The sequence below is a fragment of the Streptomyces sp. NPDC018000 genome, assembly GCF_044328025.1.
Lineage (GTDB): Bacteria > Actinomycetota > Actinomycetes > Streptomycetales > Streptomycetaceae > Streptomyces.
Genome location: NZ_JBIRGM010000024.1, coordinates 1 through 57,671, shown reverse-complemented (window position 1 = coordinate 57,671; position 57,671 = coordinate 1). Strand labels below are relative to the sequence as shown.

The following is a 57,671-nucleotide window of genomic DNA, read 5'->3' as shown; positions in this document are numbered from 1 at the left end:
GGACCAGGAGGAACGGATGCTCCCCGAGGAGTGCGCCTCGGTGTGCGCGGTCGGGGCACGCGAGCTGACACTGCGCCGCAGCCGCAGCGCCGACCTTCCGGGCATACGGCCCGACCTGGTGGACGCCGACTGGTGCGAGCGGGTGGCACGGGCGCTGGCGCCCGTACGCGACATCACCCCGGACGGCTCCGACGGCCTGCCGGACCGGGCGAACCTGCTACGGCTGCTGGAGCTGGAGCCGCCCGCCGCCGCGGACCTGGTGCACCGCTGGGAGCAGCGGCCCGCCTCCACCGGCGCGCTGCTCGGCGTCGGCTACACCGGGCCGGTCGTCTTCGACCTGGTCAAGGACGGCCCGCACGCGCTGGTGGCGGGCACCACCGGCGCCGGCAAGTCGGAGCTGCTGCAGAGCCTGGTGGCGTCGCTCGCGGCGGTGAACCGGCCGGACGAGATGACCTTCGTACTGGTCGACTACAAGGGTGGCAGCGCGTTCCGGGAGTGCGTGCGGCTGCCGCACGTCCTTGGCATGGTCACCGACCTGGACAGCCACCTGGTGGAGCGGGCGCTGTCCTCACTCGGCGCCGAACTGGTGCGCCGCGAGCGGCTGCTGGCGGACGCGGCGGCCAAGGACCACACGGAGTACCGGGCCATGCGCCGCCGGAACCCGCTGCTGCCCGCGCTGCCCCGGCTGCTGCTGGTCATCGACGAGTTCGCCACGCTCGCGCGCGACGTGCAGGAGTTCGTACCGGGCCTGGTCTCCATTGCGCAGCGCGGCCGGTCGCTGGGCCTGCACCTGGTGCTGGCCACACAGCGGCCCGCCGGTGTGGTCACCGCCGACATCCGCGCCAACACCAACCTGCGGATTGCGCTGCGCGTCACGGACACCATGGACAGCCAGGACGTGCTGGAGGTCAACGACGCGGTGACCATCTCCGCCGCCACGCCCGGCCGGGCCCTGGCGCGGGTGGGTCACCGCTCAGTGCTGCCGTTCCAGACGGCGTACGTGGGCGCCGCACGGGAGGACGCCGTCGCGGCCGCACCGACTGCGGACGCGTCCGCCCCCGCAGCCGCCGCGGAGGCGCCGATCTGGACCAGCGACGTGAACTGGTCCCTGCTGGGCCGGGCCGCGGCCGAGCCCGCCCCCGGGCAGGCGTCCGAGGACGACGCCGCCGAGGCCGATGCCGACGGCCCGACGGACCTGTCGGTCCTGGTGGACGTGCTGTGCGAGGCCGCCGCGGAGCTGGCGATCGCACCGCAGCCCAGTCCGTGGCTGCCGCCGCTGCCCACCGCCCTCACCCTGGGCGACCTGCCCCGGCGCCCCGACCCGGGCAACGGCAGGCTCGCGCCGGTGCCGTGGGCGCTGGCCGACGTGCCGGCGGCGCAGCGGCAGGAGCCGCTGGAGCTGGACCTGTCCGCCTTCGGGCACCTGTACGTCATCGGCACACCGCGCTCGGGCCGTTCGCAGGTGCTGCGCACCATCGCCGGGGCCCTGGCCCGCCGGCACTCCAGCGCCGACGTCCACCTGTACGGCATCGACGCGGCCGGCGGCGCGCTGGCCGCCCTGACGGCACTGCCGCACTGCGGTGCGGTGGTGCCGCGCGCCGACCTGGAGCGGCTGGGTCGGCTGCACGCGCGGCTGCTCGCGGAGATGGCCCGCCGCCAGGAGCTGCTGGCCGCGCACGGGGTGGCGTCGCTGCCCGAGCTGCGCGGGCTGCTGCCGGCCGCCGAGCGGCCCGCACACGTGGTGTTGCTGATCGACGGCTGGGACTCGCTCGTGGCGCTGCTCGGCGACCACGACAGCGGTCGGCCGGTGCAGGAGCTGACCGCCCTGATCCGCGAGGGCGCCCCCATGGGCATCCACGTGGTGGCCACCTCCGAACGCGCCCTGCTGTCGGGCAAGGTGGCCTCGCTCAACGACGAGCGGCTGCTGATGCGGCTGACCGACCGCAACGAGTACATGCTGGCCGGTATCTCCTCCAAGCAGATCCCGGCGGTCGTGCCGCAGGGCCGCGGCTGGCGGGGCGGCAGCGGTACGGAGGTGCAGGTGGCGCTGGTCGGCGAGGAGGCCGCGGACGCGTCCACGGCCACCGGCCGGGACCAGGCGGAGGCGCTGCGCCGGATCGGCGAGGAGGCGGCCCGCAGGGACCGGGACGTGCCGGCTGCCCGCCGTCCGGCGCGGGTGCTCACGCTGCCGCGGCAGGTGGCGTTCACCGACGCGTGGGAGAAGGTGCCGGCCGAGCGGCGGCGCCCGCTGTGGGGTCTGCTGGGCATCGGCGGTGACGATCTGGAGCCGCTGGGCGTGGACTTCGCGGCCGGCTCACCCTCGTTCCTGGTGAGCGGCCCGCCCGGGGCGGGCCGCTCCACGGCGCTGGCCAGCCTGGCGGTGTCGCTGCTGGCGGGCGGCACACGCGTGGTGGTGCTCACGCCGCGCGAGTCGCCGCTTCGCGGGCTGCGCCGGCATCCGCACGCGGTGGTGCTGGAGTCGCCGGACCCGTCGGCGGACGAGGTGCGCGACGCGCTGGCCGCCGGTACCGGCCCGGCGGTGGTCCTGGTGGACGACGCCGACCTGCTGGCGCAGATGCCGGCCGCCGACCCGGTGCTCCGGGAGATCGCGGCCACCGGCCGGGACCGGGGCCACGGGCTGGCGGTCGCCGCCACTGCCGAGACGCTGACGTCGGCGGGCATCGGCTGGCTGGGCCAGGTGCGGCGGGTACGGCGCGGTGTGCTGCTGTCGCCGCAGTCCCCCGCCGAGGGCGACCTGCTGGGCGTGCGGCTGCCGTACGACCAGCTGCGCGGCCGGCCGGTGCCGGGGCGCGGGCTGACGGTGGACCCGGTGACGGGGATGCTGGTGTCGGTCCTGATCCCGGAGACGGTGCTGCGCTCGGACGACGGGGCCTGAGCCCCGGGCCCCGGGCCCGGGGCGCGGACCGGAACGGGCCCCGCCGTGCAGGACGGCGGGGCCCGGCCCGTTCGCGCGCGTACGGCCCGAGGGCCGGGTGGGGCGGCGGGTCAGGACGCCTTGTTGGTGCTGGCCGCGATCTCCGCGTCCATCTTCTCCACGGACTCCTTGATCTTGGTGAACTGCATGGCGAAGCTGTTGATGCTCTCCACCGCCTGCTGGAGGGAGGCGGTCAGCTTCTCGTAGGCGGCCTTCATGGCCGGGCTGCTCTGCTGCATGAACAGGCCGTTGTCGAGCAGGCCCTCGACCGAGGTCTTGGTGGACAGCAGGTGCGGGTTGATGTCGTTGACGGCCTGGTTCATGACATTGGAAACGCGGACGATCTCGGTGTAGTTGAGGTTGATGTTGCCGGCGGGCATGGATCGCTCCTTTGGTGCGGGTGTGTGGAACAGGGGCAGGTGGTCTGAGGGCTTGCGGAACGCCCGGACGGGGCGCGGGCGGGGTCAGTCGTCGGAGGACTTCCAGCCGGTGTCGCCGGCCGCGTTCTTGCTGTCCCACTTCTCGGTACGACCGTCGGTCACCACGGTCTTGGTGCCGCTGCCGTTCGCCTTGACCTCGATCGTGGTGACGACCTCGTGGCCGTTGAGGTCCACGGCCGTGGTGCTGGTGCCCTTGACGGTTTCCTGCTTGCCGCCGTCGTCCGGGCCGGTCCGGGTGTAGGTCGTGGTGGTGTCGCGGTGCCCGGTGGTGATGTTGTAGACGGAGTGGCTGGTGCCGGTGGTGGTGCTCTCGCCGCCGTCGCCGGGCGCCTTCGTGACGCTTTTGAAGGAGTCGTCGGTGATCTTGTTGCCGTCCTCCTCGATGGTGACGGCCTTGCCGGTGGTGGTGGTGACGTTGCCGTAGACGTCGGTGGCCGAGGAGTCGTAGGTGCCGTCGGGGTGGTAGTTCGTGACGTCCTTGCTCGTCAGGCCGGTGCTCGTGCGCACCTCCGTGGTGATCTTGGTCGGCTTGCCGTCCTCACCGTACTTGTACGTGGTGGTGGTCAAGTTGCCGTGTCCGTCCGAGGTCGTCCACGTGGTGGGCCGGTTGCCCTGCGGCGGCTTGGGCGCGTGCGGGTCGTCGGGATCGACGTTGCCCGCGCGGACCTGCTCCTGCCACTTGTCCCAGATCTCCTTCTGGGTCTTGTAGAGGTCCGCGGCGAGGGACGCCTCCTGCTTGCTGGCCTCACCGGCGAGCTTGAAGTCCCAGTCGGCCCAGCCGCGGGCCACGCCCTCGTAGAGGTTGGCGAGCTTCTCCAGCTTCTCCTCGGAGCGCTTGAAGGAGCTCTTCCAGACCGAGTAGTAGGCGCGGATGGCGGTGGGCACGCCGCTGCCGACATCCGCGACCGAGTAGTCCTGCTTGCTCTCGCGGGCGTGCTGCACCTGGCCCTTGAGCGAACGGGCCTTCTGGGCCACCTGGTTGAGCAGCTCGTAGTCGACTGCGATGTCGGGCACAGCACTCCTCCGGGGCGGTACGGGCGGATCCGGGCGGTCCGGGCGGACACGCCGGGGCGGCGTCCCCTTGTGCAACGCACGCCGGACGCGGACGGTTCACGAAACAGACCCGTCCACGGCTAGCTGTGACATCGTTCACAGAGTGAACCGGCGGTGGTCCGGGCCGCGTTGACCAGGTGTCAGCGATGGGCACGAGGAGACGGCCAGGAGGCGCAGGTGGCGGCACGCCCCGGGGACTGGAGTGCCCTCGGCATGGGTTCCGACCCCACGCCGGGCGACCCGGCCACGCTCAAGTCCATCGCGGACGCCATGCGGGACCTGGCGGACTCCGCAGGCACCATCAACAACGGCCTGCGCGAGCTGCAGATCACCGCCGGGGACGGGCAGCGGTTCATCGGCAAGACGGCCGACGCGCTGCGCGACGTGGTCGACGAGCACCTGCACCGCTTCGTCGGGCGCGTCGAGGAGTCCTTCCGCATCGCCGAGGGCGCGCTGCGCACGTACGCCACCATCGTGACGAACGCGCAGGCGGAGGCGGACCAGGCGTTGAGCGCCGCCCAGGGCATGTCCGAGGACGACCCCGCGCGCGAGACGATGAAGGAACGCGCCCACAGCGCCGCCTCGGACGTCTCCACCGCCGCCACGAACCTGCGCAACTCCCTGCACCACGCGGGCACACTGATGGTGCAGCCGGTCAGCGACTGCGACCTGTTCTGGGAAGTCTTCCAGTGGCTCACGATCATCATCTCGGTGATCGCGGTGTTCACCGGTGGCATCCTCGGCATCATCGCCTGGGGCATGAACGCCGCCCTGCTCATCAAGACCATCGTGGACTTCAGCCAGGGCAAGGCCGGCGGCCTCGAACTGGGCCTGGCCTTCCTCGGGGTGCTCTTCCCCAGCACCAAGGGCATCAACGTCGGCCAGCTCGTCAAGGGCCTGGGCAACACCCTCAAGGGCGGAGCCTCCGGCATCGCCGACTCCGCCCGGGCGCTGACCTTCCAGGCGGGCAACATCGCCCGGCTGACCGGCCTGCCGCGCTTCGTGGTCGTGCCGGTGGTCGTGGGAGCGAAGATCGGCGCATCGCTGCGCTTCGACCTGTCCGCGATCGGCCGGGGCATCATCACCGCCGGGCAGAACGGCTGGAAGAACGTGGTGGTGACCGTCCGCGGCGACTGGGCGCGCGCCACCGTCAACGCCTCCGGCAGCTGGGGCAGGATCGGCGCCTACACCGTGGTCAACGTGCAGCGGCTGGGCCGGTTCACGGTGGCCGCGCTGGCACCGCTGAACTTCGCCGAGATGAGCGTGCTCGGCATCGGCGGTGCCGCGCGCCTGGCGTTCGGCGAGCGCGTCCTCGGCATTGCCCAGCCGGAACTGCACGCGCTGCTCGTCAACGCCGGCCGGGCGGAGGCCGTGGTGCGCGGCGGCAGCACGCTGACGCACGTCTCGCCGGGCGCGCTGGTGCCCGTACCTCCGCTGGCGCCGCCCGGGGTGCGGTTCGGCGCGGGCGGCTTCTCCGGGGTCCCGTCGCCGGGCGGGCTGTTCCGGCCGGGCGCGGGCGCCGGGTTCACCGGTACGGCCGACCTCGTGCACCTGTCGATGACGAAGCTGCCGACGGTCAACCTCGGCTCTCTCGGCTTCGGTGGCCTGGACGGGATGCGTGGACTGCCGGGCCTCGGCGCGCACGCCGGGCCGGGGACGCTGACCGCGCCTGCCATGCACGGGCTCGGGGGCGGCTCGCTGGTCGGCGGGGTGCCGACGCCCGGCGCCGGGGTGCATGTACCGGGCGGATTCACGATGGCGCCGCCGCCGGGTACGGAGCTGCACCTGCCGGCCGCGCCGCACGGGATGACCACCGCGCCGAGTGGGCTCAGCATCCCCGGCGGGCTGCCCGGCGGTCCGCACCTGGTGGCGCAGACCGACCTGGCCGGCGGCCAGGTCCGGCTGGACAGCAACCTGCTGGTGAACGGCCACACCTCCATCGACCTGCTGCGCGACGCCCACACCCCGGCGCCGCTCGCGCACACCGTCCCGCGGACCGATCCGGGCGTGCACCCCGGAGCGGCCGGCGTCTCCGGCGTGCCGGTGGCGGGCGTGAGCGACGGTGTGTCGATGGCGCGGGGCGCGGTCGGGTACGCCGAGGACCTGGACGGCCTCACCTTCGGTGAACTGCACGCGCTGTCGCTGGGCGATGTGTCCGTCACCGGCATCCGGGCGGACGGCATCTCGCTGCGCATCGGCGACGCACCGGTACGGACGATGGACGCGCACTCGATCGCCGCTACGGCCCCGGTCGGGCCCGCCCCGGTGAGCCACGTCCCCGGGACGGGCGCGGTGCAGCCTCCTGGCGTGGGCGCGGGCACCGGTGCGGCCGCGCACGCGGGCGGCGGCGCGGTCCGGGTGCCGGGTACGGGCGAGGCGCACCTCGTGCCGAACCCGGCGGGCGCGGTCGAGGTTCCGGGCTCCGGCCTGACCCACGCGGCCCCGGCCCCGGCCACCGGTGCCCTCCACGTGCCCGGAACGAGCGCGGCGCACGGGCCCCCGGCCACCGCCGCCGGCCACGCCCCGGCCACGGGTGTCCGCGCCCCCGACACCGGCGCCGGGCACGCCGTACCGCCCGTGAACGCCGGGGCGAAGGTGCCCGGCGACGGGGTGCCCGTACCGGGGCGCGGTGTCCCGGGGCGCGGCGCCGCCCCGCCCCCGGCGGCGGCCTCGGCCGCGGCGCCGCCGCCCGCACCGGCCCTGAACCCGCAGGAGCTGGCCCTGAGCCTGCTGCGGGGCGACGGTCCGGCGGGTCCGCCGCCCGTCACACACGGCGTCCGCGCGGAGAACGTCACCGCGGTCTCCGCGCGCCCCGCGCTGGACACCGCCGGTGCCGCGCCGCGCGGCGCGGCCGACGCCGCCCTCGACCTGGTGGCCCGCCCCGGCCGCACCGGCGGCCCGGATCTCGCCACCCCGCCCCCGGCTTCAGCCACGCACACCCCGGCGCCCACCCCGGCCGCCGCGGCCCCGCACTCCCCCGTACCTGCCGGGGACGGCGCCGTGCCCGTCCCCGCGTCGGCCGTGCCCGCCCCGCCGCCGACTCTTGGCGGCAAGGGCAGGGGCCCGGCCCCGGCGTCGCAGCTCGGCGGCGACGGACTGTCCGGCCCGACGATCCTGCCCACCAGCAACAAGTGGGGCGGCCGGGACGCGGCCATCGTCATGAACCGGCGGTTCCACGCCGCCCACCAGGTCGTGATCGGCAACACCTCCGGCTTTGCGGCCTCCGCCCGGGTCAACGGCTGGGCGTCCTACGAGCAGGCGCTGAGCCGGCTGGGCCAGGCCGAGAAGCGGCTCGACGAGGTCGCGCCGCCGCCGGGCGTCGGCCCCTCCTCCGGCCCCACCCCCGCCCACCGGGCGGCCCTGGACGACTACGCCCGTGCCGAACAGGCCGTCGACCGGGCCGAGGACACGCTGCGTCGACTCGGCATGGACCCGGTGGCCACCCACCGCGAGATCCGGAGCGTCATCGGACGCATCTTCACCGACCGCGGCGGCTTCCTCCTCGGCGGCGCCCCCACCCCCCGCCGCCTCCTCGGCGACCCCCCGCCCCCGGCGGGCACCGGCGCGGGCGGGGGGTCGCCGCCGGGCGTGGCCGACGACGCCATGGACGTGGACGTGCACGAGGGTGTCGGCGCCCACCCGTCCACGCACACTGCGGAAGCGGTGCCTGCCGCACCGGTCGGCGGCGTGCGCGAGTGGACACCGCCCGGCGCGGGCCAGGGCGCCGACGGCCGGCTGGTGCTCGTCAACTTCCCCGACGGCCACCCCGGCCAGACCACCCCGCTCACGGGCACGCTGGACGAAGAGGCCTACCTGAACTTCGTCCGCGAGAGCGTGGCCGAGTCCCGGCCCCTGGGGTTCGTCGTCAACGCGATCGTGCGCTGGGACGGTCTGGCCAACGGCGGCCTGCAGCGCTTCCTGGACACGGTCGGAACGGGCCTGCACGAGTTCGACGGGCGCGTCGCGGTCGTGATCGGCGTCAACGGGCCCGAAGCCGAACTGGCCGCCATCGGGAACGCCATGCACGCCGCGCTGAAGGACGCCCGGTTCCCCCACCCGGTGGCGCTGGTGCGCGTGCCGTACAAGCCGGCCAACGGCTCCTTCCCGTACGGCACGGTCCGCAACGCCGTGCTCGAGAGCACGGTCGGCGGGTATCTGGCCCGCACCATGATGGAGTGCGGTCTCCATCCCTACTTCTCCATCATGGACTTCGACTTCCACCCGCACGTGGTCCCCGACGGCCGGCACGTCTTCAACTACTTCGAGGAAACGCTGTGCATGCCCGACCACGCCGCCGTTCGCGCGGCCGGTCAGGAGCCGGAGCCGCCGCTGCGTCCACTGATGATGGCCGGCGGCTACCGCGCGCCCGACCTCACCGCAGAGGGGGCGACGTCCGATCTACTCAAGGAAGCCAACGCCAGGATCGCCAAGGACTTCGCGGACGCCGCGGCGAGCGGCAAGGGCAAGGGCAAGGGCGGCCCGAAGGTCATCACCGAGGGCGATCTGCCCGGGCTGTTCCAGCGCATCGAGCGCGACATGAGCGCACGGACCCGGCTCGCGATGATCCACCCGCAGCTGCCGTACGCCCCCGAGCCGAACCTCTTCGTGGACGCCGCCGCCACGATGCTGAGGCGGCAGGACGGGGAGGCCCTCAGCTTCGGCGACGGTGCGGGCGAGTTTGCCGCGCTCGGCAACCGGCTCAACCAGTTGAACGCCTGGGAGCTGAACCGCCGACTGCCGCTGCCGGCCTTCACCGTTGCGGCCGACGACGCCCGTAACCTGCTGCGCCGGGCGGCCGACTCCCTGTGGCCGGGCGGGGTCGGGATCCCGAAGGCCGACCAGCTGGCCGCGCGGGACGTGATCCGGCAGTTGGCCGACTCCCTGGACGGCCTCGGCGAGTTCAAACCCGTCGACGCGAACCGGCTTCGCTCCCTCGCAGAGTCGTTCGACAGCTCGGTGCCGCCGCACGGCAAGGCACCGGCCACCACCGCGACCCCGAAGCTGCTGAACCGTGCCATCGACGCGCTGGACACCCGCCTCGCCGAACGGGCCATCGCCGCCGGCAACAACACCCTGCCGGAGCGCGGCGCGGCCTTCGTCAACGACGTGCAGGGCGCCGCCGTGCCGACCGACGTGGCCCGGCTGATCGCGGGCGCCAAGGGGAGGACCGGCAAGCTGCCCCAGGACCACGGCAGCCTCAAGAACCCGATGGGCCGGCTGGTCGGCCCATCGCGGGCCGACCAGGGCGGCCTGCACCCGGCCAATCACCGGGACGAGTGGACGGGCTCGCCCGGTGACCCGCCGGGCGACAACGCCACGGGCGTCCCGACCGGAGACGACCCGCTGTTCCCGAACAAGCACGCCCCGCGGTCGGCTCCTCCCGTCGGCCCCGCGCCCGGTGTGCACGACCACCCGGGCGCCCCGCCGCCGACCCGCATCGCAGGCAAGGTGTCGGGCAACCTCGACTCGCGCCTGGGCTCCCACAAGAACCCGCCCACCACCGCGGTGTCGGCGCGCGTGCCCGGCGCCGACGGGCTGCACGCCGGAATCTCCCCCGACGAACTCCGGCTCGCGATGCGCGACCTGGCCCTGTCCAACGACCCCATGGCGCTGCTGCGCCGGCTGCGCTACCTGCGCGAGGAACACCTCGGGCCGGGGGCGCAACTGCCGCAGCCGCGCGGCTCGCTCTTCGCCGCCCTGAAGGACGCCGCGCTCGACCCGCAAGGCCTGCTGCGCAGCACCCTGGACGGGCTCGACAAGCCGTACCCCAGGGCCAAGCCCATGCCCACGGACGTGGACGACCCGGAGAAGTATGCGAAGTATGCGAAGAAGCTGTTCAACTGGCGCAACACCGCGAAGAACGCCGCCGACAAGAACCTCGAGCCGGTCATCGACGACCTGGGGGCCAAGGGCATCGGCGTCGAGGACTTCTTCACCCGTCTGGCCCAGGGCCACATCCACCCGCCCTCCGACACGCTCCAGGGGTTCATCCGCAGCAGGAAGCCGTTCGCCATGGACCCGGGCGGCCTGCTCGTGCTGAAGCAGTACGCGGCGGCACTTCGCCGGGACATCCACGTCACCGGCGGCGACGGCTTCCGCCATGAGGTGAAGCGTCCGGCGGACGCCGGACGCAAGCGGCCCCGGGACGGCGAGAGCGAGCCGCTCATCCTCACCTGGGAACACGGCAGCGGCTGGCGTGTCGGGCCGCCGCAGGCCGCATCCGCGCCGCCGGCCCCGGCGTCCGGCGGGCCCGGCGCGGCCGGGCACCCGGGGCAGGGCGACAGCGGCAGAGCCGGCTACGACGGCCCCCCGCCGCCCAAGCGCCCCCGTCGCCGCGGCGGAGCCGGCGAGCCGGGCCCGTCCACCGTGCCCGCGCCGTCCGTTCCCGGGCCTGCCCGGACCACGCACCAGCAGAACGTGGACACCGCCTGGCAGCAGTACCTGAACGCAAGCGGCGAACTCATCCGGGCCACCCGCGACCTTGACCCGCTGCGCGCGCGGGCCGGCGAGTCCTCGTCCGGCTCCCGGGCGCTCGAAGCGGTGACCAGCCGGGCGCAGGAGGCCGAGAGCGCGCTGAACCGGGCAGAGCGCCTGCTGGAGCAGCTCGGCGTCGACATGTCGTCCCACCGGATGGGCCGACTGCAGCTGGGCGACTCCCCCTCACCGCCCGGCCGGCCCCACCACCCGTCCGACGGAGGAACCCCGTGACCCCGCCCGCCCCGCACCGCCTCGCCGCCCACCGCGCCGTACCGGGCGGCGCCGCCGTGGCATACGAGACCGTCACGGCCGCCCTCGCGGCGGCGGATCCGGGTGACACAGTGCTCGTGGCGCCCGGTGTGCACCGCGAACGGCTCCGCCTGGACCGGGACGTCACGCTCCGCGCGGCCACCGGCCCGCAGGACCCGGCGGACCCGGACGGCGGTGCGCCCGGCGTCGTCCTGGCCGCCCCCGACACGCAGACGGGCACGGACGCCGAGTCGGACGCCCCGGTGCTGAAGGTCGCCCCCGGCGTCCGCGCGGTCCTGGCCGGGATCACGGTCCGCGGCACCGCCGGCGACCGGCCGGCGGTCGTGCTGTCCGGCGGCGCCTGCGCGTGGACCGGCGGCGGCGTCACCGACGGCCGGCTCGACGTGCTCGGCGACGCCACCGCCACCCTGCGCGGGCTCACCCTGCGCGGCGCGCACCTGGCCGGAGTGCTGCTGCGCACCACCGGCACGGTGCGCCTCGACGCCTGCCTGCTCGTCGGCATCACCGGCACGGGCCTGGTCGCGGGCGGCGACACGTTCCTGGAGGTCACCGACACCACGGTGCGCGCGGTGACCGGCTCGGCGCTGCGGATCCGCGAACGGGCCCGGCTGACGCTGCGCGGAAGCCTGGTCGAGGCACCGGGCCGCAGCGGGCTGCTGGTGGAGGACGAGGCCGCCGTCGATGCGGCGGACACCCGGCTGCGGGACTGCGGGGCGGAGGCCGTCCGTGTCCTCGGCAGCTCCCCGCTGCCCCCGGACGAGGACCAGGACCAGCACAAGAACCGGGACCGGGACCGGGACAAGAACCGGGACCGGGAAGCGGAACCCGGCCGGGACGGCGGCGGCGTACGCCTGTCCGGCTGCGAGCTGACCGGCGCTGGAGCCGACGCGGTGGGCATCACCGGCGCGGGCCAGATGGAGCTGCGGGACTGTGCCCTGCGCGACTGCGGCGGCTCCGGCGTGGCCGCCGACGGCACCGCCCGGGTCCGGCTCACCGGCGTCCGGATCGTCCGTACGGGCGGCACAGCGCTGGCGGTCCGGGACGCGGCGGCGCTGGAGGCGGCGGACACCGACGTACGGGACGCGGGGGCGAACGGCGTGCTGGCGGCCGACGAGGCCGCGGTCCGCCTCACCGGCTGCTCCGTGACCGGTACCCGGTACAGCGCTGTGCACGCGGGCGACGGCGCCACGGCCGTCCTGGACGGGCTGCGGGCCGCGCGGTCGCCCGAGCACGGGGTGCACGCGGTGGCCTCGGCTTCGTTGGAGCTCACCGACGCCCGGATCACCGGCTGCGGCATGTCGGGCCTCGACCTGGCCGACGAGGCGCGGGCCGGCGTGGCCGGCCTGGAGGTGGCGCGCTGCCGCCAGGGCGTGACGGTCTCCGGGCGGCAGGGCGAGGCGGAACTGACGGACTGCCGGGTGTCCGACGTGGAGCGGGCCGCCGTGGTCCTCGGACCCGGTACGGTCCGGCTGGCCGGGGCCCGGCTGCTGCGGGCGGGCACGGCCGCGCTGGTGGTGGGCGAGGACGCCCGGCCCGTCGTGGCGGACGTGGAGATCCGGGACCCGGCCGGCTCCGGGATCGTGGTGGCTGCCGGCTCCCGGCCGCGGCTGCGGGACGTACATGTGACGGCGGCCGGGAAGAACGGCCTGGTGGTGGAGCCTGGCGGGGGCGGCGTCTTCGAGGACGTGGACCTCGTGGCGCCCGGCTACCCGGCCGTGCACGTGGGCGCGGGCGCAGCGCCCGTACTGCGGCGCGTCCGGGTCCGGGACGCCGAGGAGGACCTGAGCGCCGATCCGCAGGCCGCGCCGGTGACCGAGGACTGCGTGTCGCTGCGGGTGGCGAACGCCGTGTGGCCGCAGCCGGGCGGCGCCCCGGACCGTGCGGCCGAGTCCGGCGGCGGCACGTCCCACGACGGCGTGGAGGACCGGGGCACCGAGGGCGCGGACGACGGGGACGGCGCGGACGAGGCGGAGAGCCTGGAGAGCCTGCTCGCCGAACTGGACCGGCTGATCGGGCTGGAGGGCGTCAAGCACGACGTCGCCTCGCTGGTCAAGCTGATGCGCATGGTGCAGCGCCGCGAGGTCGCCGGGCTGGCGGCGCCGCCGCTCAGCCGCCACCTGGTCTTCGCCGGCAACCCCGGCACCGGCAAGACCACCGTGGCCCGGCTCTACGGGAGGATCCTGACCGCTGTCGGCCTGCTGGAGTGCGGCCACCTGGTGGAGGCGGACCGGTCCGCGCTGGTCGGCGAGTACGTCGGCCACACCGGCCCGAAGACCCAGCGCGTCTTCCAGGAGGCCATGGGCGGGGTGCTGTTCATCGACGAGGCGTACTCGCTGGCACCGGCGGGAGGGGGCGGCGGGAACGACTTCGCCCAGGAAGCCATCGCCACCCTGGTGAAGCTGATGGAGGACCACCGGGACGCGGTGGTCGTCATCGTAGCGGGCTACCCGAACGAGATGGAGCACTTCATCGACTCGAACCCGGGCCTCGCCTCGCGGTTCAACCGGACTCTGCTGTTCGAGGACTACAACACGCCCGAGCTGGTGCGGATCGTTGAACAGCACGCGTCCGCACACCAGTACAACCTCACCGACGACGCGCGCGGGATGCTGCACGGCTACTTCGGGCACATGCCCCGCGACGGCCGGTTCGGTAACGGCCGTTCCGCCCGTCAGGTGTTCCAGGCGATGACGGAGCGGCAGGCGTACCGGGTCGCGGAGATCGAACTCCCCACGGAGGACGATCTGGTGACGCTCTGCGCGCTGGACGTGCCGGAACTGGACGTCCCGGCAGAGCCGGCCCCGGCGGGCCGGGCCGGCTCCCCGGCAGCGCTCACCACCGCCGCCGGGGGCACGGCCGGCTGACGCCGGGCCGGGGCCCGCGTCAGGCCAGGCGCCACTTCTGGTTGCTGGTGCCGGAGCAGGTCCACAGCTGGAGCTTGGCGCCGTCGCCCGTGGACCGGTCCTTGACCTCCACGCACTTGTCCGCCTGCGGGTTGACGAGGTCCCCGGCGCCGCTCATCACGAAACGCTGCGCCGGGTTGCCGCTGCAGTGGGCGAGCTGGATGGCGGCGCCGTCGTTGCGGGAACCCCAGGCCACGTCCATGCACAGGCCCATGGCCCGGACCGTGCCGTCGCCGCGGAACTCCCAGCGCTGCGGAGCCCGGCCGTCGCAGTCGTGGATCTGGAGCTGGAGGCCGTCGAGCGGGTTGCCGCCGGGGATGTCGATGCAGCGGTTGGAACCGGTGCCCACGATCATCGATCCGGCCGGGGCCGGGTCCGACGCGACCTTCTTGGTCGGCTGCTGTGACTGTTGCGGCTGCGTTTGCCGCGGCTTGGGGTGGGCGGACGTCCCGGACGCCTGCGTGCCGTTACCGCCGGGCGCCTTGCTCGCGGCGGGCAGCGCGGCGGGCACGGGGGCGCCCTGGGCCCGCGGCGCGTCGGGGGCGGCGGCTCCGGAGGGCGCGCCGGACCCGCCCGGCGCGGGCTGCGCGGGCTGCGCCGGCGTGGCGCCCGTAGGGCTGGGGCGGGGCGCGGCGTCGGCGGCGGCCACGTGGGCCGCGGGCTCGTTCGCCACGAAGGTGACCCGGCCCACGACGGGCACGGCGAGGGCCACGACGGCGGTTACCACCGCCGCGCCGGCCACGGTGGTCCAGACGCGCTTCTCGGGCAGCAGCCGGCGCCGGGGCGCGGCGGGCCGGCGCGCGAAGGCGTCCGTGAAGCGGGGCCCGCCGGGGTCAGCGCCCGGAGTGCCGGGCGAGGGGGGCGGGTGGGCGCTGCCCTGGGACGGCACGTGTGGTCTCCCGTCGGCTCGTAGGCCCGTGCGGGCCGGGGCGGACACGTCCTCCGGTGCGGGACAGGGCCACTGGGCCCCGTATCGCCGCACCGGCACGTGACGCGGTGTCACCAGCGGGTGTTCTTCTCCCATTTCACCACCGTGACACAGGCAGTTTAGTGGCTCTGCTCCATAGGTCGACCCGTAAGCGTCACAACTCACCCAACCCGTGAGGCCCTTGCCATGTCACGGGCCGGCTGGCACTTCTGCTCCTCAAACGGGCATGGCGCCTGCCATGATCCGTGTCATGCGCACTCAGATCACATCGGCAGGGATGACCGACATCCACCAGGTTCTCGCTGATCACCACCGATACTGGGGAGACCGCGACCTTCGCTCCCTGCACCTCCTGGCCCTGGTGCAAGAGTTTGGTGAAACCTGTCTCGTCGCCCGAGCCGAGGATGGAATCCACGGGTACATCATCGGGTTCGTCACCCCGACCGGCACCGGGTACGTACACCTGATCGCTACTCGGGACGACACCCGCGGCACCGGTCTCGGGCGCCGTCTGTATGCGGCGTTCGCTGACGCCGCCCATCGCCACGGCGCGCTGCGATTGAAGGCGATCACGTCACTCGGAAACACCGGCTCGATCGCATTCCATCGCCGCCTCGGCTTCGACGCGAAGACCGTCGATGACTACAACGGCCCCGGCCAAGCCATGGTCGTCTTTCATCGCATTCTGCCGTTCGACGCAGTGCAGCCCTGAGCGACCAGCCACCCCCTCACCGGCATCGCTCCCCAGGTCGTAAGCGAATTAAGGAGCGAGCTTATCCACGCCGCGCCGGCCTTCTCGACGGTCGCTGTGAACGGTGCCTCGTCCATCGGCGGCGACTTCGTCCAGGGGCCGGTGCCGGTGCAATAGCCGAGCGGGCCGAGAGCGGGGTCGTCGATGTAGACGTGCCAGTCGCTGTGGTACTCGGCCCGAGCGGTCAGCGCGGCCGCGGAGGTCTCGGGTGTCATGGCGGCAGGGAGAGCACTGGCACGCGCCTTGGGCGGGCTTCCCTGGTTTCAGTCGCCGCTTGTCCGGGAGGGCTTGGCGTCGAGGTAGGCGGTGTCCACAACGATTCGCGGGGGCGGTTCGTCGGGGCCGGGCCGCTTGGTAGCCCGGTCCAGTGCTGCGGAGATCTCGTCGTACATACGGATGGACTCGGATGACAGGCCGTTGGACAGTGGTGTCACCTCGGCCTTGATAGAGCGATCCGTCTGGTTGTAGGGAGTCTGCTCCGAGGTCTTCTCCCACAGCTCTTTGATCGTATCGATCTGGAACGTCTTCAGTCCTGCGGCCTTCTGCAGCCGTTCGGAGTGCTGGGGCGGGGAGTCGACCGCGCAGCCGGCCGTGGCCGCCAGGAGCAGGCTCGTCCCCAGCAGAGCCAGGACAGGTTGAGTCGTGATCTTCACGCCGCGCAGTCTGACGGGGTTCGCCGGCCACCGCTGGAACACTCGCTGGCTTCATTCGTTCGCGTGACATCGGCCGGTTGCCGGGTGACGGCTACCAGGCCTGCGGCAATAGCTGAGGGCCTTCACCGACTGGTGAAGGCCCCTCAAATGTCTGACCCCGGTCGCGTGACGTAAGCCAGGGCTGAACCGGGGAATCTGTCGGCCATGACACATCAGGGGGTGCAGATACAACCGACCGCAGCGCAGCTCAAGCTGCTGGAGCTGCTGATCTCCCGGCCTCGCCTGGCCCTCTTTCTCGCCGCCGCGCCCACGCCGGCGGCGATGGAGCTGTACCTGTGGAACGTGCGCCTGTCGGCCGCCTTCAGCGAGGTGATCGCTCTTGCCGAGGTCGTTCTGCGTAATGCCATGGCGGAGCAGCTCGCCGCCGAGTACGGGGCCACCTGGTACGCGCGTGCCGACTTGTTCGACGACCGCACCATGAACGGTCCCGGTCGCCAGGTCGGCGGGCAGGGTGATGTTGCGCCACGTGGCCCAACCGCGCCGCCCACCACGAACCGCAGATCGACGGCGTTCCCCTCCCGGGCCAGACCGACCGCCGCGGCCGGACCCGCCGGCTCGCCCTCCCCGAAGCCCACACCGAGATCCTGCGCCTGGTCGAGTACATCGACAAAGACGTCGCCACCTGGCTCGGACAGACCAGCCGCATCCCCGAGCTGCTGCGCACCCGACCGTAACCGGACGGCGATGCGCAGACCTCCGGTCCCGGCTGTCCGACGATGGGCCGCACGCGGAGCGTCCCTTCACCGGCCGTCTCATGCAGGCAGGAAAAGGGGGTGTGTCACGTCCGCTTCTTCAGGATGAAGCGATCTCAGGGTGTTTGGACCGGTCATACCCTGAACGGTGGTGGCCGCATTGCTGACGGCGGCCACCGTCGCTCCTGCTCAGGATGCTGAGAACGAGTACTCAGGAGAAGGTCAGGACGGCCTTGAGCGGCTCTCACTGCACGTCCCGGAGTAGACAGTCCCCGTCGAGACATTCACCTCACAGGTCTGCCAACTGAACGTGCCCCCTTCGATGAAGTTCTTGTTCACGTTGCCCCAGCCGCTGTCCTTGCCCGAGCTGTTGTAGATCACACCACTGCGGACAGATCCACCTGAGCCGGCCGGCGGGTAGTACGTCCAGGTGATACCGACCGGGATTCCGTTCGCGTCGAGGTCGCGGATCCAAACCCAATCGCCGTACGGCTGGAAGCAGCCCTGGCCGGTATCGAAGAGAACCTGGTCACCGGAGTACGAGCACTCCTTGGCGTATCCGTTGTTGTAGCTGCTGTCCGAGACATCCGTAGTCGCCTGCCACCCGTCCGCGGCGGCGTCGGTCCCGGTGGACAATGCGAGGCCCATGGCCAGCGCGATACTGGCGACTAATGATCGGGAGCCCTTCGACATTCGCAATCCCCCTCGGGGAACAAATCGTGTCGGGTACTTCATGGAAGCCCTCCTTCTGGCGGGCTCTCAAAGTGTTGGCGCGACGAGCGATATTTCATAGCGGTCTTGCCTGTCCGGGACAGTCCCACCTGTTCGGCGTACACCACCAAGACGCTGGCCAACCAAGCCGACTTCCGTAGAGCCGCTGCCAACCGAAGCTACGCAGAGCGGCCAAGCACTGGTAGAGCGCGTGGACGAGGCGCGTGGAGCATTCTGAAAGCGCTGATGGAGCATCAGGTGCGCCCCAACCTCGATCGTTCATGAGTCCTCGTCGGTGTGCTGACGGGGAATCTGTGTTTGCGAGGTGCGGTCTTTTCGGGGCTGGGGCACGTTGACGGCCCGGTTGTCGCGTCGGGTGGGCGCCGGGTTCCACTTTCCCGGTGTGGTGGTGCGGGGCGTTGGGGCGGTCGGTGTGGCTGGTCAGCCGGGGCTCGGCAAGGCATTGAGCCGGTCGATTGCCCGGGTGACTTCGTCGGTCCAGGGCCATCGTGTGGTGAAACGCAGCCAGCGGCGGCGGCCGGTGGTGACCAGCTGGGCGGCGGCGGAAAACAGCCGCAGGCGGAGCTTCTTGGGTTCCCAGCGGCGTGTTTCTGCGGTCAGGGCGAGCATCGGCATCCAGGCGAGGAGGTCGAGTGCGAGGGAGACGATCTCCAGCCAGATCCGGTTCTGGGCGGTGTCGTGCAGGGGCAGGTTGCGCAGGCCGGTGTCGCGGGCGTTTCGGATGCGGTCCTCGCAGCGGGCCCGTCTGCGGTAACGCAGTTCCAGGTCGGCGAGCTGGCCGCCCTTGGTGTTCGTCGCGAAGCAGGTCAGCCGTAGTCCGTCGAGGTCGGTGAGGCGCAACTGGGCACCGGGGTGCGGTCGTTCTTTGCGGACGATCAGCCGCATGCCCTTGGGCCACGTGCTCAGGTCGGGCATGTCGGTGATCTCCGCGACCCAGGCACCGGGCCGCTCGGTGCCGCCGGCGTCGTAGGCCGGTGTCCACGCCTTCTTCGGGATCTTCAGGACGGCCTGGTGGATCTGGTCGGTGATGGTCATTCCGACGGAATACGACAGCCATCGGCCCCGGCGGGAGAGCCAGTCGAGGAAGGCGTGGGTGCCGCCGGCGGAGTCGGTGCGGATCAGTGTCTGCCGGCCCCGCCGCAGGTATTTGGGGCACCGTGGGCCCGCTCCCGGTGTCGAAGCAGACCGGGCCCGGTTCGGTGCCGTCGGCCAGGAGGAGGCCGGGCCGGCCCTCGTGCTCGGCACCGAACTCCTCGGACTCCCACATGGCGATCCCCTCTCTTCCACCGTCCCGGCGTGGCACACCCGAACCGGTGAATCCCCCGGCTTGATCAGGGATGTGTCGGCCTTCTGATGTGCAGCTCGTTCCTGTGCTCACTGATCGTTACGCAGGAGGTTTCTGTTGGGCGCCACCGCAGCTGGGCTTGTACGCCGAGATCTGTTCTCGCAGATCAGCGATGTCGGTGCCCAGTCGCTCGGCCGTCTCGGGAAGCCGGATGCCGGGGACTGCTGCGCAAGGCGGAGTGCGTCCTCGTGCAGTGCGCACTCCAGCCGAGTGGCTGCGCAGGTGCCGTAGAAGGAGCTTGGCCATGGACCGGTACCGGGTGAAGATCAGTGCTGATTCGTCAGGTGCCGTCAAAGCGGGCAGCAGGTCGTCGAGTGCGCCGATCTTGCCGGATCGGGATGCCGCCCGCGCGGGGTCGTACTCCTCTTCCAGGCGGTCCTTGTGGTACTGGGCAGGCGAGTTGCAGATCTGCTGCAGTTTGTTGAACAACTCCAGCAACACGCCTTTACGGTACGCTCCTTGGGCGTCTCGGATCGCCTGGAACGTGTCGTCGGCGGTCTGCTGGTAGAGCTCGATCTGTTCATGGGTGAGGCTGACGACGCGCGGCCGGATGTCCTTGGGCGGCAGCTCGCTCAGGATGCCCGGGTCGCTCTTGCGGCGGCGTAGCATGAACGCGCTCATGAGGCCGGACAGCCGTGCGGTTCGCTCGGTATCGGCGATGTTGTCCTCGATGGGGCGGGCGGACTGGTCACGGAAGACGCGCTGTGTGCCGAACAGTCCTGGATTGAGCCAGTCCATGAGGGCCCACGCCTCGGTGAGGTTGTTCTCGACCAGGGTGCCGGTCAGTGCCACCCGGATGGTGGCCTTGATGCGGCGCAGGGCACGGGCGGTGGCGGTGCGGTGGTTCTTGACCATCTGGGCTTCGTCGGCGACGACCAGGTCGAAAGGGCATCAGGGCCAGCAGGTCGACGTCGCGGCGGAGCGTCTCATAGCTGGTGATGACGATCGTGCGCGAGATGACGTCTTCGAGGCTGCGGTCGGCGCCCAGGCCCATGTCGTCGGCGAGCATCGCGCCGAGGCGACTTCGACGAGCGTGACCTGGAGACAGCACGCCGTACCTACCCGGGCCGTCGCCCGGTGCTGAACGCCGACGGCGGCCTGGAAGTGCATCCGGCCGGGTCTGGAACCCCAACACCGCTCGTGAGTTGATCGCGTCCCACGCCACCTGGCCTCACGTCTTCCGGAAACCCATGCAGATCACGGGTCGTCTCCGGCTGTGGTTCCTCGGCCGGGGTCTGTTCACGGCGGTACTTGGTCCAGGTGTTCCGGCTCTCGGCAGGCTCATGTACGTGAGGTCAATGAGAGCCGATCCCAGGATCGGCTCTCATTGACCTCACGTACATGAGATCTGGTTCTCAGAGTTGCTCAGGTTGCGCGGCGCAGGGGGATGACGACGTCCTCGCCTGTGCTTTTCGTGCTGAGGCGGTAGTAGCTGATGTGTGCGAGCCGGTCGGATTCTTCGAGCCAGCCGGCCTCGACGGCCTGGCGGCGGGTTCGGGAGAAGACGGTCGGGGACATGCCGACGAGCTTGGCGAGGTTGGCGCCGGTCTCGATGACGGCGCCGGCGCGGTCGGTGGGGTGCATCGCGTAGAGCATGACGACCAGGCGCTGGTTGGCGGTCATGCCGGCGGTGCGGTGGAGGACGTCCAGGAGCTTGTGCTTGTCGTCGTTATTCACTGGGCCTCCCAGGGCGAGGGGATGGTGTTGTCGAAGCCGGGGATGTCGGGCGGGTTGCATGCCTTGATCGCTTCCCGCTGCTCGATGCCGGGCCCGTGAAAGGCGATGTACGGGCTGATCCTGTAGAGCCTGTAGTTACCGATGCGCCCGCGCTCGATCAGGATGCGCCGCTTGAGGAGCTTCCGGTTGATCTTGCCGACAGCGTCAGCGGTCATTCCGACCTTCTTGGCGATGTCCGCGCCCGTCGCCCTCAGCGGCGCCATGCCCTGAGGGGAGACTCCGATCCACCACAGCACCATGTACTTCTGGCTCGGGGTGAATTCCTTGCTCTCGGTGATCGCTTCGATCCTGGCCTTGTCGACCTGGATGTGCTCACCGGAGAAGGCGTAGGGCGCATAGGGAATGGCCTCGCCTGTGTCGGCGTCGACCAGTCTGCGTACCGCTCCCAAAGGGCCCTCCCCTGGCTGGGCATTGCCGTGATGTACATGAGCAACGGCCCTGGGGGCCGACCAGATGAACTTAACGTACATGAGCGCCAAGTGCATGAACCCCGCCCCCAGGGTATGCCGATCGACCTGGCGTTGATCTGTACCTGCGGCTGGCGCGCCCTGTCACGGCGTCTGCTGATGTACGTGACGTCAATCTGCTCAGTTTCTACAGCAGTGGTCACGGTTCTCAGGACAGGAGCACCACAGTTCTCAGAGCTGCCTGCCCCGATCTCAGGAACCGGGTACACGATGCTGAGAACTGGCTGCCAGGTCGTCAGAACCCGATGAGAAAAGCGTTTCCGCAGGTCGTGGCACGATTGTGGTCTGCGCGCTCTCTAACAGGTAGGACAGGCCATCGACCGAACAGCTCCACGGGCACCTCGGGCTGGGAAAAGCAGTCGTGCAAGGTGAGGGTCAGCACTTCCGAACCGGGCCTCCAGGCGCGCCCGCTCCCTCCTATCGGGAAGGAACCCACTAACGCCCGCCCGTCCTCAGCCCACGAAAGCGCGCCACGACGCGGCCGCAGTCGACGGAGTACCCGTCACGTATGCCTCGTTCAGCCCCCGCCAGCCTCAGCCGCTCTGTTTCTTACTGCCCTCACCTGGCTGCAGTCGCCTCACCGCCTGCGGACCCCGTCGGTCACCGGAGGCCCGCCAGGGCCGAGGATGCACCGACCAGTGGGCGCGGAGAGCGCGACCGGCGACGGTCTCGAAGGCCCGCCCTGAACTCCGCTCTCCCAGCTCACGGGCGTGTCCTGGGAGAGCAGCACCGACGGATGGCAGCCCACCCAGAGCAGCGAGGGGGGACCGGTGCCCTCACACGTCGGCGCGGGCCTGGGCGGCGGCGCTCAAGCAAGAGGCCGCGCGACGGCACGAAGAATTCCAAGACACAGCAGCACGGCTGCGGCACCTTCAGCTGCCATGACCGCCGGCGTCACTGCCCCAGACGGAGCATCCGCCCCACCGCAAGCCCGGCCAACGGTCAGATACGGGGGCGGCCACCGAATGCTCCAGGAGCTCGCGGACGTGGCGTGCGGGGGGTGTCGGTTACGGTAGAGGCATGTCTACGCCCCGAGTTTCCTAGCTGAGGACCCGCTTCCACGCCAGAAGTGTGTCCTTTCGCTTTTTTCGGAGCGTAATACCGTGATTGCTGTTCGCGATGTCGATTTGCGTGCAGGTGCCCGCCTGCTGCTCTCGGACATTTCCTTCACCGTCTCCCCCGGTGACCGCATCGGCCTGGTTGGCCGCAACGGTGCGGGGAAGACCACCTTGATGACCGCCCTGGCCGAGCGTGCCAAGCCCGCCGCAGGGACGATCACCCGTACCGGCACGGTCGGGTTCCTTGCGCAGGACTCCCGCGCCGCCGACCCGACGGTCACGGCCACGGACCGGATCCTGTCCGCCCGCGGTCTGGATGCGGCGCTGCATCGGCTGCGTGCGGCCGAGGCCGCGATGGCCGAGGCCGCCGGGCCTGGCGGGCTGGAGCGGGCGATGCGTGCCTATGCCGGTGCGGAGGCGGCTTTCCAGGCCGGCGGCGGGTATGCGGCCGAGGCCGAGGCCGCCCGCGTGGCGGCCGGACTGGGGCTGCCCGAGCGGGTGCTGACCGAGCCGGTCGGCAACCTCTCGGGCGGGCAGCGGCGCAGGGTGGAGCTGGCGCGGATCTTGTTCGCCGGGCACGACGGTGCACTGTTGCTGGACGAGCCGACCAACCACTTGGACGCCGACTCCATTGCCTGGCTGCGCACCTTCCTCCGGGACCGCCGGGGTGGTCTGGTGGTGATCAGCCATGACACCGCTCTGCTCGCCGGTGTGGTCAACCGGGTCTTCCACCTGGACGCCACCCGGGCGACGATCGACATCCACAACACCGGCTGGGCCACCTACCTGACCCAGCGCGAGGCGGACCAGCGACGTCGGGAGCGGGAGCGGGTGAACGCCGAGCGCAAGGCCGCCGCCCTGCACGCGCAGGCGAACAAGATGAAGGCCCGCTCGGCCACCGCGGTCATGGCCCGCAGCATGGCCCGGCGCGCGGACCGCATGCTGGCGGATCTGGAGCCAGCCCGCCGCACGGAGAAGGTGGCCAGGATCCGGCTGCCCGAGCCGGTGCCGTGCGGCCGAATGCCGCTGGGCGCGGTCAGCCTGGCCAAGTCCTACGACGGCCACCAGGTCCTCACCAGCGTCGACCTGGCCGTCGACCGGGGCAGCCGCCTGGTCGTCCTCGGCCTCAACGGTGCAGGCAAGACCACCCTGCTGCGCATCCTCTCCGGCGAGGAGCAGCCGGATGCCGGGCGTGTGGTGCGCGGGCACGGGCTGCGGCTGGGCTACTTCGCTCAGGAGCACGACACCCTCGACCCCGGCCGCACGGTCCGGCAGAACCTGTCGGACGCCGCCCCACACCTGACGGACGGTGAAGCACGGCGGGTCCTGGGCGCGTTCCTCTTCAGCGGGGACGACGCGGACAAGAGCGCCGGAGTCCTGTCCGGCGGGGAGAAGACCCGCCTGGCACTGGCCGGGCTGGTCCACTCCGGCGCGAACGTGCTGCTGCTGGACGAGCCGACCAACAACCTCGACCCCGCCTCCCGCGACGAGGTCCTGGCAGCCGTCGGCTCCTACCTCGGCGCGATCGTGATGGTCACCCACGACGAGGGCGCCATCGACGCCCTGAGCCCCGACCGCGTCCTGCTCCTGCCGGACGTGGACGAGGACCTGTGGAGCGAGGACTACCGCAACCTGGTCGCCCTCGCCTGACCCGCCCCGCCCCCTGACCCGGCGGGCCCGGCCCGGGCCCGCCGGCCGGGTGGTGGCCGACGCCACGCACCGCGGGACCTGCCGCATACGAACTGCGGGATTCAGGCCCGCGGGTGTCCGGGGGCAGGTAAGCGCGGTGGGGTAATCGGTGCCATCGCCCGCCAAGTGGCCAGGAGTTGGCGTAGCGAAGGGTTCTTGTCGGCCTGGCTCGTGGGGAGATTCAGCCAATTTCTTGATCGGGCGTACGCGCGCTCCGCGCGTGACCAGACTACTGAGTGCAGTTGTCTGACTACATGTTTGTGGAGGGCTGCGTTGGCGCGCAGGGATGACATCGTGACGATCCTGATCGACACGAAGAACGAGATGAAGAAGTCGATCGACGGCCTGGACAGCCGCGTGAGCGAGCTGGACCGTGAACTGCGGGCGGCGTTCACTGGCGAGATCGCCAGGCTGGCCGAGACCGGGTTCGCCGAGCTGAAGGCGTCCCAGCACGAGACGCGGACCAGCGCCTACAACGCGGGCAAGCGGGCGAGCGACGCGGTCACCGCCGTGACCGATCTGCGCCGGCACGTGGACCAGCTGCACATCGGACTCGAAAGCCTGCACCACGATGTCCAGGAGGCGCTGTCGCTGCTGCGCGCTGCGGCACCGATGGTGATCGGCGCGGCGGGGGATCCGGTCCTTGAAGCGGCCGGGACCGCCAACGGCCCCGAACCGGCGGGGCCGCCGTCCCTGCCCAGGCAGAGGCAGACACCGACGGAAGAACCGGAACTGGCGCTGTCTGACGCTCCGGCTGCGGCGAACGGCCCGGCTGCGGCCGAAGAGGACGGGAACGACCGAGTGACTCCGGAGGAACCGGAGCAGGCCGGGCCGGAGTCCGAGGACGACGAGAAGAAGGAACAGGAGGAGGTAGCGGATGGTCCCGAGTTGGCGCTGAGGGCTGGAGAACGTGCGAACGAGGCCGGGGAGAAGGAACCGTCCCCCCTCAGCCAGGACGGGCGGATCTGGGCGATCATGAGGGCCGGGAGGGTCGCGTCAGCAACCTTGGTCTGCCACCGGGACACCTGGGAGTTCGTGGCTGCCCAAGTCGGCAACCACCCTCACTTCCGGACCCCTGCCCTGGACGAACGCGCCGAGGGCCTGGTCGCGGCGGTCCTCTCCGGCCGATCGCTGGTTGCCATGCTTCTGTCGCTCTACCGCATCGCCGAGTCCCCCCGGTCAACGGACGTGGACGAACTGGTCTCGTACGCCGACTGGGCCATGGCCTTCCAGGTCTACTACGAGACCGCGCGAGTCCTCCGACAGGCACATGCTGCCGAAGGCGAGCCGGTCGTGGTGACGATCGACAGTCGCCTGCCGGCCTCCAACTGAAAGCTGACCGGCGGCCGTGGAAGTCATGACGCCTCGGAGAGTCGGGGTGCGGCCGCCGGTTCGGCCTTGGGGCCTTCCACGTCGCTCGTTCAGTCAGCAGGGCGGAGATGAGACGGAAGTCCCGGGCGAGTCTGTTCCGGGTGGGGCGGGTGGTTTCCTCCGGATGGAGTGCTCCGTAGGAGCGCGGGTAGTAGCGGGTGAACTTGTGGAGCGCGATGCGGTCGGTGATCCATCGGTAGAGGGGGTCGCCGGTTTCCTCGAGTTCGTATCCCGCGAGCGCTTCGCGGCGGGTGATTTCGGCGACGAAGCGCCGTAACCCGCCATCTCCGGCGAAGAGCCGGCGCTCCCAACGGTCGGAGGCGAGAAACCAGCAAAAACTACTATCTCGCACTAAATGCGACCGACAGAAAGGCGGTGCTGGCGGCCTGCTGGCAAGGGGTCGGTATGAAGAGATATCCGAGCTGCTGGCAGGCCACCAAGAGGGCGCACAGCCGATTTCACCTGCCCTGGATGGGCATTGAATGCTCCATACGAGTGAGAAGGATGCGGTTGGCACTCTCCGGGTGAGCTTTTGCCCTGCGGGGCCGTGACGAATGACGCAAGGCCGCGACGCTGCAGTCGGAGGATGCCCAGGCACTCTTCCCGGTCATCGACGAGTACGACGCCGTCCATCTCACCACCCAGGGCCGGAAGGCGAGCTGATAGTGGCTGCGATACCCCTCGCCCTCGACGGCTACGCCGACGCGATTTTGGCCCCGGCACCGGCTGGGGAACCGCCTTCTTCGACCTGATCCACTCCCCCATCAACGTGGACACTGTCGCACCCGACGCCCCCGGCACCGTCTGCGCCCGCACCACCATCGACCCGCGCATCGCCGACGTGCTGCTGCGCGAGATCCAGCCTGGCGACCTGCTGCGCGTCACCGGCATCGTTGTCCAGCCCGAAGGCCCCGACGACCCGGCCTACTTCACCGTCAACACCCTGGAGGTCCTGGAGGCATCCCCGGCCCCGGATATTGGACAACCGATAGAACCCGAGCCTTCGTGTTGGAGTGCCGGGGCAACTACGTTGCGGTCTTCGGCGCCAACCGCGACGTTGTGCCGGTGTTCACACGTTCGGCCGTTGGGGGGCCGGCGAGGCCGCCAGCCCCCAACGTGATCAGCTACCTGATCGACGCCTGGGAGAACAGCGGCACGCGATGACGGCCGCCCTCCCCGCACAGCGCACTGCACTGAAGCGACTCCCCACCGCCACCCCTCCGTGACCTGGGCAGCCTGACGCTGAAGGCCCGACTGCCCCGAGATCATCGACGGGGAGTCGGGCCTTCTTGCGCTTGTGGACGGCGCGCGTCCGGGAGGGCTGACTGGCTCCTCGGGCCGCGTGCTACTCCGCAGCGGATCGGACCGAGCTGCGGCGCTGCTTGGCCATCTTGTTGAGCTTGTCCACCAAGGTCAGGAACTGTGAATCATCCATGCGGGCGTTGAGGAACTCGGCAGCTTGGATGGCGTTGTCGTACGGAAACCTGACACCCGTGACTACCGGCTGCGGCGCTTCAGCACCGGGGCGCTCCCCGCGAGGAACGGGAACGCCGTCCAAAGCGTCCTCTCTCCGGGCCGTAGGTGCTGAGAGGTCCGTCGAGCTGCCGTGAAGCGTCTTACCGCTGGCGCCTCCAGCCGCAGAGCGGGAGGAGTTGTTGTCCGCGGACAACGCGGGCGAGTCGGTCGTTGCGGGCGGCGCCTCTGCGGCTGTGCCCATCAAGGGCCCGTCATCGGTGGAAGCAATGTTGTCCGCGGACAACAAGTCCCGGAAGCCAGTAGCGGCGACGGGGGATTCTGGTGCGGCACCTGCAGAGGACTCAGAGCTGGAGGCTTTGTTGTCCGCGGACAACAAGTCTGAGGAACCAGCCCGCGCCAAGGCCTCGCGGCCAACGGCCAGTAGACGCTGTTCCTCCGCCTTCTGCTGTTCCACGGCCTCCTTGGCGCTCGTGAGGTGGGCGAGCAGCTGGGCCGACTCCTGGCTCGGGTCCTCTTTGAGACGCCGGGCCAAAGAGCGACCGTCCCGCTCTGAAACCTCGCCAGCGCTGAGCATCACCTGGATCTCCACCGGCAGGGTCAGCAGGGCCAGCTGGTTGGTGATCCAGGACCGGTCCTTGCCGAGTCGCTTGGCGGCCCGACTCCGCGCACCCCGCTCGCCGCCATCCTCCGCGCAGACGTTGACGAGCTGTTCCACACCCCGGGCTCGCTCGATGACGTCGAAGTCCTCGCGGTCGAGGTTTTCCGCCAGGAGGTGATCGACGAAGTCCTCGCGGGTCGCGGCCAGATCGTCTCGGACCACGAAATCGAGCCTGTCCAGGCCGACATGGACGGCGCTGCGGAATCGGCGCTCGCCGTTGACGAGCACGTAGAGCGCGTCTGCCCCGATCGTGCTCTCCTGCTCAGGCCACAACCTCAGGTAGGCCTCACGAGTGACAGCCACGCACGCGGCGAGCTGTGCCTCGCGCAGCTCCTCACCGAAGCGCGCCATCTCTTCGCCGGAACCAAAGTTACGGCGCGGATTGAGGGGAGTGGGCGCTACCTGATCGAGGGAGAGCCGGACCAGCTCGTACGCCGGAATCGATCCCTCTGTCAGTGCCTTCGCCCGGCCGCGGTCGCTGCGTTTCCGGGCCCGTCCGAATGAGGAACTCTCCCCGACCTTGTCGGCGATACTCATCGCTTGATCCTCCTCGCGATCGAGCGCAGTACCTGAGCCTGCTCACAGTCCGGTTCGTAGGCGAGCAGTGGTTCCTTGCGACGGACCGCCTCGCGCTGCTCCTTGAGTTCCGGAACGATGCCGATGACCGGTTCGTCCATGCTCTGCCAGGACTGGAGCGACGAGGTGGCGATGTAGCCGTTGCGTGCGTCGTAGAGGTTGACGACAAAGCCCAGGGTGGTGATCTCCACCTTCAGGTCTTCGCACAGATCGTCCATCTGCTCGGCGAGCATGTCGTATGCGTCGCCGGAGGTGTCCTCGGCCTGGACCGGGATGATGATCCCAGACTGGTGGGACTCTTCGCCTTCGCGGGTGCGCCCGTAGTACAGGGCGGTGTCCATGGTGTACCCCAGGCTCGGGGGGCAGTCGACGACGATGAAGTCGAAGTCCTGCTCCACGTCGACCAAGACGCGTTCGAGGGCGGTCTCCTTGATGCGTACGGCCCGTGTAGTGGCCAGCTTGGCGTCCAACAGGAACGCGTCCTTGCAGGAGGGCAGCAGCCACAGCCGGTCCTCGAAGTCGCCCCCCTTTATGGGTACGAACAAGGCCCGCAGGTCGTCCTCGGTGTCTCCGAGCATGTGTTTGGCGAGACTGGTCGACTCGATCTCCAGCATCTCGTAACCGAGTTGCCGCGTCAGATGGCCTTGCGGGTCGAAGTCGATCAGGAGGGTCTTCCTGCCCATCTCGGCCAAGGCTTGGGCGACGCCGGCAGACACCGACGTCTTGCCCACACCGCCCTTCTGGTTACCGAAGACGAGTCGGCGAGCTCCGGTTGTGCGCGGGGCTGCCGGGCGCGGTGACGGGTTCGAGTCCAGCCAGTGCCGAACTGACTGGGCCATACCCTGGTTGTAGGAGATTTTGCGCGACTTGCTGGCGGCCTTCAGTTTCTCGTACAGCCCGGCCGGCAGGTAGGTCGAGAACGAGGTACCGCCGCTGGTGTCGACCGCAGGGTAGCTCTCCAGCTCGATCCAGGAGATCACCCCAGCCGTGACGGCGTTCTGGATGTCTTTACTCAACTCTGCCGCGCGTACCTTGAGTTCGCGGCGCAGGTCGGTCGGCAGCTTGGCAACTACCTTTTCCCGATCATCTGGGCTGTATGGAGCAGTCATGGCGCTACCTTAGTAGCGTTTGGTCTGGGGGCAAGTCAGACCAGCCGTGTCGCGGCCAAATCGCTCGCCACCCTGCACAAGCACACATCTGGTTGGAATCCCGGATGCCCGCGACGCGAACACCTTCTGAAACAGCGGCGACCAGCGCAGCGATCAGATCGCGGACGGCTGCTACGAGGCCGCATTGGGGCTCGCTGACGAACTCCCAACTGCAATCAGCGAAGGTCCGGATGTACGCCGAGATCGCCGACGTTCTCGACGGCATACCAAGCGCCCGGACCCGAAGAGCCCGGTGCCGCGCGTGGTCGTCGACGCGAAGAACAAGAAGCAGCCGGCCGCGGGGAGCGTGAAGAGGGAGTGCCCCCGCTTAACGCCGCCTGATGTGTCTGTGTCGTGGCGTAGCGTGCGGTTCATGATGTACACGTTCATATCGCCGGTCCCGGCGGACCGGCTCCGGAGCCTGCCGACGCGCGACATCGCGTTCCCGCTCCTCGAGCACCTGGCCAAAGTCGATGACTACCTGCAGTACAGGCCGACGATGGGCGGTGCACGGGAGGTCTTCCGCGACGAGCCCGACGCCGACGTTCTGGTCGACCGGCTCTCCGATGCGTGGTCCTGGCTGGAGGAGCACGCCCTGCTGTCCAGCGTCCCGAGCCAGGATGGGAACTTCCGACAGGTCTCTCGAGAGGGCCGGGAGTTGCTGGAGGACCCGCAGGGCATCCTGCGGGTCGACGCCCGTCACCGCCTGGCCGGTCCTCTTCATCCTGCGCTGGACGGCAGGGTGCGGATCAACTTCGACCTCGGCGACTACGAGACGGCGTGCTTCGCCGCGATGAAGGCGGTCGAGGTCGCCGTCCGGGACGCCGCCGACTTCGACCACTCCCTGTTCGGCACCGACCTCATGAGGACCGCCTTCGCGACGACCAAGAACGGGAGCCCGCAGGGCCGTTGACGGACACCGGGGCCTTGGTCGCAGAGCAGGATGCCCTCTCATCGGAGAGCGTTCAGATACTCATACTCCCCACCCTCACCACATGGTCCAAAACCGGAACAAGTGGGGAAGAGAAGCAGCTCTGGCCGATTTCAAAGAGTCTCATCATTGTTCGTCGCGCAGCATTTGCATGGCCCTCGGTAGGGGCGCAGGGAGCGAAAGACGGCGTTCGTCAGGCGGGCGCGACGTCGCTGCTGGTGCCCGCTGTACGGGAGCGGCCGTGAAGTTCCGGTGAACTCTCCCGCCCGGGGCATGGATGGACCGCGGTCTGTCTGCCCTCAGGCTCGCCGCCGGTTTGGTGGTGACCCAACGGTAGATGGAGCTGCTGTTCGGGATGGGTCGGCACACGGACGCCGACCGGATCGAGCGCGAGCTCGGAGGCCTGCCCGGCGAGCGAGCCCGCCACGGGCTCGGCTGGTGGGCTGCGCAGGACACCTGGCGGGAGAAGAAGACCCCAAAGCCGTTTCGGGAACTGCAGGCTGGTGGCGCGACTCCGCTTTGCTGAACTTTGGGCATCGGGTGGTCGACGGGTTGCTGGAGCGCTGCCGGGCCGCCGGGGCGGCAATCCGGGCGCGTGTGGGCCCGTTGATGGACACCGTGCTTGCCGCCGCCGACGTCACCATGATCGTCTACACCGTCTGCGGCACCTTAGCCCGCCGCCACATCCTGGTCGAAGCCCGCCGCCACCTCATGGAGGCCCTGCGAGGCCGTGCCCTCGCGCCCGGCCTGGACAACTACATACTGCACGACAGGCTCGGTTCACAGAACGCACCAGCGGTAGGCCGTCATGTCTGCAGACGGACCAGGACTCGCCAGGTGCGGCAGCTCCTCAGCCCTGGCGGGCTTGCGGTGCCCCGCAGGGGCGCACCAGGTCGGGCCCGCGCCAACGGCCGGATAGGGGATCCGAAGACCAAGAGCCTTGGCTGGGCACGTCAGTGGTGCAGGTGGCCGCTCGTCGCCGTCGTGAAAGTGACACTTCGTTTCGGCTGGCTTTCGGTGGCACAGGTATAGGCGCGGCTGGACCTGGCTTGCGACGCGGAGAAAATGTCCGGACAGCTTCACGCGAGGATGGACGTCAGGCGGGACCCTGCGGGTCTTTTATAAGAGGCCCGGCAGTGTAAACCCATCCTGACCTGCATGTTTGCTGGGTTGATGTTGTCCGGGAGAGCACATTTCGCATGACGAGATGTCAACCTGGCCATCACGTTCGTCCCGAAAAATCAAGCACTGCTTGATCGGGCGGGCTTCGCGAGGTGGGCGGCATCATCCCTGGTCAGAGAGGTAAGGGTGCGGGGGATAGCGAGACGTTGCCTCCGTGTCGGGTCCACCGAATGTGCGCTCCATGTAACACAGGAAGACAAGTGTCACTTGACTATTGGCTCCCGTGCGGCAGGGAAATCAAGCCTGGATTGATTTCTTTTGCGATCGGTACGCGAGAGACGGCGTCCGTCGCCCGAAGGCGCGCCGGTGCGCCAAAAGACAAGCCTCCATTGATTTTTCGGATAGTGTCTGCCACGCCTGAGTACTAAAGGAGGTCTTGTGCCATCAGAGCAGCCGGTTCGGCGTCGTCCGGGCGGGCCACGAGCCGTTCCATCTAACACGTCTGACGACGCCGCATACGACGAAATCCTCAGCGTCCTGGGGAGGCAGCTGGGCGAAGCGGCCCAGACCGCCGACCCCCGCAGCCGCCGCAAACTGAAGGGCGTAACGTTCGAGTTCGAGAACGACGCGCGCGCCGTACACAACATGGCGGGCAACGCCGGCTACAGCCTGGCGAGCAACTGGTTCACCCAGCTCCTTGCCCAGCTGGCCGTCGCCAACTCCATCACGAAGTCGCAGCTGTGCGTCTTCCTCTTCGTAGCCGGGGGGCAGGTACCGGGCACCGGAATCGCCCAGTACACACAGCAGGAGATCACCGACGGGCTGAACGAGCTTGCCGCGAAGAAGGGCGGCAAGAAGATCACCCGGTCCACGGTGAACCGCGCCATTGGGGCCCTGTGCGGCTACAAGTGGGTGGAGAAGGCCGGAAACGGCAAGATCCGTCTCAACGTCACCCTCTGGTTCCAGGGCAACAGCACTGCCCAGCATGAAGTGCTCGCAGAGATCGCCTCGGAGCACGATCACGACCCCACCGCCTTCCCCCACGACATCGGCCCCGAGCAGCCGCATCAGGAGGAGTTCGACTTTGGGCAAGACACCTACACCAGGGAAAAAAGAACCGGGTGATACTGCGGACGTACCCCGGCAGCCGACAATGAGGAAGGTGGCCTGATGGCTGAGGTCCTGTCCCCGATCGTCTCCGATCGCATCTGGGCCGTACCGGTCTCCGGGGCAGCAGTGAAATTTCTCCACTACTTGGTGTTCCGCTCCGAGTTCGGCGGACACCTGCCCGTACGCCAGAAGGACATGGCGAAGGAATACAAGATCACACCACAGGCCGTCAGCCTCCTGATGGCACCACTATGTGATCTCAACATTGTCCTGCGCCCTTCCAGCGACGGGCGAGGAGGCAACAGCTACCGGCTCCATCCACTCGCGGCCAAGTACGAGAGCCACGACGACATGGAAGCGGCGTTCCGGCACACCCTGCAGGCCATCAAGGCAGGTGAGCTCCCGAACCTCAAGCTGCCCTCGTACGCCACAGCACCACCCAGAGAGGGTCGCCCGAACCTCCAGGTCGCGTGAACCAAAAAAGGGCCCCGCCAGATTCTGGCGGGGCCCTTGTGCCTGAGTAAGGGGTACGCCACGCACTATACCCGCGAAGGCCGGCAGCAACCTGTTGGAGATGACCGACGAGAAGCGTGCGGGCGTACGGCGTCGACCACGACCCTGGCCAGCAATCCGGTCACCAGTACGTCGAGCTGGTCGGCGACCCGTTGGACGGGCTGCTTTTTGACGTCATCGGCTGGACGGCCGAAGAGGGCGATGCTGATCACGGAGATCGGAACCTACGGCCCGGGCGGGCGCACCGAGTACCCATCACCATCACGGTGGCCGACATACGCAACACGTAGAGCCGAGTCAGCGCCGAGGCTGTTACGTCTCGCCACGCGAAGAGCTGGGCCTTGGCATCGTTCCCGGGGCCCTGCGCTGCACCCTCCCTGCGGGAGAGCTGCACCTTTTACCGGGAGGTGTTGAGGCGACATGCAAGGCAGGACTAGGGCGTGTATCGGAAGTCGATCTTGAGATCCATGCAACGTTATGGCGAACGCTGCTGCTATGTCGTTCGCCCGCTGGTGTTGGCGCCCGCCGTGGTGAGGAGAGCGACAGTTGCGGGGTGGGGGCCATTGTTCGCCCAGTCCAAGGGGGACCAGCCTGTGCCGTGCTTTTCCTGCGCATTCGGATTGGCACCGTGCGCCAACAGCGCGCGCACGGTCTCGGTGTGTCCCCAGCATGCGGCTGCGCACAGAGGCGTGCCCTCTGCGCCGAATCCGCTGCTCTCGGTGTCAGGGGAGGCGCCGGCCGCCAGAAGCAGGCGGGCGATCTCGGCTTCTCCGTTCACGGATGCGGCGTACAGAGGGGTGGTGCCTTCGCTGTCGGCTTGCTCCGGGTCTGCCCCAGCCCGCAGTACCGCCTTCACGACAGCGGTGTCACCCACCGGAATTGCGTTGAAGAGGCGCCGGGAGAGCTTCTTTCGCTGCCGCTGGTTCATGAGGGCCGAGGTTAGCGATTGGGCGCGTGGTGGGGCCAGTCATATCCATTCGTTGATGGCCGCGACCAGCACTGTTGCTTCATAGCGGGCCGCGAGTTTGTCGTATCTCGTGGCGACGAATCGTTTCCTCTTGAGGCGGTTGACGCCGGATTCGACCGCGTGGCGCTCGTGATAATCGATCTTGTCGAACTTAACCGACCCCGCTGCACCTCTCGCCGGAGCAACGCGAGCGCCTGGAGGAGCTCGCCGACGCGTCCCGGTTGCGAGCGGTGCTGTTCGCGGTGCCGAAGCCGTCGCCCATCCGGCGCCGTTCCGAGGCAGTACCCCGGCGGCCGGCTGAGCCAGTGGCGCGCCGCGCGGCTGCGCCGGGGCCGCCAGAGGTGAGTGTGCGCGGCGGACTCCATCGCGCCTCGGGTGCGCGAACCGACGATGTCCCGGGTGGGGAGTGGAGTCCACTCGGTGGCTTTGTTCACGGGCGTCCGCTCAACCTTGATCCCGGGCTCATTCGAGAGCCACTTGTACTCCCGGTCACGGGGCTTCGGACAGACGCTGGACTGTCCGTCAGCGTGGGGCCTCGTCGTCTGGGACGTCCGGGGAAGGGAAGTGGAACGGCACTCCGAGGTAGTGGGCCAAGGCCCGCCCTGCCCTGTCTGCAGCGGTACCCGGCGGAGACCCGCCGACGATTTCGCCGGGCTGCGCACCCTTCTGAATTCACGACACACCGTGCCGTCACGGCGCCGTCTTGCCCACGTGACGGCCCAGATGACCGGCCTGGCCGCGATCGTCCTGCACGACCTCGGCCGCGACCGCGAAGCCCGCGCATGGTTCGCCACCGCAGGCCGTGCCGCCGAAGAGGCCGACGACGCCACCCAGCACCAACGGTTTTTCCGTCTACACCCTGCGCCGGATCGCCCATGAGGTCACGAATGATTCGCTCAATGACAGCGACAGGGGACGGGCCACAACCGGGGATTGCCTCTGTGGCCGGTGTGAGCGTCTACCCACCGGATTCCAGCGGAACGGGAACGTAGCCGTACGGCGGACGGGAACCGCGCCAACGCAGCTCCATTCCCCGCATTGCAGCCTGTGCACCCAACAGGCGCTCACGGATGGACTGCGCCTCAAACTCGGCAGCAGAGGCGAAGATTTGGAGAATCAGTTGGGTGATCAGATCCACGCCGCTACGGAAATCCAGCGTGAGACGGCCGCCCGGACCCTCAGCAAACACGATCACTTTCCGGTGTTCACGCGCCCACTGCACAAGCGCGTTCATACTCCGCCATGCTGCGCACGGCACGATCGAAACGCCAGGAACCCAGCTCGGGCCGCTCAAACGGGGTGGTCTTGCTCGCGCTCACCCCCAGGTCTACGGCTTCAGTCGTCATGCCTGTGCTTGAGCGCATAGGCTGCTTTGCCTCGCTGGCCTGCGGGAACGTTGCCATCGGGCATGTCTCCTAGAACTGCTGGACATGCGTGTCCGGAGACCCCGAGGGCAACGAATTCTGCGTCCACTGACCCCGGTCGCCCCGCTTCGCGCGCGCGATAGTAGCAGGTTGTGCCGGGAGCCGACGCGAAAGATCCGACCAATTAGCCCGATCGGGTGATGGCGAACCGTTTCACCGGACAGGGCGGGGCGACGGCGCGGATGATCTCGGCTGAGTTGCGTTCCGCCCCCGGGCGTCGTGTTCCGGCAGCCCGGACGTCTTCCACTGATCCTGGAGTATCCATGCGACACCCTGTCTCCCGCCCGCGCATACGAGCCCTGGCTGTCGGGCTCGCGCTCGCCGCGGCCACGCTCTTACCCTCCGGCTCCGCCGGTGCGGCCGACCAGTACGAGTGGGCCGCGCTCGGCGACTCGTTCACCGCCGGCGTCTTCGTCGGCGACCCGCAGCCCCCCCTGGGGGATCCGTCGCAGGACGGCTGCGCCCGGACCAGCAACTCCTACCCCAGCGTGGTCGAACGGGAACTCGCCGAGTCCCCGCCGGGCAAGTCCGTCCAACTGACCAACGTCGGCTGCAGCAGCGCCGTCATCGCGAACATCGCCAAGGTCAAGCAGACGCCGATCAGCCCGGTCCAGACCCCTGCCGACGGCTGGCCCGCGGTGGACACGCAGATCAAGCGGGCCGGGCTCGACGACGAGACCGACGTCGTCACCATCGCCATCGGCGGCAACAGCCTGCCCTTCGGCGACATCTTCCCCAAGTGCCTCGACCAGGGCACGATCGACAAGTCCTGCCGCGAGTACTTCACCGCCCCGCCCAAGGGGGAGGAGAGCATCCGGGAGAGGCTCGCCCGGGTCCAGGACGAGTACATCGAGATGCTGGCCGAGGTACACCAGGCCGCGCCCAACGCCAAGGTGATCAACATCGGCTACCCGGCCATCATGCCGGCCAAGGCCAGTGACTGCGACCGCGGGTCCATCACCGAATTCGGCGCGACCACCCACGCCGACATCGACTGGCTTCGTGACGGCGTCATCAAGCCGCTGAACAAAACGATCCAGCGGGTCGCGTCGTCCTTCGGCGACCGCTACGTCGACGTCTACTCCTCCAGCGAAGGCCACGACGTCTGTCAGCCCGCGGGCACCAAGTGGATCGAAGGAATCTGCGGCGACGCCGCGGACTACTGGCCCGCCACGTTCCCCGGCACGTCGGTGGACTGCGCTCCCATCGAGAAGCGCGCCACAATGATCCACCCCAACGCCGCGGGACACGCCAACACCGCGGTCCAGGTGGAGCGAGCGATCCGCATCGCCCTCCGCCAACACTGACCCACCGGCCCGAACCCTGACGCCGGAGCCCGGCCCCCGGCCGACGGCTCCGGCGGCGGGGCGTCTACGCGGTCACGCCGAGTTCGAAACAGCCATGGGTACGCGGTCAGGCGGGCCGGTACTCCGCGTGAGGAATCGCCTGCTCCCACGCCGCCTCGTACGCACTGACGTACCGCCCGGCCAATACCGGATCGTGCACGACCTCCATGCCCGGCCCGGTCCACCGCCCCTCGCCGCTGAAGTGGTGCAGGATCACGGTTTCCTCGTCCATGACCCATCCGTCCAGCGCGGGGAGCAGCAGATCACGCGCCCGCGAGCGGGGGAGCCACCGAACGTCCTCGCCGGCTGCGACGTTGGTGAAGGTGCCGTTGCACTCGTACCGGACATAGTCGCTGAGCGGCTCGGAGACCACCCGCAGGCGGCGCATGACGACACCCCGGCCGGTCGTCTCGGCCACGACCGCCACCACGACTCGCGGTCCGATAGATGCAGGACAGGGATGTGGGCAGCACTGGGTGCCCGGTGGCCGTGGGGTCACCGGTTGTCCGGGGCTGCCAGTCAGGCTGCGTCCTCCCTCGGGTTGAGGGTGACGGTGTAGCCGGGCTGATTGAGCTGGTTGACCGCGCTTGTTGCGGAGCCTGCGCTTGTCCATCTCCGCGAGGGTCTGCGGGTTGCGTTCCCCGTCGATGAGGGCTTCGAGCATGGACCGGCCGGAAACGCCCATGATGTCGGCGGCGACCGCGGCGAGTTTGATCCCGGTGTCCTCCAGCAGCTTCTCCAGCCGCCTGGAGACACCCCGCCGCCCCGGTGACCGCCGCCGGCATCCCCAACCCTGACGAAGGCGCGCCTGCGACCTGGGCGACCTGACACGCGCGACCAAGCACGGCAATGGCCCGTACTCCCCCGCGAACACGCGGGGGAGTACGGGTCTTTTCTATTTTTGGTGGCCCAGGGTCAGGCTGGCTGGTGCTCCGACTGGCTCAGCTCTTGCAGCAGTGCGTGGTATTCCTCGGGGTGCTGGTCGCGCAGCGCTGCCATCCAAAGGCGTGCGCCCTGGACGCAGCCGTCGGTGGTCATCTTCTGGTGCAAGTGTTGCCACCAAGCTGGCTGTCGCCGCCCACTCAAGAAACGGGATGGATACGCGATTTGCCTCCGTGAGCCACGGGTATCGCGGGAGGATGCGTTCATGACGTCGTTACATGAACCGGTGATGGAACTGGTGCGGGCTTCCCTTGACCCCTCTGCGGAGCGTGCGCGCACACGCCAGGAATCGCCCGTGTGCCAGGTAGTCATTCGGGCTGCGGAGTCCGATCTCGCGTCCGGCGGGATGGAAAAGGTCATCCAGCTCGCCATCGGGACGGGCATGGCGGCAGCCGGCCTGACGGCCTGGCTCGCCCAGGAACGCGGCCTGCAGACAGATGAGATGGTCGCCAAACTTGAGCAGGCCCGGCCTCAGGGAAGAAGCCTGCAGGGGCCTGTCCTTGAGATGCTGAAGTCGCTACTGACCGGGCCACCCGGGATGCAGCAGACAGCCGAATTCATGGTCACCCTGTTTCACCACGACGAGGAAGCCTTCTACGACCTCATCGTCGACCTGGGCAGCTACACGGCCGTCTGCATCGACATGCTGAACGCGCTGGAAATCAGCAGCGTGGAAAAGATACTTGAGGATCTGGAGGACATGCTGGTCACGTTCTTCGCCAAGTGACTGGCCAGGAAGGCGCTCGCTCCGCCCGGGGCAGGCACCGCCGTGGAGGACCGGCCGGGCGGGGCGATTGATCCGGGGAGGCATGCAGATCAGCCAACCACCCGATGTCACGGACCTCGATCGCTCCGGCGTGTGGCATGTACTGGATCCAGCAACGCCGCCCGAATGCCTCCCGGATCTCCTCCACGGAGCCGGGGTCGCGGACATCGGGCCAGGCCCGCGGATCCATTCGCGCGACCTCCACGAGTGCCATCGGTGTGGGCCCGGGTGCGCCCGGTGGTCGACGTCGCCCTGGCGGCCGTCGACACCGTCGCCGTGGTGTACGTGATGCGCGGCGCGTTCAAGCGCCACCACCTGCTCGCCGAAGCCCGACGCCACCTCGCCTACGCCCTGCGCGGCCGACCCCACCAGCCCGGCCTGGACGCACAGATCGTGCAGACGGTCGTCGACGACTACACCCGCCCGGCCGGCCGGCGGATGATGACCGCCGACCTCCGCGCGCTCTACCCGCACGACACCGAGGACCAGGCCGTGCTGCGCCCCCTGACCCGCAACCGGTCCGCGTCCCCGTACGAGCGGGCCCGCCTCGCCGCCAGAGCGCTGACCGCCCGGGTCCACGCGGTGCGCCGCTCGGACCGCCTGAGCTCCCGGACCCGGCCGCACACCGTCGCCGTGCCCGCCGCACCGAGGCCCCGCCCGCGACCGTCCCGAACAGGCCGGAAAAGCGAGCCGCGGCCAGGAGCAGACGACCGACGTCGCCGCATTGGAGCAGACCCGCCGCACGTTCGAGGCCGCCGCCAAGATGGCCGCCAAGCTCCAGGACGGCGTCCGGGATCGCGCCGTGGCCCACGGCCCCCGACCACAGCCCGCCCCGGCGACGGACCCGCCGCCGCACGCCCAGCAGCCCGGCGCCCAGCACGCGCCGGGCCGGACCACAGGAGGATTCGCGTGAGCACCCCGGAAGAAGAACCGAGCATCGAGGACGCCATCGCCCGCGCCCGCGCAGCTGCCCAGGAGTTGGCCGCCGCGCTCGATGAGCCTCCGCCGTGGGAGCCGGTCCGGAAGCGGCCCCGAAAGCCGAAGTCGAAAGCAGAGAAGAAGCGGGAGCTGCGCAAGCAGCGACGGCGGCTCCAGGACGCCAGTCGCCGTCGCTTTGCCGCCGGACAGTCCCGTCGGCCCCGCTTCCGGCAGAACCGCATCGGCAGCGCAGCCGCGCGCCCTGTCCCGGGTGCGGCACTCCACCGCCTGGCTGTGGTGACGATGCCAGGCATCGTCCACCCAGTGGACTGCACGATGTCCTGCATCCGGTGCACGATGCCCAGCATCGGGTGGACTCCACTCGGTGGAATCCACCCGATGGGCTCCACTCCGGTGCGCATCGGCTGACGGTGGGCTCCACTCTCGTGCGCACCCGGTGCGCCGCCCTCGGTGTCCCGCACCGCACTATGCGGGAACGCTCATGTCCAAGGTTGTCACCGTACCGGCCTCTTCTCAGTCAGCTCCGTCATTCAACCCCGTCGATATGTTTTGCATCGTCAAATCGAAGCATTGTCCACTCGGATCCGTCGTGGGCGAGTTCATTGATTGATGTCGCCGTCGGCGTCGAGTCCGTGAATAACACCGGCGGGAGGGCTTCCAGCAGTGCGGACATCACCGCGACGATGAAACCTGCGTGACACACCACGAGGACGGTCTCCCCACGGTGACGCGACACCAGGTCCGTCATGACGCGGCCGGCCCGGAGCCGGAACTGACTCCAGCTCTCCCCGTCGGGAGCGAACGGCCGTTCGGGATGGGCGAGCATGTCGAATGCCCCGTGGACGCGCTCGTATGTGGCGATGGGCAGGCCGTCGGCCACCCCGAAGTCCATCTCCCGCACCTCCGTCTCGATGGCCGGTGCGCCGAGGTTCAGGCCGTTCGCCAGAACATCGGCCGTCTCGCGGGCTCTGCGAACCGGGCTGGTGAGCAGGGCGTTCAGCGGCAGTTGTTCGGCTTCGAGCCGTGCCGTGAGCAGGGCTGCCTGTGTGCGGCCCAGTTCCGTGAGACCGGCACACGTGCGGGAACCCGCGATCAGTTTTTGCACGCTGGCATGCGATTGCGCATGCCGCACCAGCAATACACGAGTGGCGGAGCTGTTTTCCTGTTTATGTATCATTCGCATGGTGATCCCTGGATCAGTCTTCGCATGGTTTCAATTGAGATCCCAACCGCCGTCCACGGTCAGACTCTGACCCGTGATGAAACCGGCTTCGGGTGAAGTGAGAAACGCTACGGCCGCGGCAACGTCTTCCGGACGGCCATGCCGTTTGAGGCATTGCCGGGAGAATTCCCGTTCCCGCCAGGACGGGTAATCCGGGTGAGACCTCTGATCGGTACTCAGCTCGATCGACCCTGGTCGCACCGAGTTCACTGTAATTCCGTGCGGGCCGAGTTCGCGGGCAAGAGCACGGACGAATGCCTCCAGGCCGCCTTTCGCCGCGATGTACGGGGCGAGTTCCACGCGTCCGATCCGCGTGAGCACTGTGGACACGGCGACGATCCGACCCGTCCCACGCGCCACCAGGTGGGGTGTGGCTGCACGCGCACAGGCAATATGCGCCAGGAGGTTGACGTTCACGGCCGAGCACACGTCGTCCCACTCGGTCTCCTGCCATGGCGCGTACATGTACGCCCCGGCATTACACACGAGGACGTCCAGTCTCTCGCCGCAGGAGGCCATGGCTTCCTCGAGGCGGTCCATGGTTTTCTGCTGTGTGAGATCCCCCACCACCATGGTGAGGACGTCCGCACCGGCCGCCGACACCCGGTCAGCAGTGCCGGAGAGTCCGGAATCTCGGGTCAGATGGGTAAGTATCAAGTCGTGAGTGGCGGCAAGCCGTATCGCGATGGCGGCCCCGAGGCCCGATCCCGCGCCTGTGACGACGGCGACGCTCCGGGAAGGCATCACATTCCCTCTCTACTAAGAGATCTGAGTATCGGCCGATCGTGCCACCCAAGACGGGCCAAGCACCCCAATGATCCAGCCATTCCCGCAGGGTTCACTGTCGGGCACGAGAGTTCTGGAGCATCCTGTGGTGCCAGGTCAGGCGGACGAATCCAGAGGTTCTCAATGGACGTGGACAGCGAACACCGGACGAATGCCGAGTGCCTTGAGGGCATCAAGGAGGTCGTCGCGGGTGGCGTCAGCAGCAGCATGCGCGCCGCGGCCGTTCCCCAACCCCTCGTCGTGCAGCGCGCCAACGGCTGCCTGGTCTGGGATGTCGAAGACAGCGAGTTAGTCGATTTCAACATGGGTTACGGTCCCCATGTCTTCGGTTACGCCGACCGTGACCTCGCCGAGGCTGTGGCCGACCAGTTCACGAAGGGCCATATGACCGGTCTGCCGCACGAACTGGACGCCGTGGCCGGATCCCTCATCGCCGAACTGGTGCCCGGTGTAGAGCAGGTCAGGTTCGCCAATTCCGGTACCGAGGCGGTCACCTCCGCGCTGCGGCTCGCCCGTGCCACTACGGGCCGCCAGCTGGTCGTCACCTTCGAGGGGCACTACCACGGCTGGAGCGAGACCATCCTGCGCGCGGGCAAGACCACGCTTCAGGTACAGGGCACCCGGCCGACGGACGTCGTTCCCGGGGCGCCGGGAATGATCCCCGGGGCCCTCGAGCACACCGCGCAGGTGCCGTGGAACGACCCCGAGGCCATCAAGGAGCTCTTCGCACGGGACGGGGCCCGAATAGCGGCGGTCATCCTGGAGCCGGTTCTGGCCAATGCCGGTGTGATACCCCCGGCGCCGGGCTTCCTCCAGCTCCTGCGCGACCTGACCTCGCGCAGCGGCTCGATGCTGATCTTCGACGAGGTCATCACCGGTTTCCGGGTCGCCCGAGGGGGCGCGCAGGAACGCTACGGCGTCGAACCCGACCTCACGGTGCTGTCCAAGGTCATGGGCGGGGGGTTCCCCGTCGCCGCCGTCGGCGGACGGAAGACGGCGATGCGGCTGTTCGCCACGAACGAGGCGCACCACGCCGGCGTCTACGCCGGAAACCACGGGTCCCTCCGCGCGGTCGTCACCATGCTGACCAAGATCCGTGCGCAGCGCGGCCTCTACGACGAGCTCGAAGGCATCGGCGCCGCCACGGAGAACATGGTGCGCGAGGTCTTTGCCACCGAGAAGCGGCCGGTGCACATCAGCCGCGTCGGCACCCTGATGTGCGTGGCCCTGCTCAAGAAGCCGCTGGAAAGGAGCGACACGCTGCGCGACCTCGCCGAGGCCTTCAACTTCTCCCAGCACCGCCGGTTCCAGATCCTGGCCCAGAGGGAAGGCGTGTACTTCCACCCCAACGCGCTGGAGCCGTGGTTCCTGAGCACCGCGCACACCCAGTCCGTCCTCGACAAGACGGCAGGGGCACTGCAGCGCGCGCTGGTCAGCCTCGGATGACCCACGCGCGTGAGGCGCTGCTCTCCCTTCTGCACGACCAGTGCGCCCGCCTGGGGGATACGCTGTTGATCAGCGACGACTCCGGGGCGACCAGCGCGCGGCAGCTGCTCGAAGGCGTCGATGCCAAGGCCCGTGCCTGGCGTGCGGCGGGTGTCGGGCCGGGCGTCCTGGTGGGAACCATTGCCTGGCCTGCGGCCGAGTTCGTCAGCGATGTGTTCGCGATCATCTCCACGGGGGCAGTCGCCGTACCGCTCTCGCGCCAGCTGACCCCGTGGGAGCTGCGGCGGATCCAGGAACGCTGCGCGCTCGACTTCCTCTCGGCCGCCCACGAGTCGCCGCTGGCCCTTCCGGTCACGACCGCGTCCTGCGGCGCACGGACGCTGAGCCGTGCCCTGGCAACCGGTCGGGAAGCAGCGCGGGGCCAGGCATTCGACGAGGCGGCCACGGCACAGATCACCTCGGGAACCACCGGGTACCCCCGGGTCGCGTTGCGCTCCGCCTCCGCCCTGATGGCCGAGGGGGAGCACTACCGCACGGCCCTGGGCCTTGGACCGGAGAGCCGACTGCTCTGTCCCGTACCCCTGCAGCACGCGTACGGCTTCGGACTGTGCGCCCTCGCCGCCCCCCTGGCGGGCGCCCCCGTCCGCTTTCTGAAGCCTGGCAAACCCCGCATGCTGCTGCGTGAGCTCGCCGCCGGTGACGTGACGCTCTTCGTCGGTGTGCCCCCCATGCTGCGGCTGCTTGCCAAGGCCGCCCGCACCGCCCCGCACGAGGGCCTTACGGCCGGGTTCCTGTCCGCCGGTATGGCTCTTGACGCGCACACCACCGAACTGGTCGAGACCAGGCTCGGCGGCCACACCGGCCAGGTCTACGGGACCACCGAGACCGGGCCGATCTGTGTGAGCGCCCCCGCCCCGCGACGGCCGGGCATGCTGGGGCCGGGCGCGCCCCTGCCCGGGGTGGACGTCCGGCTTGCCCCGGTCCCGGGGGCCGACGGCGACAGCGGTTCCCTGGCGGGGACAGGGCTTGTGACCGTCACGTCCCCTTCGATGATGCTCGGTTACGCCGAGGCGGAGACCGTCGACGCGACCTCGCTGTCCGGCGGATTCACCACGGGCGACCTGGCCCGGTGGGAATCATCGGAGCTCGTCCTCGCCGGGCGCCTGTCCACGAGCATCAACGTCGCGGGCGCCAAGGTCAGCCCCGAGGAGATCGAAACCGTCCTGCTCGCCTTCCCGGCCGTCGCCTCCTGTTTGGTGACTGGTGTGGACGACCCGCTCCTCGGACAGCGGATCAGCGCGACGGTGACACCCGGCACGGTCGACCTCGACAAACTGAGCCGCTTCTGCCGGGAGCAGCTGTCGCCGTCCCGGGTTCCCCATGTATTCGCCGCCGTGGCGGAGTTGCCGACCACCGAGACTGGGAAGGTCATCAGGCCCCGGACCGGTCAGTAAGGAAGCGAGAGAGTGAAAACAGAGAACATCTTCCTAGCCGGGACCGGGGCGCACATCCCGCCCAGGGTGAGTGTGGCCGAGGCAGTCCGGCGCGGCTTGTACGACAAGGAGCGGATGGAGTCCTGCGGATGGCAGAACATCGCCGTCTCCGACGGCGTCTCCGCGCCGGACATGGCGGTGGCGGCCGTCCGGCAGGCGGTGGGCCGCTCGGGGCTCGGCCGGGAGGACGTCGACATCCTCGTCCACTCCTGTGCCTACCACCAGGGCCCTGACGGCTGGTCGGCGCCGCACTACATCCTGCGCTCCACCCTTGGCACCCCGATCCCGGCTCTGACAGTGGAGCAGGGGTGCAACGCGTTCCTCGCCGCCCTCGAGATGGCCGCCGGGTACCTGCTGTGCGCGCCGTCCCGGACCGGCGCCGTGGTGAGCAGCGCGGACAACTTCGGCGCCCCCTCGGTCGACCGCTGGCACGCCCACCGTGACGCGGTGCTCGCCGACGCGGCCGCGGCGGTCGTGCTGTCGAAGCGGTCCGGCTGGGCCGCGCTGCGCTCCGTCGAGTCGGTGTCGCTCCCTCAGTTCGAGATCCTCAACCGCGGGCACGCACCGATCTTCCCGCCCGCGCTGACCACCGGACGGAAGCTCGACATGAACGAGCATCTGGAGGCGATGGTCGAGGAGCTGGGCCCGAAGGCGTCCGAGATCGGTCAGGATTACGCCGCCAGCGGGTCGAAGCTGATCGAGCAGGTCACGGGCGAGGCGGGTATCGACGTGGCGGACCTGTCGAAGGTGCTCCACCTCGGGGCGGGCACCGCGGACTTCCTGGACAGCCACCTGCGGCCGATGGGTCTGGACGCGTCCCTTGGCGCCGTCGACTTCTTCCGCGACGTGGGCCACGCCGGCGCCGCCGACGTCGGGCTGCAGCTCAACCACCTCGTCGAGGACGGGCAGGTGAGCCCCGGGGACCACCTCCTGATGCTGAGCGCCGGACCCGGAATCATGATCACCGCGGCAGTCGTCACGGTGCTTGAGGCCCCCTCTTGGCGCGCGGTGGGCACTGAGGGGAGCCAGGCATGACGAGCTCGGGAGCCCCCACCTTGGGGCCGGACACCGCCGGGCCCGGGACCGCCGGGCTCGAGGAACCCATCGCCGTCGTCGGGCTGAGCTGCCGGTTTCCCGGTGACGCCGACTCCCCCGAAGCCTTCTGGGACCTCCTGGTCCAGGGCCGGGACGGCATCGGGGACGGGGCGGAGCGCTGGGCGCCGTACGCGGAGACCGGGCACAATCACGCGGCCGTCCTGCGGAACACCACCTCCCGCGGCGGCTTCCTCACGGACATCGCCGGTTTCGACGCGGAGTTCTTCGGCATCTCGCCGCGCGAGGCCGAGCTGATGGACCCGCAGCAGCGGCTGCTGCTTGAGCTGGCGTGGGAAGCCCTGGAACACGCGGGCGTCCCTCCGCTCAGTCTGGGCGGCAGCAACTGCGGTGTCTTCGTGGGCGTCGGCTCGGACGATTACGGGCGCCGACTGCTCGAGGACCTGGACCGGATCGAGCCTTGGACCGGTATCGGCGCGGCCCTGTGTGCCACCGCGAACCGCATCTCCCACAGTCTCGACCTGCGCGGCCCCAGCCTCGCCGTGGACACCGCGTGCTCCGCCTCTCTGGTCGGCGTCCACCTGGCCTGCCGGAGCCTGCTCTCCGGGGAGTCCGACGTGGCCCTGGCCGCAGGCGTGAACCTCATGGTCGCGCCCGGCCTCTCGGTGACTCTGGACCGTGCAGGCGCCACCTCACCGGACGGCCGCAGCAAGCCGTTCGACGCCTCGGCGGACGGCTACGGTCGGGGCGAGGGGGCGGGCGTGCTCGTCCTCAAGCGCCTGTCGGACGCCGAGCGGGCGGGAGACCGCGTCCTTGCGGTGATCCGCGGCAGCGGGGTGAGCCAGGACGGGCGTACCGAGGGCATCATGGCGCCCAACGGCGAAGCGCAGGCGGACCTGCTGCGCAGGACGTACGAGCGGTGCTGCATCGCCCCGGGCACCGTCGACTACGTGGAGGCACACGGCACCGGGACCGTGGCGGGCGATCCGCTGGAGATCGGTGCGCTCGCCGCGGTCTTCGGCGCGGACCGCCCGGCGGACAGCCCCTGCCTCATAGGCTCGGTGAAGGGCAACATCGGGCACCTGGAAGCCGGTTCGGGGATCGCAGGGATGATCAAGACGATCCTGGCGCTCGTGCACGAGGAGATCCCGCCCAGCGTGCACTTCTCCACCCCCAACCCGCGTATCCGCTGGGCGGAGTCACGACTCCGGGTGACCACGGAACGCACGCCATGGCCCCGTGGGGAGCGGCCCCGTCGGGCCGGTGTCTCCAGCTTCGGCTATGGCGGCACCATCGGGCACGTTGTCCTGGAGGAGGCACCGGCACGTCCCGAGCCTCCGGCCGCGCCCGGGGACGGCGCGGCCCTGCCCCGCCTGTTCCCGCTCTCCGGCCGGTCCGAGGCGACCGTCCGGGAGGACGCGGCCAGGCTCGCCGACTGGCTGAGCGGACCGGGCGCGGGTGTCTCGCTCGCAGCGCTCGCGCAGGACCTCGGGGCCCGGCGCAGCCACCTGGACCGCCGTGCCGCCGTCGTCGCCGCCGACCACGCGGAGCTGGAGAGCGGGCTGCGCCGCGTCGCCGCGGGGGACACGGCACCCGGCCTCACCGAGGGCACGGTGGCGGACGAGGGCCAGGACACAGCGGTGTGGGTCTTCTCCGGAACCGGCGCCCAGTGGGCGGGCATGGGCCGCGAACTGCTGGCCACGGACCCCGTCTTCGCCAAGGTGATCGACGAGATCGGGCCGGTCTTCGCCAAGGAGACCGGCACGACGGCCCGGCAGATGATCGAGGACGGCGACGTCACCCACATCGACATCGCCCAGGCGATGATCTACGCGGTCCAGATGGGCCTCGTCGCCGTCTGGCGGTCGCTCGGGGCGGAGCCCGCGGCCGTCATCGGCCACTCGATGGGGGAGATCGCGGCCGCAGCGGTGGCCGGAATTCTGTCGCTTGAGGACGGCGCCCGGCTGGTGTGCCGCCGCAGCGTTCTGCTGCGCCGGGTGGCCGGAGCCGGCGGCATGCTGATGATCGGCCTGCCCGCCGACGAGGCCGCCGCCCGGCTGACCGGCGCCGACGGCGTGGTGCCCGCGGTCCTCGCCTCACCCACGACGACAGTGGTGGCCGGGGCGGTGGCGGAGATCGACGCCCTCGCCAAGGAGCTGGCGGCGGACCCGGACGTGCTGGTGCGCCGGGTCGACAGTGACGTGGCCTTCCACAGCCCGCAGATGGAGCCCCTGTTGAAGGAGCTCGCCGAGGCCGCGGCCGACCTCACCATTCACGCGCCCCGTATCCCCGTCTACAGCACCGCGCTGGAGGACCCGCGTGACGCGGCCCTGCGCGACGGCGCCTACTGGGCCACCAATCTGCGCAGCCCGGTACGGCTGTCCGGCGCCGTGGCCGCCGCGGCCGAGGACGGGTTCAGAACCTTCCTGGAGGTGTCGGCCCACCCGGTGGTCGGGCACTCCCTCCAGGAGACGCTGGACACGGTCGGCGCCAAGGGGCACTGTGTCGTCGGCTCCCTGCGCCGGAACACCGGGGAGCGGGAGCAGCTCCTTGCGAACGCAGGGGTGCTGTACTGCCACGGAGCCGCCCTCGACTGGGCCTCGGCCCCGGGTGCGGAGCCCCTGTCGCTCCCGGCCCGAAGCTGGCGGCGCCAGCGGTACTGGCGTGACCTGCCGGTCCGCAGGGCCGACCGCGGACGGCACGACACGACGAGCCGTACCGTGCTGGGGCCGCGGACCACCCTGGCGGGGAACACGCCGCTGGACGTCTGGCGTACCCGCGTCGACATGGAGTCCCGGCCGTATCCGGGCAGCCACGCCATCCACGGCGTGGAGATCATCCCGGCGGCCGTCGTCCTTCAGACGTTCCTGGACGCGGTGGGGCGGGGCGAAGGGCCGTACGGCCTCTCCGACGTGTCGTTCGACCTGCCGCTGACCCTGGCCACGGCCCGGGACATCGACGTGATCGCGCAGGACGGCGTGGTCCGCCTGCTGTCCAGGACCGCCGACCCGGACGCGGGCGGCCCGGACACGGACGGGCCGCAGTGGCTGACCCACGCGGTGGCCTCCGTGTACGGCGCATCCGGCGCGCCCTCGCCGCCGTCCCTTCCGGCCGCCGAAGCCGGAGAGGGTACACAGCTCCCCCTGGACCGGATCCACGCCGACCTCGCCTCGGTCGGCGTGCCGGCCATGGCCTTCCCCTGGCGCGTGGAACGCCTGGAGCGCGTCCCGGAGGGGCTGCGCGCGGACATCGTCGCGCCCGACGAGCGGGCCCTTGGCGCGACGACCTGGGCGCCGCTGTTCGACGCTGCGCTGTCCATGGCGGCCGTCGCCTTCCCCGGACCCGCCGTGCTGCGGGTGGTGGCCGGGGCCGGCCACGTGTGGACCACAGGCGAGCCCCCGGCCCGCGCCCGCATCGAGGCGCGCGTCGAGGGCCCGGTCGCCGACGCCCACGGCACGGTGCATGTGCGGATCGCCGCTGAGGACGGGCGGACCGTGGCCGTGCTCGCCGGGGTGCGATACGCGGGTGCGGAGGTCGAGACGCGTCCCGGCACACCCGGAGATCTGCTGTTCCGGATGGACTGGAAGCCGCTGTCCCTTGAGGGTGCTGACGCCCCCCGCCCGCCCCGATCCCTGGTGCTGATCGGCGCGGACGGCGAACTGACGGCAGAACTCCGGGCCATGGCCAAGGACCTTGGGCTCTTCTGCCTTGCGACGGAGAATCCGGACGGTCTCGGAGCCTTGCGCGACCAGGTGACCGGGCCTGTGGACGTGCTCGTGCTGCCGCTGACAGAGCAGTCTGGGCAGGAGGCCGGGGACCGGGCCGTACGGGAAGCGTGGCTGCTCGCGCAGGCTGCGCAGCGGCTCGGCACATGGCCGCTCGGTATGGCGAGGCTCTGGTCGCTGACCTCCGGTGTCCGCGAGGCGGCCTGCCTTGAGGCCGTGGCCCAGGCGGCCCGGTGGGGTCTTGGCCGGGTCATCGGCGGAGAGCACCCCGAACTGTGGGGCGGCACGCTCGACCTCGCTCGGTGGCATACGAGGGACGACCTTGCCGCCGCGCTTGCCGTCATCGCCGCGAACCCGGGCGAGGACGTCGTCGCGGTCCGCGAGGGCGGGGCCTTGGCGAACCGGCTGGTCCGCTCCGGTACGGGCGCGGACCAGGACCCGCTGCGGTGCAGGCCGGACGGCACGTATCTCGTCACGGGCGGCCTGGGCAGTCTGGGCGGCGACATCGCCCGTTGGCTGGTGGAGCGGGGGGCGCGTCGCCTCGTGCTCGCCGGGCGGGGTGCGCTGCCGCCCCGGTCTCAGTGGGACGCCGTCACCGACGCGGTCCAGGCGCATCGTATCGAGACCGTCCGAGGGCTCGAAGCCCTCGGGGCGACCGTACGGGTGCTGTCTGTCGACCTGTCCGACGCCGAGGCGGCGGCAGCAGCCCTGACCCCGGACGCGCTGGGCATGCCCCCGATCCGTGGGGTCGTGCACGCCGCAGGCGTACTGGAGGACCAGCTCGTCGACCGGCTCGACGCCGACTCCCTGGCGGCGGTGATGCGGCCGAAGGCCGGTGGCGCACTGACGTTGCACCGGCTCTTCCCACCGGGAACTCTCGATTTCCTGGTCCACTTCTCGTCGTGCGGGCATTTCCTGGGCCTGACCGGCCAGGCCGCCTACGCGTCCGCCAATGCGTTCCTCGACGCCATGGCCGCGTACGACCACACCCTCGGTGCCGTCGGCAGCATGAGCCTGGCGTGGACGTCCTGGCGGGGCATGGGCATGGCGGCCAACGCAGCCGTGAACGCCGAGCTCCAGGCCCATGGTGTCGGGGACATCACGCCACCCGAGGCCTTCGGCGCCTGGGAACAAGCCGGTCGGGTCGGCGTCGCCTCTCTTGCGGTGCTGCGCACGGTGCCGCTCCCGGACGGCGCGCGCCGAACGGGTCTGCTGCGCGACCTCGCCGACGAAACGGCGGCGTCAGGGCAGCAGGGGATGACGACCGACTTCCGGAATCTCGGCGAGCTGTCCGAGGACGAGCTCCGGACGCTGCTGCACGAGCAGACGGTGTCGGTCGTCGTCAGTGAGATGAAGCTGGATCCGGCAGAGCTCGACCCGGACCGGTCGCTGTTGAAAATGGGTCTGGACTCCGTGATGGCGATCGTTCTGCGCCGCCGGCTGGAACGGCTCCTGGAGCGCAAGCTCCCGGCCAATCTGGTCTGGCATCAGCAGACGGTCTCGGCCATCGTGGACTACCTCGTGACCAGTACGCGCTCCTGAGCGACAGCAGGGGCGGGTTCCGGTCAGCCGGGTCGTCGATGTGCAGCTGTTCAGCAGGGTCAGGCTGGTCGGCCGGTGGAGGCCGGTGATGACTGGGCTGACGGGGTGTCTGATCCCGCTGAACAGCTACGTCGACGTGGACAGCCGGATTTTTTGATGTGCCAACTTGTATGAGCAGTCTGTAAGCTGACGAGGTGACCATAGAGCAAAGCGCGGCAGTGAACAGTCCCTCGAACGACGTCATTGAGATCGTGGAAGGCGAGCTCTGTTCTTATGCCGTCGAAGTCTGGGTCAAGGACGTAAGCATCCTGACGGACGAAGAAGCACTCCTGTCGATTCTCCGCCGTGCGGCCACCGCGGGTAAGGCCACGGTGCTCGACGAGTCATCCCACGTCTTTCCCAACGGCGCCGTCACCGGGATGTTGCTGCTGTCCGCCTCCCACCTCACCGTCCACACCTGGCCCGAGTTCAACCTCGCCAATATCGACCTGCTGGCCTACGGGCGGCTCAACGGCGAGCTGATGATCGCCGAGATCGAGAAGTCTCTCGGCCCCGAGCGCATCAATATCTCCCGCCTGCACCGGTCGGTTCGCTGACGCCTGTTCCGGCCTGAGCAGTACGGCCACGGCCCAGGCCCGGTCGCCGTCCGCCTGCACCCGGACCCATGCACGTTCATCGCCTGCCCGAGCAAGCAGACCGTCGACGCCGGACGCCATCCGTTCGAGCCGAATACGCCAGAACATCCGCGCCACAGGCTCCTCGCACGCCGAGAACGCCTTGAACGCGGCCTCCTTGGCGACGAAGAGCCGCCTCAGTGTGGGTTCGTCGGCGGGTACCCAGAGGTTCTCGCGTTCATCCTCCCGCAGCAGGATACGGTGCAGGCGCTCCTGCACCGTATCCGTCTCCAGGTCGACGCCGATGCCCCGGGCCTCTTCGGCGCGGCATACGGCGGCAATCGCCAGGTGCGACGTGTGGGCGATCGAACCGGCGAACCCGGCCGGAAACTTGGGCACCCCGTCGGGGCGCCGCCCCACCTCCACCTCCGTACTCCCGGCCCGCCGCAGAGCGCCCGCCGCAGCCACCCGCCCGGCCCTGTGCTGCTCGCGGGGGCCGTGGGGGGCGGCGACGTCGGCGGTGACGAGGTGGATCACGTGCGCTGGGCGACGAAATCGCGAAGCGACGCGATGGACTCCAGCGCGTCCAGGTTGAGGTCCTCCGCAGCGATGTCCACGCCGAACCGTTCGTGCACCCGGCTGATGAGCCGCAGACCCGCCAGCGAGTTCAGGGACACTTCGGCGCCGAACAGCCGCGTGTCGGCGGGCAGCCGGGCGAGGGTCTGCCCCTCCGCTCCGATCGCCTCGGCGATCAACTCCCGGAGCACCCGCTCCAGTTCCCCATGTGTTTCGGCGGACGTCATGACTCTACTTCGACCTCAATCTCGATCCATGCGGGAGCGACGGGCAGCGGACCGTCCACAGGCCGACGGGTGAACGTGACCTGCTGGCCCCCGCTGCTCCGGGGTGCCTGTCCGGGGGCTGGTCCAGGCGCCGGTTCGGCACGGAACCCGAACTGTCTCAGCAGCAGCCGCAGTTCCAGATTGGCCTCGCCGATCCGCACCGGCGTCCGCACGAGGTCGGCGCCCGCCGTGCGGGCCTGGTCGAGGAGCCAGCGCAGGAATGCCTCGGATACCCCGCGGCCTGCCACCCGGCAGGACAGCGTGAACAGCTGGACGTCCCACCCGTCCGGCAGGTCCGGGGCGGACAGTGCGGTGACGGCTGTCCCGACCAAGCCGTAGTCGCCGAACCGGTCGGACAGCTCCACCACGGGCACGAACCAGCGCGGGTCGTCGATCAGTGACCTGACCCGCTCAAGGTCCAGCGCGATGCCGCTGGAGTTGAGCCGATGCGTACGCGCGGCCAACTCGGCGATCCGCCTGGCATCGCCCTGCCGCGCGGGGAACACCCGCACGCGCATGCCGCACCACCGCAGGAAGTCCTCCCGCGAGCCGGCGAAGGACCCTTCGGCCTCTTTGCGCTGCTCCTCCGCGCGGTAGCGGTCGACCCGGTCCAGGCTCTCCGCGGTCATCCGTGACGGGTCGAGGGCGGGCAGGTCGAGCAGCGCACCGGCCTCTTCCGGGGCGAGCGTGATGACGTGCGGCAAGGCGGAACTCACCTCGGCGCGTTCATACGGACTGTCATCGACCAAGACCATCGAGGCAAGGCCGATGCCCAGCTCCTCGGCAATCCTGCGCAGGGACTCGCTCTTGTCCTGCCACGCAACCTGCGGTGCGAAGAACCGTCCCGCCAGCTCCGGGTCGGCCCGCAGCAGGGCGAGGACCGAGGGGTCGGAGCGGCTGGCGATGCTGTTGAGCACGCCGCGGCTGGCCAGACGGTCGATCAGGTCGAGGACCTCGAGCTTCGCGGCCGGCAGGGTGTTGTCCCGGGACTCGACCGCGATGCCGTCCCACAATGTGTTGTCGAGATCCCAGACCACGCACTTGACCAGCGATTCCTGCCCGATCATGACCGGGATCCCACCCCGCGCAGCCGCATGGTCAGATGGGTCGCCTCGAAGCCGAACTTGCGATAGAGCATCCGCATACGCACGTTCTGCACGTACACCTTGCCCACGACCTCCTCGACGCCCTGTGACCGCACGTATTCCAGGCCCCTGTGGAGCAGCAGCTCCCCGATCAGCGTGCGCTCGGGTACGTCCGCTACCGCCAGGGACCGGAAGTTGGCGTAGCGCTGGCCGCTCATGGGGTTGGTGTTCACCGTGATCCAGACCCAGCCGTCGGTCGGCCGGTCGCCGCGGCACGCCACGAACATCCCGTCCCGGGACCGGGCCATCGCCTTGGACAGCCTTTTCTCGTGCACGGCCACGGCCGTGATGGCGTCCTCAGCGAAGGAGATCTTCGCGATCTCCACCTCGAATTCGGCCAATCGTGAGATGTCGCTCTCTTGGGCCGAGCGGACCGTGAAACTACTGGCGGAGTCATCATGCATGATGGGCTTGATTGTAGCTGCGGGCCGATGTGCCGGATTGAATGGATCGGCGTCGCCTCAGCGACCGTTCTCCTCCTCGACGAGGGTGCCGGGACGGAACCGCCGCTCCCCGCACTTCGGGCAGCCGGCCTCCTGCAGGGCGGTCACCGAACTCCAGGGCGCCTCGAACCCCACCTCGAACCGTTCGTCACAGTTCATACAGCGGTATGCCCGACGCCGGCGCCGCTTCTCGCGGGTGTAGAGCGGACCGTCGTACGTGTCGGTCACGGTCAGGCCGGTGGTGTTGGTGGTCAGCAGATGCTGGAAGAACCCCGTCCCGCCGAGGATTCCGCTGCCTTCGTACTCGTTGAAGTTGCGGATCATGGAGTGGGTGACGAGGCCCAGGTCGATGATCTCCCGCTGAACGTCCAGCATGTCGTTCGGGCCCTTGGCTCCGAAGGAGAAGAAGATGCTGCGCGCCGGGCCGTCGTCGAGCGCCTCCACGGCCCTGGAGAGAAACAGGCGCGCGCCTTCGGCGGTGTACGGCGGGTCGGTCATGGCCGCGTCGAACTGGCCTCGCAGCCGCTGCGGCAGAGGCCGTCGCAGGTCGTGCTGGGTGAGGTCGACGGGCAGGTCCAGATCGGTCGCCGTGTCCGCGATGAAGTCGAGGAAGTCCTCGGAGATGTCGACCACGGCCAGCCGTGAGGTGAGCGGAATCCCCAGAGCGCGCCCGACGACGCCGATCGCGAGCGAGACCAGGTCGTCGTCCCCGATTAACACCAGGGAGCTGCCGGGCAGTAGGCCCGCGTCGATCAGCGCAAGGATCCTGCGCACCTTGGTCTCGGCCGTGCAGTGCGACTGGTCCAGGGAGAGGTCGGCCACGGGACCGGCCGCCATGATCTCCCGCAGCTCCTCCACCGCGCCGGCCAGCTCCGGGGGGATCACGATCTCGTTACCGTCACAGGAGCGGCACACCGACGACAGGTCGAGCCCCATGCCGAGGGTGTCGGACAAAGATCTGCCCTCCGGGGTGAGTGAGGACGGACGCTCCTTGGTCAGTAGCCCCCGCTTGCGGAACTCGCCGGCGACGGCGGCCACGAGCGGCACGGGCAGGGAGGTCGCCCTGCTCACATCCTTCACCGCGGGGCTGCCGAGGCGGCGGAAGGCGGCGATAACGGACCGGACTCCGGCCGCGCCCTCCTGCAGACCCACCGCGTCGGCGATGTCCGCGAGGGTGGTCCCGGGAACCTGGCGCTGCCGTGATGTCGTCTTGCTGACCATGTGAAGTCCATTCATTCCCGTGCAGCGGAAGTCACCTGCATCCTATGGCCATTGATAGCATCGCTGCGTGCTGCATGATGCGTACGAGACAGGTCAGAAGCGTGCGAACGAGGGCCCGTTGACGCTGAGATGCCGGATATCCGGTGATCCGGCGGGGAGAGCGACGGTTCTGCTGCACGCGCTGGGGAACACGGGACGGAGCTGGGACCGGCTCGTATCCGCGCTGAGACCACAGGAACGCCGACTGTACGTACCGGACCTTCGCGGGCACGGGCAGAGTCCCCGGGCCGACGCGTACACCTTCGAGCTGATGTACCGGGACGTGATGTTCCTGATCGACGGTCACCGTCTGGACACCGTCGACCTGGTGGGGCACTCCATGGGCGGTCATGTCGCCTGGCTCATCGCCCAGCGCCATCCCTCCCGGGTCCGCAAGCTGGTGATCGAGGACACACCTCCACCCCCGCGGGACGCGGCCGCGGAGGCGGAGCTGCGGGAGCGGTCACGGCAGGCCGACAGCCAGCGACCCGTTATCTCCCTGTACCGGGAGTTCCGCGAGCTGCGCAGGGCGGGAGAGCTGGACGGCATGGCGGTGCGCCCGATCATCGACGGCCTCAGGAAGGCGGATCCGGGGTGGTGGCAGCGGCTCGGGGAGGTCACCGCCGAGACGCTGGTGATCAGTGGCGGGCTGTCCAGCCCCGTTCCCCGGTCCCTGCTGGCCGAGGTCGCCGAGGCGGTGCCGCAGGGGCGACTCCTCGCCATCGACGCGGGCCACTACGTGCATCGCACCGAACCTGAGCGCTTCTGCACCGAAGTGGCCCGCTTCCTCGGATGACCCCCTGTGTCCCTACGCCAGAGGAGCGGCCACGCCCCTGGCGCACCCGTAGGCGGACTCCACCACGAGCTGCACCTCCAGGGCCTCCTGGGCACTGACCTTTCCGTGCGGGGTGGCGGCACCCGTCACCGTGTCGAAGTACGCCGAGATCGCGGCGAGCTCTGGTCCCTGCCCGGCCTCCTCGACCGTGCCGTTCGCCCGGCGCAGCTCGTTGCGGCGCAGATCAAGGACGTGGTCACCGTCCGCGGTGGTGACGGTGACCGATGTCTCCAGTCGGCGCGCGGCCCGGTCGATCCGCAACGTCGCCGGTACGCCCTGGAACGACATGTCCACCCGGACCCGCTGCTCGAGATCCGGCGTGTCCACCTCGCATGCCTCGACGACCGGCGGGCCGAAGACTGCCATGAGCAGGTCGATGGCGTGCGGTCCCAGGTCCAGAAGGGCCCCGCCGCCGGCCCGCCGCGCGTCGTCGTACCAGGGGGTGCAAGCCCGCCACACCCGGTTGCCGGGGGTGGCGAAGGAGAACTCGACGCGCTGCGCGCCGGAGCGTACCAAGTCGGCGAACGGCTTCAGCAGCGGGTGGAAGCGGAAGGGCATGTTCACGCCCAGCAGCTTCTCGGCGGCCGGGTGGGCCACCATCCGCCGCGCCTCCTCCACCGTGGCGGCGAGGGGCTTCTCGCAGAGCACCGCGATGCCGGCGTCAAGCGCCGCCAGGACCGGCTCCGCGTGGGCGTCGTTGGGCGTACAGACGCTGATCAGGTCCGGGCGCGTCTCCTGGATGAGCCGGTCGACAGAGGTACCGGTCCATACCTGTGGACGGTCCGCCATCAGCTCCCGGGCGCGCTCGATGTCGCTGTCCACCAGACCCACAAGGTCCATGGCGTCCCGGGCATCGGCGCAGGGCAGGTGGTAGCGCTGGAACACCCTTCCGGCGCCCACGGCCGCGAATCGGATCCGCTTGCTGGTCATCGGTCAGCCCCTCACCCGTGCGAGGGCGTGCTCACCGCACGCCTTCGCCGTCTCGACGACGAAGTCCGGGAACGTGTGGCCGAGGTGTTCTCGGTCGTACGCGGTGATCATGGCGCGCAGTTCGGTCTCCAGCCGGTCGGCGAGTTGGGGCGGGTTCTCGTCCGCGAGCAGCAGCCCCGTGTTGAGGAAGGCCACGAGCAGCTCGTCGAGCCCGTGGTCCCAACGGCGCAGCCGGCCAAGCAAGGGGCGCAGGGACTTGGCGCCGGTGCCGCGCCCGGCACGGACAGCGTCCGTGATGCTCTGCGCCAGGAACGGAGCCTCGTTCTCCTTGCGGTCGTTGATCTCCGAGGACACCCTGCTCCAGGCCGTCCACAGGTGTTCCACGCGCTCGTCCTCGACGTAGTAGTCACGGCGGGCCTGCCGCAGCACCTCCCCGGCAGCGCCCTCCACCCCGGCGATGTCGGGCTCCTCGTACCGCGTGGCCTTGTCGTAGATCTCGGTGCCGCGGAGCGCGATGGCCCTGTTGATCAGGAAGAACGGGTTCTCGCTCTCGTGCACCCGGGAGGCCACGATGAACTCCAGGTTCTCCCAGAGTTCGTCGACCGTCGTGCCGGGCTCGATCATGATCCAGCCGGGTTCGAGCTCGATGCCCTCCTGCTTGAACATGCGGGCGGCATCGAAGTTGTACTCCACCGTGGTTCCCTTGCGGAACCGCTTCATCATGCCGGGCGACCCGGTCTCCATGCCAAGGAGCGCCAGGTCCATGCCGGCGCGGCGCAGGGTGCGCAGGGCCTCCCGGTCGATGAGGCCGGTGTCGACGCGGAACTCGCAATGGAAGTTGATCTTCAGGTCGCGG

General features: G+C 69.9%; 41 protein-coding genes and 6 pseudogenes (1 of these 47 running past the window's edge). 20 read left to right on the top strand and 27 right to left on the bottom strand.

What is annotated here, in order from left to right; all coding sequences use genetic code 11:
* Positions 1 to 2,896: the 3' portion of an FtsK/SpoIIIE domain-containing protein gene (locus ACH4EW_RS28850; RefSeq protein WP_398261867.1), read on the top strand. Its footprint begins 1,760 nt before the window's first position; 2,896 of the gene's 4,656 nt are visible here — the last part of the coding sequence; its start codon lies beyond the left edge, outside the window; the stop codon is at positions 2,894 to 2,896.
* A 110-nt stretch (positions 2,897 to 3,006) separates the two neighbouring features.
* On the opposite strand, the gene ACH4EW_RS28845 is transcribed toward ACH4EW_RS28850, so the two are convergent.
* Positions 3,007 to 3,315 carry a hypothetical protein gene (locus ACH4EW_RS28845; RefSeq protein ID WP_398261865.1) on the bottom strand — a complete coding sequence of 103 codons (309 nt, stop codon included), beginning with the start codon at positions 3,313 to 3,315 and terminating at the stop codon, positions 3,007 to 3,009.
* A gap of 84 nt (positions 3,316 to 3,399) precedes the next feature.
* Positions 3,400 to 4,389 carry a hypothetical protein gene (locus tag ACH4EW_RS28840; RefSeq protein WP_398261863.1) on the bottom strand — a complete coding sequence of 330 codons (990 nt, stop codon included), beginning with the start codon at positions 4,387 to 4,389 and terminating at the stop codon, positions 3,400 to 3,402.
* Between the two features lie 216 nt (positions 4,390 to 4,605).
* On the opposite strand from ACH4EW_RS28840, the gene ACH4EW_RS28835 reads away from it, so the two are divergent.
* Both ACH4EW_RS28835 and ACH4EW_RS28830 read left to right on the top strand, forming a co-directional pair.
* Positions 4,606 to 11,136, top strand: coding sequence for a putative T7SS-secreted protein (locus tag ACH4EW_RS28835; protein WP_398261861.1), 6,531 nt, complete (start codon positions 4,606 to 4,608; stop codon positions 11,134 to 11,136).
* Positions 11,133 to 14,039, top strand: coding sequence for a right-handed parallel beta-helix repeat-containing protein (locus tag ACH4EW_RS28830; protein ID WP_398261859.1), 2,907 nt, complete (start codon positions 11,133 to 11,135; stop codon positions 14,037 to 14,039). The genes ACH4EW_RS28835 and ACH4EW_RS28830 overlap by 4 nt, the downstream gene beginning before the upstream one ends.
* Before the next feature lie 19 nt (positions 14,040 to 14,058).
* Here ACH4EW_RS28830 and ACH4EW_RS28825 read toward each other — a convergent pair whose 3' ends face one another.
* The gene (locus tag ACH4EW_RS28825) at positions 14,059 to 14,967 is read right to left on the bottom strand and encodes a ricin-type beta-trefoil lectin domain protein (protein ID WP_398261857.1); all 909 of its coding nucleotides are present in this window, start codon (positions 14,965 to 14,967) and stop codon (positions 14,059 to 14,061) included.
* 289 nt (positions 14,968 to 15,256) lie between these two features.
* Between ACH4EW_RS28825 and ACH4EW_RS28820 the strand changes: the two genes are divergently transcribed.
* The gene (locus tag ACH4EW_RS28820; RefSeq protein ID WP_398261855.1) at positions 15,257 to 15,718 is read left to right on the top strand and encodes a GNAT family N-acetyltransferase; all 462 of its coding nucleotides are present in this window, start codon (positions 15,257 to 15,259) and stop codon (positions 15,716 to 15,718) included.
* Here ACH4EW_RS28820 and ACH4EW_RS28815 read toward each other — a convergent pair.
* The 7 genes and pseudogenes from ACH4EW_RS28815 to ACH4EW_RS28785 all read right to left on the bottom strand — a co-directional run bounded on the left by ACH4EW_RS28815 (position 15,682) and on the right by ACH4EW_RS28785 (position 21,365).
* Positions 15,682 to 15,972 carry a hypothetical protein gene (locus tag ACH4EW_RS28815; RefSeq protein ID WP_398261853.1) on the bottom strand — a complete coding sequence of 97 codons (291 nt, stop codon included), beginning with the start codon at positions 15,970 to 15,972 and terminating at the stop codon, positions 15,682 to 15,684. The genes ACH4EW_RS28820 and ACH4EW_RS28815 overlap by 37 nt on opposite strands.
* 48 nt (positions 15,973 to 16,020) lie before the next feature.
* The gene (locus ACH4EW_RS28810) at positions 16,021 to 16,410 is read right to left on the bottom strand and encodes a hypothetical protein (RefSeq protein WP_398261850.1); all 390 of its coding nucleotides are present in this window, start codon (positions 16,408 to 16,410) and stop codon (positions 16,021 to 16,023) included.
* 974 nt (positions 16,411 to 17,384) lie between these two features.
* Positions 17,385 to 17,810: a hypothetical protein gene (locus ACH4EW_RS28805; RefSeq protein WP_398261848.1), complete on the bottom strand. Its 426-nt coding sequence runs from the start codon at positions 17,808 to 17,810 to the stop codon at positions 17,385 to 17,387.
* A 504-nt stretch (positions 17,811 to 18,314) separates the two neighbouring features.
* Positions 18,315 to 19,064 (bottom strand): annotated as a pseudogene (locus ACH4EW_RS28800) (transposase); the annotation flags it as partial.
* 214 nt (positions 19,065 to 19,278) lie between these two features.
* Complete coding sequence (locus ACH4EW_RS28795; protein WP_398261846.1) at positions 19,279 to 20,094, bottom strand: DEAD/DEAH box helicase; 816 nt, start codon at positions 20,092 to 20,094, stop codon at positions 19,279 to 19,281.
* A gap of 510 nt (positions 20,095 to 20,604) precedes the next feature.
* On the bottom strand, positions 20,605 to 20,916 hold the full coding sequence (locus ACH4EW_RS28790) for a replication initiation protein, RepL2 (protein WP_398261844.1): 312 nt from the start codon (positions 20,914 to 20,916) through the stop codon (positions 20,605 to 20,607).
* The gene (locus ACH4EW_RS28785) at positions 20,913 to 21,365 is read right to left on the bottom strand and encodes a MarR family transcriptional regulator (RefSeq protein ID WP_398261842.1); all 453 of its coding nucleotides are present in this window, start codon (positions 21,363 to 21,365) and stop codon (positions 20,913 to 20,915) included. Before ACH4EW_RS28785 ends, ACH4EW_RS28790 begins: the two co-directional genes overlap by 4 nt.
* Positions 21,366 to 22,546: 1,181 nt before the next feature.
* Here ACH4EW_RS28785 and ACH4EW_RS28780 point away from each other — a divergent pair.
* Together ACH4EW_RS28780 and ACH4EW_RS28775 are read left to right on the top strand one after the other, a co-directional pair.
* Complete coding sequence (locus ACH4EW_RS28780) at positions 22,547 to 24,151, top strand: ABC-F family ATP-binding cassette domain-containing protein (RefSeq protein WP_398261840.1); 1,605 nt, start codon at positions 22,547 to 22,549, stop codon at positions 24,149 to 24,151.
* Between the two features lie 333 nt (positions 24,152 to 24,484).
* Entirely contained in the window at positions 24,485 to 25,522 is a 1,038-nt protein-coding gene (locus tag ACH4EW_RS28775) for a hypothetical protein (protein ID WP_398261838.1), read from the top strand.
* A gap of 1,384 nt (positions 25,523 to 26,906) precedes the next feature.
* Here ACH4EW_RS28775 and ACH4EW_RS28770 read toward each other — a convergent pair.
* Positions 26,907 to 28,232, bottom strand: a complete 1,326-nt coding sequence (locus ACH4EW_RS28770) for a ParB/RepB/Spo0J family partition protein (RefSeq protein WP_398261836.1) — start codon at positions 28,230 to 28,232, stop codon at positions 26,907 to 26,909.
* Positions 28,229 to 29,380 carry a ParA family protein gene (locus ACH4EW_RS28765; RefSeq protein WP_398261834.1) on the bottom strand — a complete coding sequence of 384 codons (1,152 nt, stop codon included), beginning with the start codon at positions 29,378 to 29,380 and terminating at the stop codon, positions 28,229 to 28,231. The genes ACH4EW_RS28770 and ACH4EW_RS28765 overlap by 4 nt, the downstream gene beginning before the upstream one ends.
* 301 nt (positions 29,381 to 29,681) lie before the next feature.
* Between ACH4EW_RS28765 and ACH4EW_RS28760 the strand changes: the two genes are divergently transcribed.
* The 5 genes and pseudogenes from ACH4EW_RS28760 to ACH4EW_RS28740 all read left to right on the top strand — a co-directional run.
* Complete coding sequence (locus ACH4EW_RS28760) at positions 29,682 to 30,332, top strand: TIGR02391 family protein (RefSeq protein ID WP_398261832.1); 651 nt, start codon at positions 29,682 to 29,684, stop codon at positions 30,330 to 30,332.
* A gap of 355 nt (positions 30,333 to 30,687) precedes the next feature.
* A complete protein-coding gene (locus tag ACH4EW_RS28755) occupies positions 30,688 to 30,876 on the top strand; it encodes a hypothetical protein (protein ID WP_398261830.1) in 189 nt (62 codons plus the stop codon).
* A 1,034-nt stretch (positions 30,877 to 31,910) separates the two neighbouring features.
* A complete protein-coding gene (locus tag ACH4EW_RS28750; protein ID WP_398261828.1) occupies positions 31,911 to 32,597 on the top strand; it encodes a hypothetical protein in 687 nt (228 codons plus the stop codon).
* Between the two features lie 45 nt (positions 32,598 to 32,642).
* Positions 32,643 to 33,056, top strand: coding sequence for a hypothetical protein (locus ACH4EW_RS28745; RefSeq protein WP_398261826.1), 414 nt, complete (start codon positions 32,643 to 32,645; stop codon positions 33,054 to 33,056).
* A gap of 116 nt (positions 33,057 to 33,172) precedes the next feature.
* Positions 33,173 to 33,365 (top strand): annotated as a pseudogene (locus ACH4EW_RS28740) (hypothetical protein); the annotation flags it as partial.
* A gap of 223 nt (positions 33,366 to 33,588) precedes the next feature.
* On the opposite strand, the gene ACH4EW_RS28735 reads toward ACH4EW_RS28740, so the two are convergent.
* From ACH4EW_RS28735 to ACH4EW_RS28725, 3 genes are all read right to left on the bottom strand, one after another.
* Complete coding sequence (locus tag ACH4EW_RS28735; protein WP_398261824.1) at positions 33,589 to 34,023, bottom strand: ankyrin repeat domain-containing protein; 435 nt, start codon at positions 34,021 to 34,023, stop codon at positions 33,589 to 33,591.
* 729 nt (positions 34,024 to 34,752) lie between these two features.
* A complete protein-coding gene (locus ACH4EW_RS28730) occupies positions 34,753 to 34,902 on the bottom strand; it encodes a hypothetical protein (protein ID WP_398261822.1) in 150 nt (49 codons plus the stop codon).
* 118 nt (positions 34,903 to 35,020) lie between these two features.
* The gene (locus ACH4EW_RS28725) at positions 35,021 to 35,296 is read right to left on the bottom strand and encodes a hypothetical protein (RefSeq protein ID WP_398261821.1); all 276 of its coding nucleotides are present in this window, start codon (positions 35,294 to 35,296) and stop codon (positions 35,021 to 35,023) included.
* Positions 35,297 to 35,749: 453 nt separating this feature from the next.
* On the opposite strand from ACH4EW_RS28725, the gene ACH4EW_RS28720 reads away from it, so the two are divergent.
* Positions 35,750 to 36,793, top strand: coding sequence for an SGNH/GDSL hydrolase family protein (locus ACH4EW_RS28720; RefSeq protein WP_398261819.1), 1,044 nt, complete (start codon positions 35,750 to 35,752; stop codon positions 36,791 to 36,793).
* 106 nt (positions 36,794 to 36,899) lie between these two features.
* Here ACH4EW_RS28720 and ACH4EW_RS28715 read toward each other — a convergent pair whose 3' ends face one another.
* From ACH4EW_RS28715 to ACH4EW_RS28705, 3 genes and pseudogenes are all read right to left on the bottom strand, one after another.
* On the bottom strand, positions 36,900 to 37,250 hold the full coding sequence (locus ACH4EW_RS28715) for a DUF6879 family protein (RefSeq protein WP_398261884.1): 351 nt from the start codon (positions 37,248 to 37,250) through the stop codon (positions 36,900 to 36,902).
* A 168-nt stretch (positions 37,251 to 37,418) separates the two neighbouring features.
* Positions 37,419 to 37,580, bottom strand: a pseudogene (locus ACH4EW_RS28710) (IS110 family transposase); the annotation flags it as partial.
* 167 nt (positions 37,581 to 37,747) lie between these two features.
* Positions 37,748 to 37,882 carry a hypothetical protein gene (locus ACH4EW_RS28705; protein ID WP_398261817.1) on the bottom strand — a complete coding sequence of 45 codons (135 nt, stop codon included), beginning with the start codon at positions 37,880 to 37,882 and terminating at the stop codon, positions 37,748 to 37,750.
* Positions 37,883 to 37,979: 97 nt separating this feature from the next.
* On the opposite strand from ACH4EW_RS28705, the gene ACH4EW_RS28700 reads away from it, so the two are divergent.
* Positions 37,980 to 38,501 carry a hypothetical protein gene (locus ACH4EW_RS28700; RefSeq protein ID WP_398261815.1) on the top strand — a complete coding sequence of 174 codons (522 nt, stop codon included), beginning with the start codon at positions 37,980 to 37,982 and terminating at the stop codon, positions 38,499 to 38,501.
* 948 nt (positions 38,502 to 39,449) lie between these two features.
* Positions 39,450 to 39,759: pseudogene (locus ACH4EW_RS28695) on the top strand (hypothetical protein).
* 246 nt (positions 39,760 to 40,005) lie between these two features.
* Here the strand turns inward: ACH4EW_RS28695 and ACH4EW_RS28690 are convergent.
* Together ACH4EW_RS28690 and ACH4EW_RS28685 are read right to left on the bottom strand one after the other, a co-directional pair.
* Complete coding sequence (locus ACH4EW_RS28690) at positions 40,006 to 40,662, bottom strand: histidine phosphatase family protein (RefSeq protein ID WP_398261813.1); 657 nt, start codon at positions 40,660 to 40,662, stop codon at positions 40,006 to 40,008.
* A gap of 30 nt (positions 40,663 to 40,692) precedes the next feature.
* Positions 40,693 to 41,445, bottom strand: coding sequence for an SDR family NAD(P)-dependent oxidoreductase (locus tag ACH4EW_RS28685; RefSeq protein WP_398261811.1), 753 nt, complete (start codon positions 41,443 to 41,445; stop codon positions 40,693 to 40,695).
* Positions 41,446 to 41,616: 171 nt separating this feature from the next.
* Between ACH4EW_RS28685 and ACH4EW_RS28680 the strand changes: the two genes are divergently transcribed.
* The 5 genes from ACH4EW_RS28680 (at position 41,617) to ACH4EW_RS28660 (ending at position 51,342) form a co-directional block, all read left to right on the top strand.
* Entirely contained in the window at positions 41,617 to 42,933 is a 1,317-nt protein-coding gene (locus ACH4EW_RS28680; protein ID WP_398261809.1) for an aspartate aminotransferase family protein, read from the top strand.
* Positions 42,930 to 44,387: a class I adenylate-forming enzyme family protein gene (locus ACH4EW_RS28675; RefSeq protein WP_398261807.1), complete on the top strand. Its 1,458-nt coding sequence runs from the start codon at positions 42,930 to 42,932 to the stop codon at positions 44,385 to 44,387. Before ACH4EW_RS28680 ends, ACH4EW_RS28675 begins: the two co-directional genes overlap by 4 nt.
* A gap of 12 nt (positions 44,388 to 44,399) precedes the next feature.
* Positions 44,400 to 45,461, top strand: coding sequence for a ketoacyl-ACP synthase III family protein (locus tag ACH4EW_RS28670; RefSeq protein ID WP_398261805.1), 1,062 nt, complete (start codon positions 44,400 to 44,402; stop codon positions 45,459 to 45,461).
* Positions 45,458 to 50,746: a beta-ketoacyl synthase N-terminal-like domain-containing protein gene (locus ACH4EW_RS28665; RefSeq protein WP_398261803.1), complete on the top strand. Its 5,289-nt coding sequence runs from the start codon at positions 45,458 to 45,460 to the stop codon at positions 50,744 to 50,746. Before ACH4EW_RS28670 ends, ACH4EW_RS28665 begins: the two co-directional genes overlap by 4 nt.
* 194 nt (positions 50,747 to 50,940) lie before the next feature.
* Positions 50,941 to 51,342 carry an S-adenosylmethionine decarboxylase family protein gene (locus ACH4EW_RS28660; RefSeq protein WP_398261801.1) on the top strand — a complete coding sequence of 134 codons (402 nt, stop codon included), beginning with the start codon at positions 50,941 to 50,943 and terminating at the stop codon, positions 51,340 to 51,342.
* Between the two features lie 360 nt (positions 51,343 to 51,702).
* Here ACH4EW_RS28660 and ACH4EW_RS28655 read toward each other — a convergent pair.
* The 5 genes and pseudogenes from ACH4EW_RS28655 to ACH4EW_RS28635 all read right to left on the bottom strand — a co-directional run.
* Positions 51,703 to 51,897 (bottom strand): annotated as a pseudogene (locus ACH4EW_RS28655) (hypothetical protein); the annotation flags it as partial.
* Positions 51,894 to 52,163, bottom strand: coding sequence for an acyl carrier protein (locus tag ACH4EW_RS28650; protein WP_398261799.1), 270 nt, complete (start codon positions 52,161 to 52,163; stop codon positions 51,894 to 51,896). The pseudogene ACH4EW_RS28655 and the gene ACH4EW_RS28650, both read right to left, overlap by 4 nt.
* Positions 52,160 to 53,269, bottom strand: a complete 1,110-nt coding sequence (locus tag ACH4EW_RS28645; protein ID WP_398261797.1) for an HAD-IIIC family phosphatase — start codon at positions 53,267 to 53,269, stop codon at positions 52,160 to 52,162. The genes ACH4EW_RS28650 and ACH4EW_RS28645 overlap by 4 nt, the downstream gene beginning before the upstream one ends.
* The gene (locus tag ACH4EW_RS28640; RefSeq protein ID WP_398261795.1) at positions 53,266 to 53,751 is read right to left on the bottom strand and encodes a GNAT family N-acetyltransferase; all 486 of its coding nucleotides are present in this window, start codon (positions 53,749 to 53,751) and stop codon (positions 53,266 to 53,268) included. The genes ACH4EW_RS28645 and ACH4EW_RS28640 overlap by 4 nt, the downstream gene beginning before the upstream one ends.
* A 57-nt stretch (positions 53,752 to 53,808) precedes the next feature.
* Positions 53,809 to 55,011 (bottom strand): bis-aminopropyl spermidine synthase family protein, encoded by a 1,203-nt coding sequence (locus ACH4EW_RS28635; protein WP_398261793.1) that lies wholly within the window; start codon positions 55,009 to 55,011, stop codon positions 53,809 to 53,811.
* A gap of 67 nt (positions 55,012 to 55,078) precedes the next feature.
* On the opposite strand from ACH4EW_RS28635, the gene ACH4EW_RS28630 reads away from it, so the two are divergent.
* On the top strand, positions 55,079 to 55,846 hold the full coding sequence (locus tag ACH4EW_RS28630) for an alpha/beta fold hydrolase (RefSeq protein WP_398261791.1): 768 nt from the start codon (positions 55,079 to 55,081) through the stop codon (positions 55,844 to 55,846).
* A gap of 12 nt (positions 55,847 to 55,858) precedes the next feature.
* Here the strand turns inward: ACH4EW_RS28630 and ACH4EW_RS28625 are convergent, their stop codons facing one another.
* Positions 55,859 to 56,815, bottom strand: a complete 957-nt coding sequence (locus ACH4EW_RS28625) for a Gfo/Idh/MocA family protein (RefSeq protein ID WP_398261789.1) — start codon at positions 56,813 to 56,815, stop codon at positions 55,859 to 55,861.
* A gap of 3 nt (positions 56,816 to 56,818) precedes the next feature.
* A pseudogene (locus ACH4EW_RS28620) lies at positions 56,819 to 57,671 on the bottom strand (radical SAM protein); the annotation flags it as partial.

Coding starts and splice junctions, on each gene's coding strand:
- ACH4EW_RS28675 (WP_398261807.1), top strand. CDS start 42,930: ATGACCCACGCGCGTGAGGCGCTGCTCTCCCTTCTGCACGACCAGTGC.
- ACH4EW_RS28755 (WP_398261830.1), top strand. CDS start 30,688: ATGGAGCTGCTGTTCGGGATGGGTCGGCACACGGACGCCGACCGGATC.
- ACH4EW_RS28765 (WP_398261834.1), bottom strand. CDS start 29,380: ATGACTGCTCCATACAGCCCAGATGATCGGGAAAAGGTAGTTGCCAAG.
- ACH4EW_RS28665 (WP_398261803.1), top strand. CDS start 45,458: ATGACGAGCTCGGGAGCCCCCACCTTGGGGCCGGACACCGCCGGGCCC.
- ACH4EW_RS28845 (WP_398261865.1), bottom strand. CDS start 3,315: ATGCCCGCCGGCAACATCAACCTCAACTACACCGAGATCGTCCGCGTT.
- ACH4EW_RS28735 (WP_398261824.1), bottom strand. CDS start 34,023: ATGAACCAGCGGCAGCGAAAGAAGCTCTCCCGGCGCCTCTTCAACGCA.
- ACH4EW_RS28625 (WP_398261789.1), bottom strand. CDS start 56,815: ATGACCAGCAAGCGGATCCGATTCGCGGCCGTGGGCGCCGGAAGGGTG.
- ACH4EW_RS28725 (WP_398261821.1), bottom strand. CDS start 35,296: ATGAACGCGCTTGTGCAGTGGGCGCGTGAACACCGGAAAGTGATCGTG.
- ACH4EW_RS28645 (WP_398261797.1), bottom strand. CDS start 53,269: ATGATCGGGCAGGAATCGCTGGTCAAGTGCGTGGTCTGGGATCTCGAC.
- ACH4EW_RS28685 (WP_398261811.1), bottom strand. CDS start 41,445: ATGCCTTCCCGGAGCGTCGCCGTCGTCACAGGCGCGGGATCGGGCCTC.
- ACH4EW_RS28820 (WP_398261855.1), top strand. CDS start 15,257: ATGCGCACTCAGATCACATCGGCAGGGATGACCGACATCCACCAGGTT.
- ACH4EW_RS28770 (WP_398261836.1), bottom strand. CDS start 28,232: ATGAGTATCGCCGACAAGGTCGGGGAGAGTTCCTCATTCGGACGGGCC.
- ACH4EW_RS28700 (WP_398261815.1), top strand. CDS start 37,980: ATGACGTCGTTACATGAACCGGTGATGGAACTGGTGCGGGCTTCCCTT.
- ACH4EW_RS28815 (WP_398261853.1), bottom strand. CDS start 15,972: ATGACACCCGAGACCTCCGCGGCCGCGCTGACCGCTCGGGCCGAGTAC.
- ACH4EW_RS28805 (WP_398261848.1), bottom strand. CDS start 17,810: ATGGGCCTCGCATTGTCCACCGGGACCGACGCCGCCGCGGACGGGTGG.
- ACH4EW_RS28635 (WP_398261793.1), bottom strand. CDS start 55,011: ATGGTCAGCAAGACGACATCACGGCAGCGCCAGGTTCCCGGGACCACC.
- ACH4EW_RS28795 (WP_398261846.1), bottom strand. CDS start 20,094: ATGGTCAAGAACCACCGCACCGCCACCGCCCGTGCCCTGCGCCGCATC.
- ACH4EW_RS28650 (WP_398261799.1), bottom strand. CDS start 52,163: ATGACGTCCGCCGAAACACATGGGGAACTGGAGCGGGTGCTCCGGGAG.
- ACH4EW_RS28690 (WP_398261813.1), bottom strand. CDS start 40,662: ATGCGAATGATACATAAACAGGAAAACAGCTCCGCCACTCGTGTATTG.
- ACH4EW_RS28720 (WP_398261819.1), top strand. CDS start 35,750: ATGCGACACCCTGTCTCCCGCCCGCGCATACGAGCCCTGGCTGTCGGG.
- ACH4EW_RS28640 (WP_398261795.1), bottom strand. CDS start 53,751: ATGCATGATGACTCCGCCAGTAGTTTCACGGTCCGCTCGGCCCAAGAG.
- ACH4EW_RS28745 (WP_398261826.1), top strand. CDS start 32,643: ATGGCTGAGGTCCTGTCCCCGATCGTCTCCGATCGCATCTGGGCCGTA.